Source organism: Thermobacillus sp. ZCTH02-B1, from assembly GCF_002159085.1.
In the GTDB taxonomy this organism is placed as follows: domain Bacteria; phylum Bacillota; class Bacilli; order Paenibacillales; family Paenibacillaceae; genus Thermobacillus.
In genome coordinates, this window is sequence record NZ_LZRU01000001.1 from 56,828 (window position 1) to 114,498 (window position 57,671).

Genomic DNA, 57,671 nt, shown 5'->3' on the forward strand with positions numbered 1-57,671 from the left:
GGGACAATGTGCGGCGGCTTCGGGCCGTCTACAGCGACTGCTCCGACGTGATCTTCCACGAACTCCGCATCGGCGGCCACACCCCGGCCATGCTTGTCTTCATCGAAGGCATGATTATGCTCGAGGAGCTCGACCAGCAGGTCATCGCTCCGCTCCGTGACGGTCCCGGCCCCGGCCCGTCGCTGGAGGACGTTCGGAGCCGGACCGCCGTCGCGTCCATCCGAACCGTCTCCACGCTCAACGAACTCTTGGACGAGATTGCCGACGGACACCCGGTCCTGCTCGTCGACGGGCTCGAAGCGGCGCTCGTCTACGGCTTGTCCCATTGGGAGCAGCGCTCCGTGGAGGAACCGACGGCCGAGTCGGTGCTGCGTGGCCCGCGGGAGGGGTTCATCGAATCGCTCCGGACGAATATCGCCATGCTGCGGCGCAAAATCCGAAGCCCGAAGCTGAAGGTGATCACCTTTCGCCTCGGATCCCAATCGAGAACGCCGATCGCCGTCATTTACATGGAAGGCGCCGCGGCTCCCGCGCTGGTCCGGGAAGTGCTCAGCCGGCTGAACCGGATCGAAATCACGGACGTGCTGGAGACCGCCTACATCGAGGAATGGATCGAGGACAACCGGTTCTCCCCGTTCCCGCAGCTGCTCAGCACGGAGCGGCCGGACGTGGCGGCCTCCTATCTGGTCGAAGGTCACGTCGTCATCATGGTCGAAGGCACGCCCACCGTGCTGGTCGCTCCGGCCACGTTCTTCTCCCTGCTGCAGACGCCGGAGGATTATTACGAGCGCTATGTGGTCGGCACGGCGATCCGCTGGCTTCGATATTTCTTCTTCGCGATCTCGCTGCTCGGTCCGTCCCTGTACGTGGCCGTCGTGACGTTCCATCAGGAAATGATCCCGACCACCCTCATGCTTACGATGGCGCGGTCGCGGGAACAGATCCCGTTCACCGCCCTGATGGAGGCCTTCCTGATGGAAACGATGTTCGAGGCGCTGCGGGAGGCCGGCGCCCGGCTGCCGAAACAGATCGGTTCGGCCGTCAGCATCGTCGGCGCCCTCGTCATCGGCCAGGCGGCGATTTCAGCCGGCATCGTGTCCGCGCCGATGGTCATGGTGGTCGCCATCACGGGCATCGCGTCCTTCATGGCGCCCCGTTACACGATCGGCATCCCGATCCGGCTGCTCCGCTTCCCGATCATGTTCCTGGCGGGGATGATGGGCCTGCTCGGCGTGATCCTGGGCGTCATCGCGATCCTGATCCATCTGCTTCAGCTTCGCTCCTTCGGGGTCCCCTACATGTCGCCGCTCGCGCCGATTCAGAAACACGGTCTGAAGGACGTGCTTTTTCGGGCGCCCCGTTGGAATCTGAACAGGAGATCGTGAGCATGATCAGGAAACTGCTGCTTGTGCTCGTGTCGACCGCCTGTCTGTTGCCGACGGCCGGGTGCTGGAACGCGAAGGAAGTGAACGATCTCGCGATCATCACGGGGGCCGGCATCGACCTGACCGAAGACGGCCGGATCGAGTTGTCCGTGGAGATATATTTGACTTCTCCCGGCGGCACGGAGTCCGATGGCCCGATGACGGGACAGCCGAACGGCGACAAGGGAACGTCGGTCATCCGCACCGTACACGGCATCAACATGGCGGACGCGGCCTCCCGGCTGCAGAAAATGATATCCCGCAAGGTGTTCTGGGGGCAGGCCGAGGTATTCCTGTTCGGTGAACGGATGGCGCGGGCGGGCCTGGAAGAGCCGATGGACTTCATGTTGCGGCACACCGCGTCACGGGAACGGTCCCAGGTGTTCGTCGCCAACGGACCGGCGAAGGACGTGCTGCTGCTCACCCCGCCGGTCGATCGTTCGCTCTCGGACGCGCTGGTCTCGATGGCCGAGCAGCAGACCGGACTCAACATCACGATGAAGGAACTGGCGCAGATGATGGTGGGCAAATCGAGGGCGGCGGTCCTTCCGATCGTGCATATTTACCCGGAAAAGGACCTGCAGGATGCGTTTCCCTACATCGCGGGCATGGCGGTCATCAAGGAAGGCCGCATGATCGGCAAATTGGACGAATACACCACGCGGGGAGTCATGTGGCTGCGCAACGAGATGAAGCACGCCACCGTGACCGTCAAACCGGACGAATCCGGCGGCTACGTCTCGCTCCATTTGCTGCGCAACCATACGCGCCTCATCCCGTCCATCCAAGGCGACCGCTGGATCATGACCGTCCGCATCACCGGTCAGGACGACATCGTCGAGAACACGTCGAACCTGGATCTGTCGGAGCCGGACCACCTCGAGCAGGTGGAGCGGGAAATGGAGCGGTTCGTCGAAGAGCGCGTGAAGCTCGCGCTCGATACGGCGCAGAAGAAGCTGAAGGTTGACATCTTCGGATTCGCCGACGCCTTCTGGCGCAGATATCCGAAGCAGTGGATGGCGAACGCCAGCCGATGGGACGAGATCTTTCCGGAGATGGAAGTCCGCCTCGAAACGGATATCCGGATCGCAAGGCCGGGATTGATCGGCAAAAATTTCTTCCCACGTCAGGAGCAGAGGTGAGTCTTGCATGCGGAAGCGCGTGTCCCGGGAGCGGATCGCCGCCGCCGTTCTGACCCTCGCGGGCGTCGCTCTGGCGGCCGCGCTCACGTACAATCCACGGTTGCCGGGACCGACGGAACTCGTCGACACATTGTTCCGGCCGGTCACCATTTTCATCGAGCATATCAGCGCGAAAGAGGGCGGGCACTTGTCATGATCGAAAAAGGCAAAATCTCCTCCGCGCAGCTTGGGAAAATGATCTACCTGGCCATCACGCCGACGGCCATTCTCACCGCACCGGGCATCTCCTTCAATTTCGCGCGGCAGGATCTGTGGCTCTCGCCGCTGTGGGCGATCTGCGGCGTCATCGCCGTGCCGCTTGCGCTCGGCCTGAACCGGCTGTATCCCGACTGCAGCCCCGTCCAGGCGAGCCGGAAAATCGCCGGCCGGATACCGGGATGGGTATTCGCCGGCGCCAATTGGCTGTTCTATCTCTACATGAGCGGAATCATCCTGCGGGAATACGGGGAATTCGTCGTCGGCGCCTTCCTGTCCGAAACCCCGCTCCTCATCGTGCTCGGCAGCCTCGTGCTGGTGTGCGCGTTCGCGGTGCGGGGAGGCGTGGAGATCGTGGGGCGGTTTGCGGGGCTTTTTCTGCCGGCTTTTCTCACGCTGTTCCTGCTCATCGTGCTGCTCATCATCCCGGATCTGCAGATTACGAACATGATGCCGATCCTGCCGGAAGGGATCCTGCCCTCCCTGAAGGGCTCGCTCGTCCTGCAGATCTGGTTCTCGGAGCTGTCCATCGCGTGGTTCCTCCTCCCGTACGTCTCCGACCGGGAGAACGCGAAGAAGAGTCTCTGGATCACGTTCGGCGGGATCATCCTGACGCTGCTCCTGTCCAACTGGGTGACGCTGCTCCTGCTCGGTGATCTGACGGGCGGCTACTCGTTCCCGTTCCTGATCCTCGCGCGGTACATCGATCTGGCGGAATTCTTCACGCATCTGGAGGCGCTGTTCATGGCGATCTGGGTGCTCGGCGCCTTCGTGAAGATATGCGTGTTCTTCTACGTCACCGTGACCGGGGCGGCGGAATGGATGGGACTCCGCGACTATCGCCCGATCGTGTTCCCGATGGCCCTGCTGCTGACGCTGTTCGGCATCTGGATCGCGGCGAACTTCCAGGAGATGACGCACGCGATCGCGACGTCCCTCATTCCGCTGGCGCTCACGATGTTCATCCTCGTGCCGGCGATCCTGTATGCGATCGGCCGGCTCAGGGGACAGGGCCGCCAGTGACTCGGCCGTGTCAGACGGCAACCGGGGAGGGGATCCGCTTGCTGACCTCGAATCGATACTCTAAAAAAGAATGGTGAGCGGCAGAAAACTATGTCGGACAACGAATCCGCCGCTCACAATGTAATTCAATGGACCATGCAATTTGAACAGAAATAGTTCATTCGGCTCGAGTGCCCTGAACGTCTGTTTGCCTCCTGGACGCCAAAAGTTCACCTCATCCGGCTGTTCCCTGGCCAGAAAAATTGAACCAATCAATATCCGTAACTCCCACATAAATTTTCATCCCGCTACCACCCCCGCCGCGTCCAGCACGAACGCCGGCAGTGGTTCGCGCATCGTCCACTCCATGCTGATCGGCGCCGAGCCACGATGGCTCCGGTAGTCGGCCAGGCCAACGCAGGTGTAGGGCATCGTCACGCCCTGCTCGTTCCGCTTCCGCTCGCGGATGAAGAACAAGACCGGGTGCTTCGTCTTTGCCTGGTTGATGTACCGCTGTCCCGTCGGCGACCCGACCGTCGTTCGGCTCTGCGACTGCCAGTGGAAGACGCGCTCGTTCACCGCGTAGTCCTGGTACATCGTCGTCGGTGAATAGTCCCGTTCCGACTTGAGCAGCGTCACGAAGAACACGTCCATGTTCCGTTCCCGCACATACAGGACGCCCTCCTGGATATGCCGGTGCTTACACGGCGAATGCAGGCCGAGCGCGGCGAGGATCTGGTCAATCGTGTAATTGCAGTACAGATCCAGCGGGATGTCGGCGTCGAGCCCCTCGATCGGCCGACCGACGATGTCGATCCGATCGTACTGGTATTGCAGCACGTCGCACAACTCCGCATACGCCAGCGGGTGCTGAACCAGCCAACCAAGCGCCTCCTCCACCGTCCGGAAAGGTTGTCCCTCCAGTTCGGACAGGCCCGCATGCCAGAACGTGTAGTACAACATGAGCAACATCCGGCGTTCGGCCGCATCGAGCCCGTCCAGTTCCCGTCCGCGCCCCTCTCGGATCGCCTTTAGCGTTCGCAGCGCAAACTGAATGAACCGCGCCGAATTGCAGAACGAGAGCCTCTCCAGCCCGCCGGCCAGCACTTTCTCCCGCGCGTCGCCCAACGGCTCATCGCAAGCCACGACGTTCTCCCGTACCGCAAGTCCGTAGACCGTGACCGGCTGCTGCCGTCCGTACACCTCCAGCGGCTTCACGTGGTAATCCTCGAAAAATTCCCCGATCCGCCACTCCCGATGATGCGTGAAATAGTCGACCACCTTGCGCCGAATGTTCCGTAGGTTGTTGATCGACGCCCGGATATGCGCGAGGATGATCTCCTGCGCCTTCCGTTCGAGGATGATGGAGCAGCCCTTCGGCACGCTGGGGAACCCCAACTCAATCTCCTTCAGCACCGACCGTCTCGCTCTCGGCAGAAGCGCCTGGAACCGCTGCTCGAAGTTGTACTCGCGGTGCGCCTGCCCGACGAAATCGAGCACGGTCAGCGCTTCCTTCCCCTCGCAGAGCCGAAGTCCCCGCCCGAGTTGCTGCAGAAACACGGTCAGGCTCTCCGTCGGCCTCAAGAAAAGCACGGTGTTCACTTCCGGGATATCCACGCCCTCGTTGTACAGGTCCACGACGAAGACGAAATGGATCTCCTTCCGCACGAGTCGCTTCCTCACCGATTCCCGCACGTCGTCGGGTGAATCGGCTGTCAGATATTCGGAAGGCACCCCAAAGGCGTTGAACTGCTCGGCCATGAACTTCGCGTGCAGCTTGCTCACGCAGAACCCGATCCCGATCACGTCCCGGATGTCCGTGCAGTACCGCTCCACCGCTTCGAAAATATAACGCGCCCGCTCCTTCGCCGTCCGCTCCTCGAACACGTAAACCTTCTCCAGATCGGACTCGTCATACTTGCCGAAGCGCCACCGAACACCGCGCAGGTCCACGGAGTCCGTCACGCCGAAATAGTGAAACGGGCTAAGCAGCTTACGCTCGATCGCCTCATACAGCCGGATCTCCGCGGCGATCCGGCCGTCGAAATAATCCGTTACCCGCTTTCCGTCCGCCCGCTCCGGCGTCGCGGTAAGTCCGAGCAGCACCCGCGGCTTGTAATACTCCAACAGTTGCCGATACGACGGCGCCGCCGCGTGATGGAACTCGTCAACAATGATGAAATCGTAGAAATCCGGCGGCGTCCGGGCGAACAGATCCCGGGAATTCAGCGACTGGATCGAGACGAACAGGTGGTCGATCCGCTCCGGCACCTGCCCCGCCACCATGATGTCGCCGAAATTCAGGTCGCGCAGAATTGAGCGGAAGCAGGCGAGGCTCTGCTGCAGAATCTCCCGGCGATGCGCGACGAACAGCAGCCGGTTCGGCTTGCCCGGATTCTGCCGGCAGTACCGGCGGTAGTCGAAGGCAGCGATGACGGTCTTCCCCGTGCCCGTCGCCGCAACGACAAGATTGCGGTACCGGCCGTGCACCTCCCGCTCCGCCTGCAGCTTGTCGAGGATTTCCTGCTGATAGTAGTAGGGCTGGATATCGAAAAAGTACCCCGCCACCCCCTCCCCGTCGGCTTCCCGCGAACGTTCGGCTTTCAAAGCCTGACGCAATTGCCGTTCATGGAGCTGCGGTATGAACGTCACGAACTCCGGGTTGTTCCAGTAATGCTCGAAGGTAACCTCGACCTTCCGCACCAGCTCCGGCGCGTCCTGCTGTGACAGCCGGACGTTCCATTCAAGGCCCGAGACAAACGCGGATTCCGAAATGTTGGAAGAGCCGATGTAGACGGTGCTGAAGCCGGTGTCCCGCCAGAAAAGGTAAGCCTTCGCGTGGAGGCGGGTCGTTTTCGTATCGTAGGAGATTTTCACCTCGGTATTGGGAAGCTTGACGAGCTCCTGGACGGCCTTGTAGTCGGTCGCGCCCATGTAGCTCGTCGTGATGACCCGAAGCCGACCGCCCCGCATCGTGAACGCCTTGAGCTCATTGAGCAGCAGCCGAAGCCCGCTAAACTTGATGAAGGAAACAAGGAAGTCTATCCGGTCGCTCGTCGCGATCTCCTTCTTCAGCTCCGCCATCATGCTCGGTTCCCTTTTGTCCCCGGTGAAAAGGGAACTTGAGGACAGCGGGGTTTGGGGACGAACGCGAGGACTCCACGACTCACCCCGGCTGCGGTCGATCAGTTCCAGCAGCATCTCGGCGTCCCGGTGGATGAGCTGTCCTTTCAGTTCGGCGACAAGCCCCGGATCGAACCGATCACCCTCCGCACGCTCGAGATAATCCATTGTATATCGGATGATGGCGTTGCACAGCTCGACCCGATCCCGGACCGCCGTGTCGCCGTCGTCCAGATAGGCCATGACCCGCGCCAGCAGACGCCCCATGTATTGACCGAGAATCTCGGCCGACTCGGCTCGATCCAGCTTGCCCTTGTCGTATTGCCATGCGTTATTCAATCGCGCCAGTTCGTCGTGAAGATATTCGTTGATGATCTGCTCATACAGACCGGGATGAAGCAATGCTGTCACCACCAAAGCCTGGCCTTTTTCCTCATCTTCCAATATTCGACACCATTGGCGATAGCCCCTCTTTCCCATGACATTGGGAGTGATCCGTCACATGCGCAGTAAATCATCGCTGCGGCTGGCCGCCGCGCCGGCGGTGCTGTTCGCGGGCACATTGGAACATCGGGCGGCCTCCGACCCGTCCGGCCATCCGGCGTACCGGAGCCGCGAGTTGATCCTGCTGGAGGAAGAGAAGTCGACAACGCGGAACCGGGGGAGCCGGATAGAGAGGAGTTTGAAATCCCGGGAGCGGGTGCGATCCGGTTCGCGGAACTGATCGACGATCGCATCGCCCGTTTCCGCTTCGACGGCGACCGGGAAGGCTTCTTCGATCTGGCGGATAACCGGATCGGGATGGATGGGCGGGAATGACGGGACGGCGCCCCATCGGCGGAACCATGAACCGCAACAGACCCTTCCGGCAATGACTCGGCACATCCTCCGATCCCGGCGGCACCGGATCTTTCACGGGCAGGTTCTCATTCGCCCGGATGCCGGTGTTGGCGGTCAGCAGGAGCAGCAGGGCGAAAGCGAGAACAATGCCGTATTTTTTCATCGGCCATCCCCCGATTCACGGCTTTGACGATGAATTTCCGCTTCGTTTCATAAATGAAAGACCTGAAATGCCGTCCCCTGCGCCCGATGTGTTCACTTCCCCTCCCGCACGGACTTCTCCCCGGAGGCCTCCCTTTCCCGCCGCTCCGCCAGATACTCCAGATGCCGGAATCCCCAATCGCACATCGACTTGAGCAGAGCGGTCAGCGAGCGGCCGTGCTCCGTCAGTGAATACTCCACCCGGGGCGGCACCTCCGGATACACCTTGCGGGTGATGAGACCGTCCCGCTCCAATTCCCTCAGATGCACGGCCAGCATGCCGTGCCGCGCCTCCGGAATCCGCCTCCTGAGCTCCCCGAACCGCTTCGTGCCCTCGAACATCAGAATGAACAGGATGAACGGCTTCCATTTGCCCCCGATGACCCGAAGCGCCGTCAGGATTCCCTCGTCTTTCACACCCGTGCGTTGTTCCATCCGGCATCCCCCTTTCCTGCATGCAGAACCAAAATATCACAACTTCCGGTTTATTCCCAGATGCGCGCCAAAAGTCCGGCCGGCCGGACTATGTACGGAAAAAAAGCGTACTTCACAGCCTCCGGCCGCATGCAGATAATGGGACGTAAACCGAAAGGAGGAAGCCACATGCGCATTTCCCTGGAAGGAAAAGCCGCGCTCGTCACGGGCGGCGCCCGCGGCATCGGCCTCGCCGCGGTGCGTGCGCTGGCGGAAGCGGGAGCGCAGGTCGCGGCCACGTCCCGCGCGGGGTCTGAGGCGCTGCGCGAACTTGCGGCATCCCGGCCGGTGATGCACATACCGGTCAACGCGGCGACCGCGTCCGGAGCGCAGCAGGCCGTCGCCGCGGCGGTGGCACGGTTCGGCCGCCTGGACATCCTCGTGAACAACATCGGCGCGACCGATCCGTCGGCGGGGGCGGGGTTCACGGCGCTGACGGACCGCGAGTGGGGCGAGATGCTCGAGGTAAACCTGATGAGCGTGATCCGCGTGACGCGCGCGGCGCTGCCATACCTGCTCGGCAGCGGGAACGCCAGCGTCGTCAACGTCTCCACGATGAACGCGATCATGCCGATTCCGTTCCTGTTCGCCTACAGCGCCGCGAAGGCCGCGGTCACGAACCTGACGATGAACCTCGCCGAGACCTACGCCGCGCAGGGGGTGCGGTTCAACACGGTGGTACCCGGACCGACGCGCACCGACCTGTGGGCCGGACGAATGCCCGAGTCCGGGGACGAAGAAGCGGTGCGCGCCTTCGCCCGGGAACAGCTCGGCATCCCGCTCGGACGCCTCGCCGAGCCGGAGGATGTCGCGCATCTGATCGTCTTCCTGGCCTCCGACCGCGCCGCGATGATCACCGGATCGGACTACATCATCGATGTCGGTCTGGTCCGGACGATCCACTGAGGGCGGAGATCCGGGATGGCCGTTCGGACGCTGTCCCCGGGCGCCGCGCTGCTGCTCCTCTGCACCGCGCAGCTCATGGTGCTGCTGGACACCTCGATCGTCCACGTCGCGCTGCCTTCCATCCAGCGCGAGTTCTGCGCGGCGCCGGGCCGGCTGCAATGGGTCGCGACGGCGTACACGCTCTTCTACGGCGGGTTTCTGCTCGTCGGCGGCCGGCTGGGCGACCGGTTCGGCCGGCGCGGGACGCTGGCGGCGGGCGTATGGCTGTTCACGATGGCCTCCGCCGCAGCCGGATTCGCGCCGGGCGTCGGCCCGCTGATTGCGGCCCGGGCGCTGCAGGGGCTCGGTGCGGCGCTGGTCTCGCCGATGGTGTTCGTGTTCGTCACGGCGCTTCATCCGGAAGGATCGTCCCGCAACCGGGTGATGGGCATCCTGAGCTCGATGTCGGCGGTCGGCGTCATTTCCGGGCTCATCCTCGGCGGGATGCTGACCGAAGGACTCGGGTGGCGGTCCGTGTTCTTCGCCACGGTGCCGGTCGGCCTGTCCATCGCGGCGATGCTGCCGAGGCTGCCGGAGGACCGGGCGGGCGAACGGCGGCCGCTTGATCTTCCGGGCGCCGCCGCCGCGACGCTGGGCATCGGCTGCCTGGTGCTGGCGCTCGCCGAGGGAGGCGCATGGCGGGGGACGTCTTGGATCGGGGGATTGCTGGCGGCGGCCGTTCTGCTCCTCATGCTGTTCGCGGGCATCGAGCGGTCGTCGGCGAACCCGCTGCTCCCGCCCGGGCTGCTCGCACGGTCGTCGTTCGCCGGAGCGTGCCTTGCGGCGTTCCTGTTCGGCAGCGTGATCGGCCTGTCGATCTTCCTTCTCACGCTCTGCATGCAGCAGTCGATGGGGTTTGACCCGATGCGGGCCGCCGCCGCGTTCCTTCCGCAGGAGCTGACCGTCGTCGTCATGGCCAATCTGGTCGGACGGCTCGTGACCCGCTTCGGGACGCGGGCGGTCCTGCTGGCGGGAGCGGCGGCGTTCGCGCTCGGCGCCCTGAGGCTGTCGCATCTGGCGGCGGAGAACGCCTGGTCCGCCTATATTCTGCCGGGCACCATCCTGATCGGCATCGGGATCGGCTGCGTGCTGGTCGCCTCTTCCGTCACGATGACCAGCGGCCTTGCCCGCGAAGATCAGGGGGCGGCCGCCGGGCTGTGGAACGTCGCGCCCCAGATCGGCGCCTCCGTCAACACGGCGATTCTCGCGGCTGCGGCCGACGCGTTCTCGCGCGGGCGGCTGCTTGCGGCCCCGCAATCCGCCGAGGCGCTCGCCGGCTACCGCTCGGCCTTCACCGCGCTGCTTGCCTGGACGGTGCTGATCAGTCTGGGCGTCTGGCTCCTACTGCGCCGCTCTGACGCTGAGGCGCGGAGACTCCCGGCCGAATCGGCGGCCCGGGACGGCAAGGGCGGATAGCCGCGTGGGGCGGATGCCCCCTCCGGCGGTTCAATCCTTCCCGGCGTACCGCGCATGCCTTCGCAGATATTCGTCGAGCTGATCGGCCGGACGCCGGACCGGACCGCCGTGGCACACCTCCAGGTGCACGGGGTCCAGTTCCCGCACGACGCAGCCGCTCCTCCGGGTCCGCTTCACGTTCGCGCACGCGCGCGAGCCTCCCGCGCAGCTCTTCGAACGGCGGCACGGCGACGTGGTGCAGCAGCGACTCCTTGTCCGCGAAGTAGAGATAGATCGCCGTATGGGAGCAGCCCGCCCGCTTCGCGATCTCCCGCATCGTGACGACGTCGAATCCCCGTTCGGCGAACAGTTCCGCCGTTCAAGCTTTTGGGATATTCGAGAGTCCAATAAAAAAAGCAGCATGCCTTCCATACAGAAAGCCATGCCGCTCTTTGCATCATGCAAGGATGTGCGAACAAACGTGATACCGAACCGACAATATCGGCCGCCGTCACCCTTTTACGGCACCGGCCGCAATTCCCTTGACGATATGTTTCTGCATGAGGAGAAAGAAGATGAAAATCGGAATCAGCGTGATCACCGTAAGCGTCATGAACATCGGCCACTGCACGGCGAATTCGCCTTTGGCCTTGTAGATCTCCAGGACAAGCGTCGATTTGGAGGACGAGTTCAGGAACAGCATCGGCGCCAGGAAATCGTTCCAGATCCACATCGTCTCGAAAATGACGCTCGTGATCGTGATCGGCTTGAGCAGCGGCAGGATGATGCGCCAGAAGATGCCCCATACGCTGCAGCCGTCGATGACCGCGGCCTCGGACAAGTCGCGGGGAATTGTCTTCATGTATCCCATCATCAGGAAGAAGACGAACACCGAATTGCTCGTATACAGGATGATGAGGCCGTAATGCTTGTCGATGAAATGCAGATCGCTCATCAACTGGAACAGCGGGATGAGCGTCGCCTGGAACGGGATCATGAAGCCCGCGAGCAGATAGATCATCGCCACCCGCGTCAACCGGTTCGGATTGAACACGACCGGGTAAGCGCCCATTGCGCCGATCAGCACGATCAGCACGACGGAGAAGAAGGTGATGGTCAGCGTGTTGCCGAAACTGCGCAGAACCGTCGTCTCCTCGAACACTTGGATGTAGTTCGTGAAGATCCATTTCGACGGCAGCGCCACCGGGTTTCGGGCCGTCTCCTGCATCGTTTTGAACGTGTTGATGATGATCAGGTAGAACGGAAAGAACACCACGATGCCCGCGGGGGCATCAAAAGATCGAGCAGCCAATTTCGCTTGATCGAATCCGTCACTGCAGGTTCTGCTCCCTTCGTTGCATGATCGTCACCTGGAAGACGGCGACGACGAGCACGATGAAGAAGAAGACGATGGACATCGCCGAAGCCAAGCCGTATTGGGTTTCCGTGATGCCCCGCAGCACGATGACCTGGGTGATCGAGTACGTCTCGAAGCCCGGTCCGCCCTTGGTCAAGGCGAACGGAATTTCGTACACCTTCAGCCCGCCCGTCAAGAGCAGCATGACGCTGATCGTCATGGCGGGCGCCAGCAGCGGCAGCGTGATGTGACGGAACTGCTGGAGCCTGCTGGCTCCGTCAATCGCGGCCGCCTCGTAGTATTCCTTCGGGATAGCCTGCAGAAAAGCCAGGTACAGGATGGCATGCCACCCGGTAACCGCCCATGACGCGACGACGACCGTGGAGATTTTGGCGAGCAGCGGATCCGCCAGCCACGGCTGCGGACCGATGCCGAACAGCTCCCGGAGAATCTTGTTCATCACGCCCGAATCGACCGGCGCCAGTATGAATCCCCAGATGTAGGCGAGCAAAAGCCCGCTCGGAATCGAAGGAAAGAAGAAGATGGCACGATGCAGATTGCGCGTCAGAAACTTCTGGTCGAAAATGATCGCCAGCGGAATGGCGAACACCGTCACGAGCAACGCCTTGGCGACCGTAAAGAACAACGTGAACGACAACGCGGACAGCAGCGCGTCATCCGAGAAAATCCGTACATAATTTTTCATCCCGACGAAATCATAGACTTTCGAGTAACCGTCGAAATTCGTCAGGCTCAGAAAGAACGCCTTGAGCAGGGGGTAGATCGTAAACAGGGAGTAAACGGCCAGGATTGGCACCAAAAACGAAAGGTACTGCGCTTGTCGGACAAATCTGGTCATACACGGCCTCCCCATCTGTCGCAATCCATGCCATTCGAGACCCGAAAGCAACGTTTCTTTGTTATGAAAAAGAGGGTAGTAGGCGATCCTATACCCTCTCTACAGGAACGACGATTATTTGTTTTCCATTTCCTGCAGCTTCTTGTCCAGCGATGCAACGGCCTCTTCCGGCGTCATCTTGTTCAGCGCCATGTCCTGGATGGCCACCACGAACTGGTTGCGAAGCGCTTCCTGATGCCGTTTCCACGACACCATCGGCAGGTAGATCCGGCCGGCCATCAGACCGTCGTTATATGCCGGCAGATAGGCCGGGTGCACATTGGGGGTGTAGCCGTGGGCCGTGATGATGCCGCCCGTTCCCTCTTCGAATTTCCTCAAACCTTCTTCCGTGCTCAGATACTCGAGGAACAGGAGCGCTTCTTCCTTGTGATTCGACTTGACGTTGATGGCAAACCCGACGCCGGGCGCGCCGTTGTAGTACTTGTTGCCCGGTTCCTTGCCCGGGATCGGCATGATCTCGAACTCGAGGTCCGGGTTCGTGGCTTCGATCGTGCTGATGTTCCACGGACCGCCGGGAACCATCGCGACGTTGCCGAGGGCGAATTCGTTCATGACCTGCTCGCTCGTCATGCCGATCATGTCGGGGGACAGAATGCCGTTGTCGATCAGGCCTTCCTTCCACATCCGGAGCACTTCCGTCCAGCCTTCCGCGAACGTCGTCTCCCCGTTGAACAGCTTCTCGTCGAAATCGGGATCCTTCGACAGCACGTTCGCGCCAAACATCGCGGAGTGGATGATCGTGATGTCGTGCATCCGGTCATACAGCGGACGGATGCCGGCTTCTTTCAGCTTCAGGCAGATCTCGATGAATTCGTCCCAGGTTTCCGGCAGCCTCTCGATGCCGGCCTTCCGGAACAGTTCCTTGTTGTAGAACAGGCCGCCGGCCCATCCCGTCTGCGTAAACCCGTAGATCCGGCCGTCCTTGCTCAACATCGGCTTGTTGGCGTCCACCATGACGGAAATGAACGGTTGATCGGTCAAATCCATCGCGTATCCGCCGTCGATGATCTCGTTGCGATTCTCCGCCGCGATGATGAAAATGTCGGGCGCCGTGTCCGACAGCAGCATCGTCTGCAGCTTCGCGATGTAATCGGTTACCGGCGGAGCGAACGAAAAATCGAACGAAATATGGGGATATTTCGCCTTGAAGCCTTCAAGGACCGGCTTCATCTCCTGCTCGTTGTTCCACGAGAGAATGCTGAGCGTGACCTGCTTCGGCGCGTCATTGCTCTTGTCGGAGCCGCCGGGCGCGGTATCTCCCGAGCCGCCGCTTGCGCTCTGACCGCCATTGCCGCCTTGACCGCATGCCGACAGCACGAGGGCTGCGCACAGGAGGATCAGAAGTGGCCATGCCGATCGTTTGCTCATACTTGTACATCCCCTTGTCTGTTTGATTGTAAGCATTTTCATTGCTTCATGTTGAAGTATATCGGGTGCCGCTTCGGAGCGGAATGCAAATTGTTGCAGGCCGGGTTGTCATTTGTTGCGTTTCGGGCGGTCAACGGGACGACAATTGCCTGTGCCGGTACGCTTTGGGCGCCATGCCGTAATACTTCTTGAAAGCACGGCTGAAGTGGCTCTCGTCCAGAAAACCGGTGCGCTCCGCGATGACGCTGTTCTTCCATTCCGTTCCGGCGAGCAATTCGGCGGCTTTCTCCATCCGCACCTTCATCACGTAAGACCAGTAATTGACGCCGAACGTCTTCTTGAACGCCCGGCACAGCTGATATTTGTCAATCCGGAACTGATTCGCGACGGTCTGCAGACTCAGATCCTCGTGATACCGGGTGTCGATGTGCTTCTTGATCCTGTGCACCGTCTCCTGAAGACCGGCCCCTGCTCCGGCGGGTTCCCGCGCGGCCTGGGCACTCTCCTGGATCAGAAGCGGCAGGGCCGCAATGTCCTGGGCAATCGCGCTGATGCCGATCGGCGGCATCGCGCCCGGCGCATCCGGATGATGCGGAAGGGACGCGATAAATTCCTGCAGCGCGCCGCCTGTCAACTCTTCCCTGCCGCCGATCAGGATCGTGTTTCCGTGCCGGCTCTTGCCGGCCATCGCGCATTTGAACCGCGCTTCGGTCTGCTCCTGCAGCCAGCGGGCGTAACGGCCGTCCGCGGAACCGTCCGCGCAGGTCACGACCGCGAACCGTTCAATCCCGAAAAACTCGAATCCTTTGCGAATCGCCGCAAACGATTCTTCCTCCATTTCCCCGATATACGAGATCCGGCTGAGCTCCGCGCCGATCGCCTGGCGCCATGCCGCCGCGGATTCGCGGATGATCTCCCCGAGCGCGTCCCGCAGTTGCGCGGCGTCAACCGGTTTCAGCAAATAGCGGGATACCTGGAGATACAGCGCATCCCTCGCGTACTCGAACTCGTCATAGGCGCTCAGAATGATCGTTTTCGGCGAATGGCCGGATTCCCGAACCCGCTTCAACGATTCGATGCCGTTCAGGTTCGGCATATGGATGTCCAGAATCAGAATATCCGGGCGGAACGAAACGGCCAAGGCCGCCGCTTCCTCGCCGTCATAGGCATGCCGGACATCCGTAAACCCCATCCCTTCCCAGTCCATGACCTTGTCCAGATAGCGATGGAGCGAGATTTGATCGTCCGCGATAAGAAGCTTCATATTACCTCACCATCCCCGATTCCGAAGGCGCTTCAAATTCTGGGCAGTACGACATACACCGCCGTAAATTCCCCGGATTTGCTCCGGATCCGGATGCCGTAATCCGGACCGAACTTCAGACGGATCCGCTGGTTGACGTTGTACAGCCCGATATGTTCCGGCACGCGGTCACGCTCGTCCAGCTGCGCCCGCAATTGCCGGAGTTGCCGTCTGTCCATGCCTTTCCCGTTGTCCCGGATCGTAATCAGGATTCCTTTTTTGACCGGCACGGCGCTGATCCGCAGTCTGGCCGACACGGGATTTTCGCCGAACCCGTGACGCACGGCGTTCTCGACGACGGGCTGGAGAATCAATTTGATCGTCCGGTGCTTCAAAATGCTCTCGTCCGGTATGCGGTACTCGATATCGATCCGGTTGTCGTACTTTTTGTTCAGGATGTACAAGTAGTCCCGGATGTTCTGCATTTCCCGCCCGAGTTCCACCATTTCTTCGGACCGCTTCATCGAATATCGCAGCAGATTGCCGAGCGACAACACCAAATGATTGGATTCCTCCGCGCTGCCGCACACGATCTCGGTCTGCAAGAGCTGCAGCGTATTGAACAGAAAATGTGGATTAATCTGCGATTGCAGCGTTTTGAGCTCAGCGTCCTTGAGCGCCAGTTGCGACTGATAGTTCTGCCTGACGAGCGTTTGGATCCGGAGGACCAGTTCCTTGAACTTCCTACCGATCAGGTTTAGCTCACGGTATTTGTAATCGTTCGAAATGACGTAGACACTGTCTTCCCCGATCTTGTCCAGCGCGGAGAGCAGCATCCCGAACGGCCGCGAAATGCGCACGGTGATGACGATGGAGATCAGCAGATTAAGCAGCAGACAGAGCTGGATAAATCCGAACAGATGCGATTTCAGCGAGTCCGCTTGCTCGCGGATGACGGACATCGGGATCGTCGACACCATCTTCCAGCCCTGAACGCTCGTCGGATGAAACGTCACCAGCGTCTCCCGGCCGTCGATTTTCGTGATGAAACTGCCGGATTCGCCCGCATGGATGCGTTCGATGCCCGCGAAGTCCAGCCTCGTCCCGATCGCGTCGGCATCCTGATGCACGATGACCGTCCGGCGGCTGTCGATCAGGAAGACGTATTGATGATTGTGATTGGCCGTCAGCCGGAACATGCCGCTGATCTTGTTCAGGTCGAGATTGGCGATGACGGCGCCGATCGGCCTGTTGTCGTAACCGTTCACAGGAAGAGCGATGGACAGCGTCGGCTGGCCATGTTTCGAGATATATTTCTCCATGTAATAGTCCTGTTTGTGCAGGCCGAGCGGGATAAAGCCGCGGCTGGGATTGCCCGATATCGCCTGCCTGAACCAATCCTGTTCGGTAAACGGATAATTCCAACGCAGGGTGATTCGACCGTCCAGGTTGTTCACATAGCCGTTCTTGCCCAATATCAGAATGTCGCTGATGAACGATTGCAGCGAAGACACGCTCAGGGCGACCTCCGCGATATTCCGCTCATGCTGGATGCGGTCCTCGACATCCATCTGCCTGGCCGGATTCATCATCGCCTTCACGGAATAATGCCCGGCCAGGATGACGAGCGGACGTGTCGCTTCTTCCAGGTTAAAGTTCAGCCCGCGCGCAGCCTGCTCCATGATCTTGTAGCTGGATTGCGCCATCTCCTCGGTCAAACTCGTCGTGGCGTCACGAATCGACAGCAATCCGAGGAGAAGGAGCAGCAGCATGTTCACGATCAGGTAGGAGAACATCATTGTCCGGATGATCGATTTGCCCTTCAGGTAACGCCTCCATATGCCCATGATTTTCGACATCGTCCCGCCCCTCGCCGAAGGCCGCCATGGGTCGTATCCCCGGAAATTGTTCTATATTATAAAACATAATTCGAACATATTGAAACACTAATCCCGGATTCCATGGAAGCCTGCATATTCCTCATTTTCTCCAGCGCGCCATGCCGCCGTCAAGGGCTTTATGCGAATCTTTCTCCGACTCCGCAACCATGGATCCGGCGAAATACGCGGCCGCGGCATGCAGGGTGAACCGGTCATTCAGACGGAAACGCCGTTATGATGCGGGAGGACCAGGAGACACAGACCTCGCGTTTTTCGCGTTCTTCCGTCATTCGGCCTGTCGGAAAACGATGAAATTTACACTTTTTATTTATATTTTTGTAGAAAAAAATAATATTTCCTGTTAGTAATATTAACTTTTAATAACTTTAAATAGTTTTTTTGTAATTGTATCAAAGTCCAAATTGTATTGACAGATAATTTTTTTTGAACTAATGTGTAAATAATAGACAATCCATAATTTTACATTCAATAAGAGCGGAGGTGCAATTATGAAGTTGAGGTCCATCTTTACGGCGATGCTGGTGCTGGCGCTCGTTGGAACGATGCTCGCCGCCTGCTCCGGCAGTTCCGGCGGCAACAAGGACAACAATGCCGCACGATCGGGCAACACGACGGACGCCAACACCGGAACCGTCAACCAATCCGAAAGTGGATCCGGCGAAGCAGCCAACAAAGAAGCCGGCGGCAAGTCCGCGGGCGAACCGAAGGAATTCCGTTTCACGATCAGCAGCGAACCGCCGAGTCTGGACCCGGCCATCTTCACGGACTCGCAATCTTTCTTGGTGGCCGTCGGACTGTTCGAGGGCCTGTACCGCCTGACTCCCGAAGGTTTCTCCGAGCCCGCGCTGGCCGAATCCTACGAGGTGTCCTCCGACAACAAAACCTACGTCTTCAAGCTGCGCAAGGACGCCAAGTGGAGCAACGGCGATCCGGTGACCGCCCATGATTTCGAATATGCCTGGAAGCGGGCGCTGGCGCCGGAGACCGCGTCGGAATATGCGTACATGCTGTACTACCTGGAAAACGGCCAATCATACAACGCGGGGGAGGCTTCGGCCGACGACGTCGGCGTCAAGGCGCTGGACGATTACACCCTGGAGGTCAGCCTGCAGAACCCGACGCCCTATTTCCTTGACGTCATCAGCCACCACGCCTATTGGCCGGTCAACCCGAAAGCCGTCGACGGCCGACCGGACTGGGCGACCGAGATCGACACGCTCGTCACCAACGGTCCGTTCCGGATGACCGAATGGCAGCACGGCGGCAAGATCGTGCTGACGAAAAATCCGGATTACTATGACGCGGGCAAGATCCACTTCGACAAGGTGACGATCACGATGGTGGAAGAGGCTTCCACCATCCTCAACCTGTTCCGGACGGACCAGATCGACTGGATCGGCGCCCAGGCGGGAACGATTCCGACGGATGAGGTGCAGCAGCTGATCCAGAGCGGCGAGGCGGTCGTGCAGCCGGTCGCGTCCGTGTATTACTATCTGTTCAATACGACGAAGAAGCCGTTCAACAACGTGAAAGTCCGCAAGGCGCTCTCGATGTCCATCGACCGGCAAGCCATCATCGACAACGTGACGAAAGCGAACCAGAAGCCGGCATACGGCCTCGTTCCGCCCGGCATCAAGGGGGCGGACGGCAAGATGTTCCGCGACATGTATCCGGACGACTACTTCCGGGAAAATATCGAAGAAGCCAAAAAACTGCTCGCCGAGGGCCTGCAGGAAGAGGGACTCTCCCAATTCCCCGAGACGACGCTCATTTACAACACCAGCGAGGGACACAAGGCCATCGCGGAAGCGATCGTGGACCAATGGCGCAAGGCATTGGGGATCGAAGTGAAGGTGGCGAACATGGAATGGGGTACGTTCCTCGAGACGAGAAGCGCGCAGCAGTTCGACATCGCGCGCGCCGGCTGGGGCGCGGACTTCAACCATGCGATCAACTTCACGTACGATCTGATTCACTCCACCTCCGGCAACAACGACGGGCGCTACAACAATCCGGAAGTCGACCGGCACCTGGATCAGGCGCTGGCCACCAACAATGACCAGGAAGCCGTCAACCACATCGCGCAGGCGGAGAAAATCGCGATCGCCGACGACATGGCGGTCCTGCCGATCTATTACTACACGACGGTGACGATGGTGAAGCCCGGCTTTGTGGACGTCGTCTCGGATTTCTCGGGCAACCTCTACTGGATCTTCGGCGACAAGCAATAATCGATCGGTTCTCAAGCGAAAGGGTATATATAGCCGCTATATATACCCTTTCCTTTGTTGAATACGGCCAACCGGGCGGTGATGCAATCCGTGGTTCGCTTCATTCTGCAAAAGTTTCTGTTCATGCTCCTGTCGTTGTTCGTGCTGGTGACCGCCACCTTCGTGCTCATGAACGCGGTTCCCGGCAGCCCCCTGCAGCGGGAGAAAGCGCCCAATCCCCAAATTCAAAAAAACCTGGAAGCCTTCTACGGTCTGGACAAACCGCTGATCCAGCAATACGGCATCTATCTCAAGAATCTGCTGCGGTTTGATCTCGGCATTTCCATGAAACAGCGCTACAAATCCGTCAACAAAATCATCTCCGATTCGTTCGGGTATTCGCTGCGGCTCGGCATCGTGTCGGTCATGACGTCGGTCGTCGGAGGTTGCGTGCTGGGCATCATCGCCGCCCTGTATCACCGGAGGTTTCTGGACCATCTGGCGATGGTGCTGGCGGTGATCGGGCTCGCCGTGCCCAGCATGGTGTTGGCGCCGCTGCTACAGTACCTGTTCGCGGTCAAACTCCGCCTGTTCCCCGTGGCGAGGCTGGAGGGACCGCTCGACTACGTGCTTCCGACGATCGCGCTGTCCTCCGTATCGATCGCGTTCATCGCCCGGCTGATCCGCACGACCATGATCGAAGTGCTGCACGCCGATTTCATCCGGACGGCGAAAGCGAAGGGACTTCCCGGGCATTTGATCGTCTGGCGGCATGCCCTCCGCAACTCGATGCTGCCCGTCGTCACGTATCTGGGGTATCTTGTCGCGAACGTCATCACCGGCTCCGTCATCATCGAGGCGATCTTCGCGATTCCCGGCATGGGCAAGTTCTTCGTGCAGAGCGTCATCGACCGCGATTACCCGCTGATCATGGGAATCACGGTCTTTTACGCCGTCCTGCTGATGGTTTGCCGGTTCCTGGCGGACATCGCCTATGCGCTGGTCGATCCGCGCTTGAGACTCCAAGCGGCAAAGGTGGCGGCATAGACCATGAGCAACGAAATCCGAACCGATATCGCCCTGCAGAGGAACGCCGATCTGTTCGCGCCGATCGGCCGCGACCCGCACGGCGGCGAACGCATCGTGAGGAAAAGCATGTCCAACTGGCAGCACGTGCGGCATCGCCTGGTCACCAACAAGCTGGCGATGACCGGGCTCGTGATCATCGTCCTGATCGTGCTGATGGCCATCCTGGCTCCGCTGCTCTCACCCCATGACCACTTTACCACCGACCTCGAAAACACGAACCGGCCGCCGAGCCTGGAGCACTGGTTCGGAACGGACGATCTCGGGCGGGACATGTTCGTGCGGACGTGGAAAGGAGCGCAGGTGTCGCTGTTCGTCGGCGTCGCGGCCGCCCTGATCGACCTCTTGATCGGCGTCGTCTACGGCGGCATCATGGGGTATTACGGCGGCAAGGTGGACGAAGTGATGAACCGGATCGCGGAAATTCTGTACGCGATCCCGTATCTGCTCGTCGTGATCATGCTGCTGGTGGTGATGGAACCGAGCCTGACCACCATCATCGTGGCCATGTCCATCACCGGCTGGATCAATATGGCCTGGATCGTGCGGGGGCAGATCATGCAGCTCAAGACGCAGGAATACGCGCTCGCGTCCCGCGCGCTCGGGGCGGGCTCCATGCGCATCCTGTCCGCCATCTGATCCCGAACGCGATGGGTCCGATCTTCGTGACCCTGACGCTCTCCGTTCCCGGTGCGATCTTCACCGAAGCGTTTCTCAGCTTCCTGGGACTGGGCGTCCAGTCTCCCGTCGCGTCCTGGGGTACGATGCTGAACGACGGCATCGGCGCGATCACGGTTTATCCCTGGAGGGTACTGTTCCCGGCGCTGTTTCTGAGCCTGACGATGTTCGCGTTCAATGTGTTCGGAGACGGGCTGCGGGACGCGTTCGATCCGGTCCTGCGCAGATCGTGAAGGGCAGGTGGTGCGCCGTGACGGATACGTTACTGGAAGTGCGCGATTTGCGCGTGTCGTTTGATGTATACGGCGGCGAAGTCGAGGCGGTGCGGGGCGTCAGCTTCGAGGTGCGCGAGGGGGAAGCGGTCGCGATCGTCGGCGAGTCCGGCTCCGGCAAGAGCGTTACCGCACAGGCGATCATGCGGCTGATTCCGACGCCGCCGGGCCGATTCAAGAGCGGTTCCGTCCTGTTCGAGGGAAGGGATTTGCTCCGGCTCTCCGAGAAAGAGATGCAGCGCGTGCGCGGCAACCGGATCGGCATGATTTTCCAGGATCCGATGTCCGCGCTGAACCCGACGATGCCGATCGGCATGCAGATCATGGAAAGCCTGATCCTGCACCGGCGGATGAAACGGTCCGCGGCGAAGGAGCGGGCCATCGAACTCCTCGAGCTGGTCGGGATTTCCAACCCGGAGGCGCGCATCCGGCAATATCCGCATCAGTTGTCCGGCGGCATGCGGCAGCGGGTGGTCATCGCGATCGCGCTCGCCTGCAATCCGTCGCTCATCATCGCCGACGAGCCGACGACGGCGCTGGACGTGACGATCCAGGCGCAGGTGCTGCAGTTCATGAAGGAACTCCAGCGGACGACGAACACGTCGATCATCCTGATCACGCACGACCTCGGGATCGTGGCCGATCTGTGCGACCGCGTGTTCGTGATGTACGCCGGCCGGATCGTGGAGGCAGGCGACAAACGGGACATTTTCAGGAATCCGCAGCATCCCTATACCAGGGGATTGCTGAAATCGCTGCCGCGGCTCGATCAGCCGAAAAACGAACCGCTCGTCCCGATTTACGGCACGCCGCCCGACATGATGCTGCCGCCGGGCTGCGCCTTCCGCAGCCGGTGCGACAAGGCCATGCGCATCTGCGAGCTGGAGGACCCGGACTGGACCGTCGTCGGCGAAACGCAGCGCGTGCGATGCTGGCTGCAGGCCGCCGGAGCCGGGGTGGCGGCGGTCGCCGGCGGTGAGGAGGAACGCCCGTGAGCGAGCCGTTTGTCGAGGTCCGCGACTTGAGAAAATATTTCCCCGCCGGGAGGCGGCAGGTGCTCAAGGCGGTGGACGGGATCGATTTCACCATCCGGAGGGGCGAGACGCTGGGGCTGGTCGGCGAATCCGGCTGCGGCAAGACGACCGCCGGCCGCACGGTCATCCGCCTGTATGAGCCGACGTCCGGGCGGATTACGATCGGCGGCACGGATATCGCGGGCCTCAAGCGTTCCGCGCTGAAGGCGTTCCGCCGCAGAATGCAGATGATTTTCCAGGATCCGTACGCGTCGCTGAATCCGCGGATGACCGTGTCGGACATCATCGGCGAGGCCCTGGACATTCACGGGCTGGCGGCAAGCCGGGCCGAGCGGGCGCGCAGGGTGGGGGAGCTGCTGGAGCTCGTCAGCCTCGGCGCCGAACACGCTTCGCGGTATCCCCATGAGTTCTCGGGCGGCCAGCGTCAGCGGATCGGGATCGTCCGGGCGCTCGCCGTCGAGCCGGAATTCATCGTCTGCGACGAGCCGATCTCCGCGCTCGACGTGTCCATCCAGGCGCAGATCGTGAACCTGCTGATCGATCTGCAGCGCAAGATGGGCCTGACCTACCTGTTCATCGCCCATGATCTGGCGATGGTCAAATACGTCAGCGACCGCATCGCCGTCATGTATCTGGGCAGGATCGTGGAACTGGCGCGCAGCGAGGATCTGTACGGCGATCCGCAGCATCCCTACACCCGGGCGCTGCTCTCCGCCATTCCGATTCCGGACCCCGACGCCGAAGCGCGGAAAGAACGGATCCTCCTGCAGGGGGAACTGCCCAATCCCGTCCATCCCCCGAGCGGCTGTCCGTTCCGGACGCGCTGTCCGCTCGCGATGGAGCGGTGCGCGCGGGAAGCGCCCGCGTTCCGCGAAGTGCGGCCGGGGCATTGGGCCGCGTGCCATCTGCACGACTGAATCAAGCCCCTTCCCGGCGAACGACGGATTCGCGAACCGGCAACCGAACAACGGCGGCAAACAGAAGACGCTGGCTGGGTACGGAGAACACGTACCCCAAGCCAGCGTCCCGCTTTCCATAAATCATGATGGTGCCCAAATCATGATTGTGCCGCGCGTCGCGGTCGCCGCCGCTTCATGCATATTCTCCCTTGATCACGAAGAACGAACCGCGGATCGTGCCGGCCAGCTTCGAGCGCTGCCGGGCGAACTTGAACCGGCTCAGCTCCTCCGGCACCTCCATCCCCTCGGACAGCTTGAACCCGACGGCCCGCTTCTTCGGATCGTCGAGCGTGTACATCACGTTGACCGACAGCCCGTTTTCGTAGAACACGTAGGTCCACCGGATGTTCTCCACCTGGAACTGCGACGTCTCGAGGGGTCTGGCCGCGATCTCGATGCCGCGCTCCTCCTTCAGGATCCGGTTCACGTAGTCCAGCACGTCCCCGCTCTCCTCCGCAGGCACGACCGTGAACCGATGCTTGTACTTGTTCCAGAAATACCGCGCCTCGTTCGCGCGCAGCCCGGCCAGCGCCTCCTTGACGGGCGACGACTCCAGCCCGGCCGCGGACACCTGATCGAAATCCACGACATGCGCCATATCCATTCTCCTTCCGCCGCGATTCCGGCATCCCGTCCAGCCCGTCGCATTTCCGGAAACCGGGCCGCGGCGGAACGAACGGACACCAAATGTTGGAAGTTTATTATAGAACATTCCCGGGCGGCCGTCAACGGAAGGCCAGCCGGAGGAAATCGTACAATCCGCGCATCCACACCCCGAAATCGTGGCCGCCGCCGGGGACCGTCACCGTGCGCAGCTCGCCGAGCTTGTCACCGGCGGCCTCCCGGAGTCCTTCGATCGCCCGCAGATGCACCGGCCAGGAGATCGCGTCCCCGTCGCCGCAGGCCATGTACAGCAGGTCCAGCCGGTGCGCCGCGGCGAACAGGCTTTCGCCCAGCACGCGGCCCTCTCCCGATGTCGGCGCGCACGAGAAGGCGCCGGCGTAGGCGAACAGATCGGTCATGCCCGGCGCGCGCACCGTCACGTCCAAACCGTTCTCCCGATGATGCCGGTTCTCCGTGTACTTCACCGAATCGCACCGGTAACCGCCGACCACCAGATTCAGCACCTGCATGCCGCCCATGGACAGGCCGGCGATCGCCCGGTGCCTCCGGCTCGCCGAGACGCCCGCCGCCGACGTGTCGGCAAAGTCCGCGTACGTGCGGAAGTTCGATTCGATGAACGGCACGAGATCATGCCGCAGCTCATAGTCGAAATAATAGAACCCGAGCAGGTTCGTTCCCTCGAAGTTGAACGAGCGGTCGGCAAAGTCCCGGGCGCTGCGGCCGTTCGGAAACACGGCGATCAGCGGCTCGATCTCGCCCGATGCGATCAGATGATCGAGCAGATTGAGCACGACCGGACGCCCGTCCGACTCGCCGCCGCCCCGCAGCCATTCCCATTCGTCGCCGCCCACGCCGTGCAGCAGGTACAGCACATTGTATCGCATTTTGGGATTGCGGTCGTAACCGGCGGGAAGATAGACGTTGCATTTCTTCTCGATCGCCTCTCCCCGCACCGTCTCCCTTCCCGCTTCCGCCGCGTCGATCCGCCGGAGCGCCACGAGCTGCCGCCGTTCGTTGATGTAGTGGCGCACCGGATAGGCCGCCTCGACCAGCGTGCCCTGCCGCTCCTTCGCCGCCGGCTTCAGGACGACCTCGGGAAGCCCTCCGGTCATGGCAGCCGTCATCTTCCTTCCCTCCTTCCTGATGGAAAAAGACACCCGCCGCCCGGAGCCATCCGCCCGCTCCGTCGGCCGCGCGCCGTGCGCCGGATCCCGCGCCGACGCTTCCGTATTGACCCGCCCCGATCCGTTCCGGTACGCTGATATCAACCAGCATGACGTTCTCCGGGAGGGGAGCCGGATGATCCGCGTCTATTACGCGCATTGCGACATGGCGCACGACGGCCGCCATTTCGTCACCGACGTGCCCGAAGGCAACCAATGGCTTCTGGTCTTCACGAAGACGCCGGCCCGGTTCTGGGTCGAAGGCGAGCTCCAGGAATATCCGCCCTTCAGCGCCGTTCTCTTCCGCCCCGGACAAAAGGTGTATTACCGGGCCGCCGGAGACCTGTTCGTGAACAACTGGATCCGCTTCGACACGGACGAGCCCTTCGTGACGGAAACCCCGATCCCGTGCGGCGTGCCGTTCCCCCTGGAGGATCCCGATTATTGCCACAGGCTGTTCGAACTCATCGCCATCGAGCACCACTTCGACCGGCCCTGCAAGGAATCGTCCATCCGTTGCCTGTTTCAGACGCTGTTCAACAAACTCCTGGAATCCTGCCTCCATACCGGCGTCACGCCGCAGCACTACAACCTGCTCCGGCTGCGCGTCGCGATCCAGAACCATCCGGACGACCGGTGGACGATCGCCCGGATGGCGGATCTCCTCAAGGTCAGCCCGGGCTATCTGCAGACGATTTACAAGAAGACGTTCGGGATCTCCTGCATGGACGACGTCATCCGGAACCGGATCCGGCTGGCGAAGGAATACCTGTCGTACAGCTCCCTGAACGTCGCGGAAATCGCTTACCGGTGCGGCTACCGCAACGTGGAGCACTTCAGCCGGCAGTTCAAGCAATTGACCGGGATGACGCCGCGGGAATACCGGAAGCGGAGAGACGGTCAGCCGGAACCCGCGTCCCGGATCGGGAACGCGTGATCCCGGTTGCGCCTCATCCGCTCCTCCGGGGGAAGCTTCTCGGCGTCCGCGATCTCCCAGACGCCGAACGCGTCGTGCAGCCTGAGGATCGGCTCGGCCTGGACGAACGTGCACCAGGGCAGCCAGTGATAATGGCTCTGCAGCGTCTGGCTCGCAAAGTTGCCGCTCTCGTGGCCGATGCCGGGCATCGCGTAGCCGATGCTGCCGTCGACGTCGGTGGACTGCCGCGTGTTCTTGTGGAGGAATTCGGCCACATCCCGATAATGCGCGTCGCCGGTCAGGAGATACAGCCGGTAGTAGGTGTACGAGCACGCGGCCATGTAGACGTCGGCGCCGCCGCCGATCGTGATGATGCTCTGGCCGCTGATGGAATGGCGGTTGAACGGATGCTTCGGCCAGGGCGTGCGGACCGGGAACGACCAGGCATAGACCCACGTCTCGGTATAGTCGGCGGCGCCGGCCGCCGCCTCGAGCCACCGCTTTTCGCCGGTCAGGTCGTACAGCGCGAGAAACCCGAACAGCGCGTAGATTCCGGCCTCCTTGTCCATGATGTCGAGATTGTCGCAGGTGCCGCCCCGGTATTCCAGGTTCCGGTAATTGTGCTCGTAAGCCCACTCGCCGGCCCGAAGCGCCGCGGTCCTGTACTTCTCCTCTCCCGTCACGAGATGGAACCGCACCAGAAAGCGGATGACGCTCGGCGTGTTCGCCTTCGAGTCCATGCGCACCGATCCGTCGGTGTTGTACGCGCGGTAGAAGCTGCCGTCCCCGTTCTGCGCCGCCGTGAGCCAATCGGCCGCCTTCCGGCAAAATGCCAGCCAGTCCCGCCGCTCCTCGCCCCGCTCCAGCAGGTAGAGGAAGGCGTCCAGAATCGCCTCGATCCCGTCGGCCAGCATCCGCACATAGTGCGGATACGGCTCGAATCCCCGGATATTCGGGTTGTAGCACATGTGCGGCAGGCCGGATTCGGTCATCGCGGTCCGCGTCCAGAAATCGAGGATGCCGATCCCCTTTTTCCGGATTTCCGGGTCGTTCACCATGTCGCCGTAGCGCAGCAGCAGATAGCCGATTCCCGGCTGCTGTCCGACGAATCCGAACTGGAACGACACCGTCGAAATGTCCATGTGCGGAAGCTGGGCGGCGAAGGGCAGGCCGTAGGCGTCCCCGTATTTCCGGGTATACCGGGCCAGCACCTTCATGCAGTTGTGAAAGTGGCGCTCGTTGTCCACCTCGAACAGCCGGTCGCGCAGCCGCTCGTACACGACCCGCCAATTGTCCCGCATCATCCGATAAAAGTCATCGTAGCGGCCGAACCGGACGCCCACGGCGTAGCGCTGCTCGAATCCTTCCTCCACCGGATGGTTGACCCGCCGGAACGATTTCACCCTTCCGCGGTAATCCAGTCCGAGGAACCGGTTCTGCGAAGGCAGCTCCCCGTCGCAGCCGGGGTACACATAATCGATCGACAGGCCGTCCACCTTCGTCTCAAGCGGCTTGCGCACGGCAAACCCGTAATACATGTAGTTCAACGTCCGGCTTTCCGGCCGGCTCATGCCGATCGCGCCGGTCGTGCACTTCGGATCCGTGTGGTTCTCCGCGCGGAGGATGTCCGTGGACGGCATCGTCACGTCGGCCGCCCAGCGGGACAGCGCCGCCGTCTCTCCCGACCGGATGTGCATCATGGCGAACAGCGGCAGCGCATAGCACGTCTCCATCCGCCAGAAATATTCGCAGCTCAAGTCCTTGCCGATGGCGGTGTCGGGCGCGAACTCGTTCTGCTTGTACCAGACGCCCGGCGCGAAGCACCAGTAATCCCGGGGATCTTCCGACGCCGCCATCGTGAACGAGATTTTGGTGGAGAACCCCAGATCGTCCGCCGCCCGCACCACTTTCACGTGCCGGCTCACCTTGAATCCGGTGCCGGCCGTCTCGTAGGTATCCGTGAACGCGAACGCCGACCCGGTGGGCACGGCAAGAAGGCCGCGGGCGATGATCCGTCCGTCCCCGGCCGCGACCTCGTCATACGGCCGATCGTAGAACTCGTTGACCGCGAAGGCGGTTTTCACCGTCACGAACATCGGCCGCCGGTTGAAATAGAGCAGCTTGCCGTCCCGACGGACCTCGATGCCGCCGTTCATGAACGCCAGGACATACCCGCCGTTTTCGAGCCGCACGACGCGTCCCTCCGGTTGCGCCGGTCAAGCCCGGCGCTTGAAATATTGATCCACGAGGAAACGAACCAGCTCGCCCGGCTGCTCCCGGACGAATTCGGACTGGTCCCCGAACACCATCGCGTACGGCGCCTCCTCCGTGTAGGGCTCCCATCGCGGCAGCGCCTCGCCCGTGGAATCGGTGCCGTTCGGATCCCCGGAACAGATGAAATTCGCCAGGTAGTTGCACATCTGGCGCGCGAGATCGTAATGCTTGCCGACGAACGGCCGCCAGCACTTCGCCAGCGTCTCGAAGAAGAACCAGAGATCGACCGAATGGAACGCCCCGGGATTGTCCCAGCCCGGAATCTCCGCGTCGAACACGTAATAGTACAGCGGCGCGCGCTTTCCGCCCGCGGCGCTTGCCCGCGAAGCGACGCGGATCGCGTATTCGATCGTGCTGACCGCCGCGTTCTTCAGCGTCTGCTCCAGATCGCCCGCATCCGCCCGGCACAGCTCAAGGAATCGGTCCGCGTCCGGGCCGAACAGGTCCGCGGCCAGACTCCGGAGCTCTTCCATCGAGCCGGCCTTCGGCGAACTCTTGAATTCGTCGCTCGTGTTCCCCCACAGAATCGGCACGTCCGGACATTCGTTCCGGATCAGCCGTTCGAACGGGTGGCCGACGCAGAACTTGCCGTCGATGACGGCGCCCCAGAACCGGTTGTACTCCACCATTTTGTCGCGGATATAGACCGCATCGAGCCTGCGGGCTTCCGCCAGCGAGGAAACGCCGAGATATTCGAAGAACTTGACGCCTTCCCGTTCGGCCTCCTCGAGCGATTGCGTGACGCGCGGTCCCCATTCGCCCGGATAGACCGGCGCGTAGACGCCGCTCATGATGACCGCCCGCCGGAACAGGCCGTCACTCTGCGGCGAGGCGAGCTGGGCGAGGACGCTCCCGCCGCCCGCGGACTGGCCGCCGATCGTGATGTTGTCCGGATCGCCGCCGAACGCCGCGATGTTGCGCTTCACCCATTTCAGGGCGAACTGCTGGTCGAGGTGACCGAAATTCGCGGGAGCATCCGGCGCTTCCGCGGTAATCTCCGGATGGCAAAGGAAGCCGAACACGTTCAGCCGGTAGTTGATCGTGACGACGACGATGCCCCTGCGGGCAATCCGCTCGCCGTCGAATTCCATCTCCGACGCGTGACCGACCTGCAGCCCGCCTCCGAAAAACCAGACGAACACCGGCAGACGCTCGTCCGCGCTCTCCGCCGGCGTCCAGATGTTCAGGTACAGGCAGTCCTCGCTCATCGCGATGTCCGGATCGACGTGCCATTCCCGCGTGTAGATGTTGTTGTCGTCGAGCGGCTGCCGGACCTGCAGCGGGATCGGCGAGAATTCGTATGCCTTCAGCACGCCGTCCCAGTTCCTCGCGGGCTGCGGCGCGCGCCAGCGGTTCTCGCCCACGGGCGGCGCGGCATACGGAATGCCCTTGAAACTCGTGATGCGGGGATCCGCGGCGGGAAGCCCCTGAACAAGTCCGTTCTCCGTGCGGGCGGTTCTCAGTGCGACCATATGTTTCTTCTCTCCTCTCCCAAGCGTCCGTCACGCCTTGATGGCCCCGATCAGCATGCCCTTGACGAAGTGCCGCTGAAGCAGCGGGAACACGCACATGATCGGGAGCATCGAGACGATGACGGCGGCCATTTTCATGCCTTCCGTGAATTGTTTGTCCGTCTGGATATTCGATATGTTGAGCTGCTGGCTGATCTGGGAATCGATGACGATCGACCGGAGCGCCAGCTGCAGCACGACAAGATTGCCCTTGCGGATGAAAATCATCGCGTTGAACCACTCGTTCCACCGGTCCACCGCGTAGAACAGCGTCATCGTCGCCATGATCGGCATGGACAGCGGCAGGATGATCCGGAACAGGATCGTCCATTCGCCCGCGCCGTCCAGCTTCGCCGATTCCGCCAGGGCGATCGGCAGGTTCGAGAAATAATTCATCATGATGATCAGGTAGAAGGCGTTGATGCCGTACGCCAGCACGACCGACCAGAGCGAGTTGATCAGATGCAGTTGCTTCATCAGCAGGTACATCGGGATGATGCCGCCGTTGAACATCATCGTGACGACGACGAAGAAGATGAAGAACCGCTTGAACGGATAGTCGGGCCGGCTCAGCCCGTACGCCATGCTGGTCGTCAGGAACATGTTGATCGGCACGCCGATGGCGAGCAGGATTGCGGTCGTGCGATAGCCCGTCCAGATCCGTCCGTCTTCGAACATCGCCTTGTAGTTCTCCAGCGTGATCTCCTTCGGGAAGAGCAGGATCGACGTTTTCAGATACTCCTGCTGGGTCACGAACGAGATCGCGAGGACGTTGAGGAACGGGATGATGATGAGCAATGCCAAGACGGCCAGGATGACGATCAGGACGATGTCGAGCAGCTCGATGCGGCCCTGGATCGAACGTTTGCGCCGGGCGGTCCGCCGGGCCGGTTCGGGATTCATGATGACCTCCGCCATGTTCACGCTCCTCCCGCTCGCAATATCGCCCGGCCTTTACGGGCGGTTCTGCGGATCGGCGGGAACAGCCCCTCCGAACCGAGCATCTTGCAAATGCGGTCGGCCAAAAGCAGCAGCACGAAGTTGATGACCGACCGGAACAGGCTGACGGCGGTCGAGAACGAGAAATCCGCCGCGGACTGGAAGGTGATCCGGTAAATGTAGATGTCGAGAATTTCGCCCGCCTTCGCGGTCGCAGCGTTGCTGATGTTGAAGATTTGGTCGAAACCGGCGGTCATGATGTTGCCCGCCGCCAGAATCAGCATGACGACGACCGTGTTCATGATGCCGGGCAGCGTGATGTACCACATCGTCTGCAGCCGCGTCGCGCCGTCAAGCTGCGCCGATTCGTACTGCTCCGTGTCGATGCTCGTGATGGCCGCCAGATAGATGATCATCGTCCATCCGGCGTTCTTCCAGATGTCCGTCAAATAAAGCAGCGGACGGAACAGGGTCGTGTTCCCGAGGAAGTTGATCGGTTCTCCGCCGAGCAGCCGGATGACGCCGTTCACGAGGCCCTGCATGTCCAGGAAGTTGATCAGCACGCTGGCCACGATGATCCAGGACAGGAAGTACGGAAACGTGAAGATCGTCTGCACCGTCTTCTTGTACCATTGCAACCTGAGTTCGTTGAGCAGGAGCGCCAGCAGGATTGGAACCGGGAACGTGAACACGATCCGGCCCAGGTTGATCCACAGCGTCCGCCAGACCGATTCCATGAAGGCGGGATCCCGGAAGACGTACTCGAATTTCTCCAGCCCGACCCACGGGCTTCCGAAGATCCCGAGATTGGCCTTGTACGTCTTGAACGCCAGCGTAAGCCCGTACATCGGAATGTAGGCGAAGATCACGAACCAGATGACCCCGGGCAGAATCAGCATGTACGTTTCCTTCGACCGGATGATGCGGCGAATCAAAGCGTTGTTGTCCATGGAAAACCCCTCAATGGCAAGCGTCCGGGCAAATCGGCCGCGATTTGCCCGGAACCGCCAGGTTTTCGGAAACCCGATTTTCGATCAATTGCCGAACTTCGCGTTGAGTTCGTCAAGGACGGGCTGGATGATCGGCATCTTCGATTCGACCCATTTTCTCCAGTTCTCCTCGATGTCGCCCGGCTGCGTGATGAGGTTCGCGTATTCGGTGTAGTAGTCGATCTCCGCCCTTCTCTTGCTCGGCGAATCGTAGGTGTAATAATCCCAGTCGATATGGGCGAACGTCTCCGGCGTCGCGATCTCCGTCCGTTCGCGATACACCTTTTTCGACAGCTCCCGCAGCCGCTCGTCGGTGTTGGGGTTGTCGAAGGCGAAATCGTCGAACAGGATGATGCTTCCGAGGAGATACCCCCAGGACGGATATTTGCCGTTGGTGCCGGCCAGCGGACGTCCTTCCTTCTCCTCGTCGAAAAGCGAGACGACGTTGCCGTTCTCGTCGTACGTCCAGTCGACGTCCTTCAGGCCCATGTTCGTGATGATGTAGCCTTCGCGCGTCGCGTTGTAGTCGAGAATGTCCATGTAGCGCTCGAACACTTCGTCCTTGATGTTCGGGCTGAAGATGATCGTGCCCCAGTAGTTGATCAGGTCAACCTGATGGTAGTAGCCGTCCTCGCCGAGCACCGTCGCCAGGATGATGTTCTCGTACGGGTCGAGGCCGAGGTTGTTTTTGAAATCGTTGTAGTAGGTTTGCAGGTTCGACGTCGGCGCCTGGAAGAACGTCGCGCCCGCGATGCCCTGCACGTTGAAATAGGCGCCGTGTTCTTCGTTCTTGACCGTGTAGAAGTCCGGCGCGAGCAGTCCGGAGCGGTAAGCTTCCGAGAAGAGCTTGAGGCCCCGCAGCGTGTCTTCGGACGCGCCGCCCCACTTGTACTTGCCGTCCTTGTCCTTGTAGAAGGTGTTCCAGTACGTGCTGTTCCGCGCGACGAAGAGCTCGACGGCGTGGTTCGTGTTCTCGGCGATCGGGATCAGCTTGTCGCCGACGCCGCCGGGGTCCTTCTCTTTGACGAGCCGCGCGAATTCCATGATCTCCGACGTCTTGTAGGCCGATTTGATCGGGAATCCGACCGCCTCCGCCCAGTCTTTCCGGATGAAGATGGACGGGTGGTTCGGGAGCGGATCGCCGGGCAAGTTGTCCATGAATCGCGCGCGCGGGAGGAAATACGTGCCGCCGAACACCTTTTCCATCTGCGGCCCGAGCGTCGTCCGCTCATAGACGGCCGCCACGTTCGGCCAGCGCTCCTTCCAGTCGTCGGGCAGCCGCTTGATCAGCCCCTGCTCGACGAAGGCCGCCGCGTCCGCGTGAATGTAGTTGTACACCGCGACGTCCGGCATGTCGCCCGAGTTGATCCAGATGCGGAGCCGCTCGTTCCAGTTGTCCCAGTTCAGCGCCGCGACGTCCATTTCATAGTTGAACTTCGAGGAATAATATTGGGCCAGCGGGTCGCCGTTCGTGTAATCGTACCCGTCGATGGCCTGAACCGACGTGTAGGTGAACTTCACCTTCTTCGAGAGGTCGCTCTGCGGCTTCCATCCGTCCGGGCCTTCCTCCGATGACGAGCCGCCGGTCTGCTCCGAAGAAGACGAGGATGAAGACGGCGTTTGCGACGACGAGCCGGACGGTTCGTTGTCCGACTTCTTCGCGCAGGCCGCGACGGAGAGCAGCACGAGCAGCACGGCGAGCGCGAAGCGGATCGGTTTTGCCAGTCTCGACATGCGTTCGAACACCCCTTTGTCCCAATGAATGTATTTTTACAACGGCCGATCGGAAGGATCGGTCCGTCATAAACGGAACCCGGGTTCAACGCCTGCCGCAATCGGTGGTGCGTCGCGAAAAAATAAACCTATCCTCATCCTGGTTTGATACTATCAAACTTGGTTTGACAGCGTTTACAATCTATTTTTTGTTGTCAGTATACGATCCCGGACCGGGCGGTACAATGACCTATCCTCATGCCTTTTTGATCAATTCGCAGATCACGGACGCCATCCGGCGCCCGGATTCCGGGGGCGGCCGCATGCCGTCCGCCCTTTCTGATTTTTCGCGTATATCCCGTAATTGGTTCCGGATCCGTTTTCAAGGGGATGGTCGCGTTGCGATCGCTCCTGTCCGTGGCCGGCATGATCTGCCTCGCCTTCGTGGCGGCTTGTTCCGGACAAGAAGCCTCCCATCCGGTGTTCGATAAGAAGGAAGAACTCATGGAACGGGAACTCGGGGATGCGAACGTGCTGGACGCGAAAACGTGGAAAGGAAACACGTATCTGCTGTACGGGAGGAATCAGGGGACGCCCGGGGAAGAGGTCGCCGTCGGAGTGATCCGGCGGGTCGACGGCGGCTACGCGTGGATTTCATCGCCTTCCTTCCGCATCGACGTCATGGCGCGCTTCGATTTCGACCCGCGCGACGGCAGCGCGGAGCCGTCAACGTGTACATCGGCAGAGCGCAGCGGGACGACGCCCGCCGGATCGCCATTCGCGGTTTCCCGGAGCCGCCGGACGTGCACGACGGATATTTCCGGGGATTCCAGCTTCCCGATTACGTCAATTGGGAAATCCGGCAAACCTCGGCGGGGACAGGATCAGCCGCCCCGTCTCGACGCCAGATACGCGGGCCAATAGGACAGCGCGAACACGGTCAGGCCCAGCGCGAGCATGGGAAGCGGCGACCGCGGCTCCGACGACGTTGCAAGCGAACGCGGCCAGGATGAACCAGATGAACGTCATCGCGTATTTCGCCACAAGCGCCTCATGCCCCGCGGACGGCCGGTCCTCCGGTTCGCGATCCGGCTTGCGGACAAGCTCGCGGTGATTGTTCGCCAGCATCACGAAATAAGCCGTCAGGACGATTGCGGCCGCGTAAGGTCCCGCACCCGGCAACGCACCCAGCAAGGTTTCAACCGGTCCGAAGAAGACGATGAGCGGCAGAGGCAGCACGAGCCATATTCTCCAATCCTGGGTCCTCAACTCGCGCAAAATCAGACGCCAAACCCTTTGCATTCCGCTCCCCCCTCACCGGTCAGCATGAACGCTCCGGCGCGTTCACCGTATCGCCGTTCACGTCGGCCCGGTCGTCCGGCGACGCGCGCCACGCCTCCAGCCGGCCGTCCGCCAGCACCTCCGCGATGCACGACTCCGATCCGCCGACATAGGTGCACATCATGTCGACCCCCGTCGCGACGCACCAGGCCCGGTCTCCGGGCCACCAGATGCTCGCGTGCTGCGGCGACGGCGGCGAGATCCGCTCCGCTGCGTCTTCGATGTCCCCCTGCAGCAGGTAGTACCCGCGGTTCCACAGCCGGAAATGCGCCGCCCGTCCGCACAGCGCCGCCAGTCCGGGAATGCCCCAGCCTTCCCACACCGCGAAATAGCACAATTCCGGCGTGCGCGTATGGCGCTTGAGCAGACCGGCCAGCGCCTTGAGCATCCATTCCGGCATCCGCCCCGCTTCCGGCGGCACCAGTCCGCCGGGTCCCCCCTCGGCGTCGCCCGCGCGGGCGATGGCGTGCCATTGCATCCGGGCGTGCGGCCGGGTTCCGGCGAGCGCCGCCGCCTCGGCCCAGGTGATGTCCCGATCCTCGCCGGCCAGCCAGGCCGGATGGAACAGGCGGGCGTAAGCTTCGTACCCGCGCGGAATGACGGAAGCCGCGTAAATCGCGCGATCCCCGCGTCCCCGCGGCTTCTCCAGGGCGGTCTCCAGCCACCGCGCCGGCTCCACGTCGGAAGCGGGCGTAAGGCGCCCCCATCCCGTCATCCCGATTCACCCGCCCGCCGGAACAACCGGCAGGCCGGCCGCCGGGACAGCGCGAACACGGCAACCGTTTCCATGCCGTATCCACCCCCAAACGCCAGCTTGAACGGAATTCCCGGGTACTTGCATTTTTTACTTTAACGGGAAGGTGGCGCGGATTCAACCAATTTACATCGTGGAAAAAGCCGATGCCGAATTGAACATCAATCCCGCCTCCACTTCACATCCCGGATCACCACCGTGATGACCGATTTCGGCGGCACCTCGATGGCGAAGCCGTTGGACGCAAGTTCCAGCACGGACGGCTCCATGTTTTTCGACTCGGACGTTTCGTAGACCTCCGCCCGGACGGCGGGATACGAAAAAGCGGTCAGGTCATACGTCGCTTGCACCGCAATCGATCGTTCGTTGCGGATCACAACGGCCAGCGTTCCGTCCCGTTCGTGATAGGCCGCCACCGAACGTCCGTCGCCCGTTGGGATGATCCGGCTGCCTGGGCGGATGAACTTGCTGAACTGTCCCATTGCATAATATTGCTTGGTCACGTCATAGCGCGCTTCTCCGGTCACGAAATTCGCGTGGATCCAGCCCCAGTTGTTCTGCGCGGTCTCGTCCTCGACGGCCTGCCAGTAAATCCAGGCGGCGGGTTGCATGAGCCGCAGATCGAACATGATCCGTTCCGCAAGCTGAAGCACGCTGCTCATGTCCTGATGGTTGTGCGGCTCGGAACCGCCGGCCCCGTATTCCGACATCCAGAGCTTGAGGTCCAGCGCCGCCGCCTTCTCCCGCAGTTCCGCCATCCTGGACCCGTTGTACGAATGCGTGTTGATTTGGCTGATCCGGCCCAGCGTAGCCTCGTCGTATTGCTCCAGAATCTCCAGCGTTTCGTCGATGCTGTGCGCGTCCGCCGCGCTGATGGCGGTGCCGTTCAGACCCTTGGCCTTCAACGCTTCATCGACCAGCCGGATGATGTCCATCTGGAGATCGACGCTGAAATGCGCGCCCTCCTGGTTGTTCCCGCGCCGCCACCAGTCGGACACCGGTTCGTTGAACGGCGCCAGCGTGCGGAACACGACGCCGTGCCGCTCCGCGTATAACTTGACGACTTCCGTCAAATAATCCGCAAAAGCCCCGCGGTACTCGTCCCGCAAATTGTTGCCTCCGTCGTCCGCCCCCGTCACCGAACCGCTGACGGTCATCCAATAGGGCGGCGAATTGGAGAACGCCTCGGCGATGTTGACGCCCCTCCGGATCGACTCCAGCAGCACCCGGCGCTGGCCCGCGTCCGCTTCCCAATCCCAGCGCCCTTCTTCCGGCTGGAATCCGGGCACATCCGCTCCGGGCCGCAAGGTGTTCGGAACGGCGGGGTTCTCCCCGCCGCCGATGTTGTACCGGACGATGTTCAGGCCGATCCCTTTCTGCGGATCGAAAATCAAATCCATCAATTCCGAGAAAGCTTCCTCGTTCTCCCATTGGCCGACGACATGACCCCACCACGCCAGAGAGGTCCCCCAGCCTTCAAAGCCCGAATAGCCTTCTTCCGGTTTCACGACAATGACATCCGCATCGAATGCAAGCACGTTTTCGTTCCTTTCCGCAAGTTCGCCGATGTTACGCCATACCGCAATCGCCGCCAGACCACAGGCGACCAGGATCGTCCCCGCCCATGCGAAGCGTTTCCGGTTCATGGCTTCATGTCCCCCGTTCCTGCGCGGTCACCGTCGAAAACGCGATATCCTCGATGATCGCGCCCTCTTCCAGCTCCACCGCTTCGATCAACACGTGCAGCCTTACGCGTCCGTTCGCGGACGCCATCGGGAGCACCGCATATTCTTGGGATCCTCCGGCAAACCGGGGCCGGACGCGCGCGCCCGGCAGCCAGATCCTCCCCGCCACCCGGCCGTCCAGGAGAACGGTGACCTTGGCGTTGCGCCCCTTCACCCGCATCACGACGTTTTTCACGCCGCCCGCGACCGGGAACGAGCCGTGCAGCCACGACAGCGTTCCCGGCGCAAACGCCAGCGGAAATTCCGCCCGAACGGCCCGGGACAGGCACATCTCCGCATGCTCCCGCAATTCGCGTTCATCCGCATGGCGGATGCGGATACCCGTCAGCTGAACGCCCTCGTAAAGCTTCACCGTACCGGCCGGTCGGCGATACTGCCGCTCCAGATAGAGCGACAGCAACGCTTCTTCGCCGGGACGGACGAACGGTCCGATGTCGACATAAGGATCCGTCAAGTTCACTTCCCCCGCGCATTGCCCGTTCACGAAGACGATGCACCGCGCTTGCAACCCGTCAAAATGCAGCACCCAGCTTGAAGCTTTTTCATGAGGAACGAATGCCTTGCTGTACAGTCCCCTCTCGATCCCGTCCGTGCTGATCCAGCCGCCCCAGCCGATGACCGCGCAATCATCGAGGTCGCCGTCCTCCTGCGGGAATCCGCCGCCCGGGGAAACGGGGCCGCACGGCCGGAACAGCATGTTTCGGGACAGATCATGCACCTTCCGCACCGCCATCACGCCGTTCAGTCCCTTGACCGAAGCCAGCCTGAGGGACGGTAACAACATATCATCGAAATTGCTGTGTCCCCAGATCTCGGCCCGGATCACGAGCCTTCGCCCGAGCGGTTCGGCCAGCGGAACATGGACGCTGCTCCCACCCGGAACATGCGTGCCTTCATATCGTCCGTCCGCGTACACGCTCAGCACATCCGAAGCGCCCCGCAGCAGCAGGCCGACCGCCTCACCCGCCGGCAGATCCTCCTGCCCGTTCCACTCGTACCAGCCGTACCCGCGGAAGACGCCCGCCTTCTCCAGCGCCAGCGGTTCTCCGGGTTGAACGTCCCGTACGAAGCGCGCCGCATCGGCTTCCGTTTCCCACGCCGCAACGGTCCAGTCTGCATCCACCGGCGCGGCGCTTGTCCGCTCGTAAGTCCGCCCGTCCCCGTCAAATACCGGATTTCCGTGCCCGTCAAGTTCCCGGAACCGTTTCGCCCGCGATCTCTCCAGCAACACGATTCGCAAGACGGTCCCGTCTTCAAGCTCAATGTCTGCGGATGCCTGATCGGCTCTCGAGACGATCAGACATCTCCGATCCTGCGATATCGCTTCCGCATGTTGGACCCGGAAGCGGGTGATGGCCTCCAGATGCAGGGAGACCTCCGACTCGCCGTTCGCCGCAAACACGAGCGTGCACCGGCGGCCCGTCCGCTCCGCATGGAACAGTTCGGCGGTCGCATACGCGATTCTGCCTCCCAGTCCCCAGTGCACAAGCGGCACCTCGTAGGGAAGAAGCGGACATTGATGCCGATCGACCACAAGCTCCGTCCGGACGGGAAAAGCGCCGTGCCTGCCCCGCAAGACGACCTTCCCCGGGGCTTCCCCCACATTCGGCAGGGACAGCAACCAGCCTCCTCCCTTCAGCTCCAGCGCATAGCGCATGCCGGCGCATTCCGGCAGCGACGTCTCCGTCCGCACAACGCCGGGCACGGGCTTCGCGAGCGCAAGGGCCAATCCGAACGTCCGGATGATCCGCGCGAGCAGCCGCCCCTCGTCATATTCCGGACGGATTTCTCCCGTGGCGGCGATCATGCCGTGAAAATCATAATCGGTGGTCAGGAAAGCCAGCGGATCGCCCCAGTTGTTGACCGCATGGGTGAAGCCGAAGTTCGTGCCGGACACCTGGAGATAGGGACCGATCAGCTTGCTTCCCGCTGCCAGCAGACGACGCAGCAGAAAGTGCGACCGGTTCGTCTCCGTCACCGACAGCGGATAGCCCAGTTCCGCTAGGCGCCGGTGATAATGCAGCACTTTCTCCTCGAATTCGGGATCCCGATCATGCGGGTAGAAGTTGCAAGTCGGCATGACCCGATCCGCATGTCCGGTCGCCCGGTACAGATTCCCCTGGCCGGCGCAGGCGATGAGCGGCACGGTGATCCCGTGGCTCAGCGCCATGTCCCGCAAAGCGGAAATATAGCCGTGCGGATCGTCGCAGCCGAAGAAATCAAGCTCATTCTCCAGCTGGATGGCGATAACCGTTCCCTGCCGGCCCAATTCATGGGTGCCCAGGATCGGCATGATTCGTTCGTACCATCGCGCCACCTCGCGCAAATAACGGGGGTCGTTCTGCCGGAGCCGCACCCCGTCACGGGCAATCAGCCAGGCCGGCAGCCCGCCCCCGTCCCATTCCGAGCAGATGTAGGGGCCCGGCCGCGCGATCACCCACAGCCCGACCTCTCTGGCCGTTTGCAGAAACGCGACCACATCTTTTTCCCCCGCGAAATCCCAGACCCCGTATTCCGGCTCGTGATAATTCCATGGAAAGTACACGTCGATCGCCTGATAACCCGCGTCCTTGACCTGCTGCATCCGTTCCTTCCAGAACATCCGGGGAATCCGGAAATAGAACAGCGAGGCGCACAGGATGACCCGCGCCTTGCCTTCGATGAACCAGCCATGCTCGTTGACTTCCACAACCTGGCGTTTCAGGATGCCGTTCATTGTCTGCCGCCTTTCTGTCAGGGTTGCTGCCTATTTGATGCCTGCGCTGCCGCTGTTGATGTTCGCCTCGTAGACATATTTCTGACCGAACGTATAGACCAGGATCATCGGAATCGTCAGAAACATCGAGGCGACCATGACCATGTTCCACGGGGGCATCTGTCCGCCGCTCACCGTGCTGATGAGCTGCACGCCCAGGGCAAGCGGGGTCTTTTTCGGATCGTTTATATAAATCAGCGGACCCATGAAGTTGCCCCAGTTCCAGGCAAAGGAGAAAATGCCGATCGCGGCCAATATCGGATACGTCAGCGGGAGAATGATTTTGGCGTAAATCCCCAGGTGCCCCATGCCGTCGATCATCGCCGCTTCATCCAGCGACCGCGGAATGCCCATCACGAACTGGCGGATCAGAAACACGTTGAAGGCGCCGGCGAAAAAACTCGGAACGATGAGCGGCAAGAACGTGTTGATCCAGCCCAGTTCCCGGTAGATGATGAACTGCGGCACCATCGTCACTTCTCCGGGGATCATCATCGTGCTGAGCAGGACGATGAACAAAAACCCGCTTCCCTTCGCCCGGATGCGGGCAAAACCGTAAGCGACGAACGAAGCCGAAAGCACCGATCCGAACACCGTAAAGGCCGTGATGATGATGCTGTTTTTCAGATAGGTGCCCATGCGGTAGTCGGTGAACACGCGGACGAAGTTTTCGAACCGGAACTCCCTCGGAAACAGCGTGAACGCCGCCTTCACCGTTGTCGCGTCGCTGGAGAGCGCGATCGAAATCATGTACAGGAACGGCGCGAACATGAGCGCCCCGACAAGACTGAGCACCGCATAGGAGAACCCTTTCTCCAACAGGCCGATTCTAGCCATGTTTCCTGCCCTCCTCGTAATACACCCACAGGGCAGATGAACGGAACACCAGCAAGGTCAGGAGCAGGATCATCAGGAACAGAATCCACGCGATGGCCGAAGCGTAGCCCATCTTGTAGAACTTGAATGCGTTCTCGAACAGATAGGGCACGATCATCTGGCTGGCATTGTCCGGACCGCCGGACGTGACAATGTACACCTGCGCAAACGTCTGCAACGCGCCGATCAGTCCGGTGACGAGATTGAAGAAAATGATCGGCGTGATCATGGGAAGCGTCACAAACAGGAACGCCTTGCGCGGGCTGGCGCCGTCGATGGACGCGGCTTCCAGCAGTTCGTGCGGTATGCCCTTCATGCCCGCCAGCAGCAGCACCACACTGCCGCCCACGCCCCACAGTGACATCACGATCAGGGCCGGTTTCACCCAGTCGGGATCCAGAAGCCAGTTGGGACCGTCGATGCCGACAAGCGCCAGCCCTTTGTTGATGAGACCCGTGTTGGGCGCCAGCAGCCGGACGAACAGAAGGGAACTTGCCACGACCGGCACGACGGATGGCAGATAGTACAGCACGCGAAAAAAGGAAATGCCCTTCAGCTTCTTGTTCAGATAATAGGCAATCCACAGGGACAGCAGCATCCCCAGCGGGATGGAGATGAACGCGTAATAGACCGTGTTGCCGACCGATTTCCAGAACAGCGGATCACGGGTGAATATTTTCTCGTAGTTGCCGAGTCCGATAAAATGGGGAGCCTGGAACAGATCCCAATCGGTAAAACTCATGTAGATCGAAAAAAGAATGGGCCCCAGCGTCAAGGCAAGGAACCCGAACAACCACGGGGAAATGAAAACATAGAACCAGAGTCCGTCTCTCGTGCGCATGATGCACCTCCGTAACCCTCACGGCCCCTCGCGTGCAAGGACCGGGAATAGCCGCCGGCCTGTTCCCTTTGATGGTCCCGGCGGCTGCTCCCCCGTGTTTCGGCTGCTTCCCGGTACTACAGCCGGTGTTACTGGTAGAGTTCCTCCAACCCCTTCTGAATGGCGGTTACCGTTTCATCCAGCGTTGCATCGTTGTTGAAGAACGTGGACAGTTTGTCGCCGATGACCTTTTGCATTTCGTTCCATTTCGGGTTCAACGGGATATCGTAGATTTCCGACTCGCTGAATGCGGCCATGTTGATCTTTCTGCCGCCGTATTCGGCGTTGAGGAACGCGTCGCTGTTCAGGGCCGGTTTGGTTGCCGGTGCATCCTGGCCGTTCTTGATGATCGGAATCTGCGCTTCCAGCCGGGTCAAGGCCTCGATCACCTGGAACGCCTCTTCCTTGTGCTTCGAATCCTTCGTGATCGCGAGCCCGTTGAAGAACGCGTTGGTCGGCCCCCACACCGGCGCGATGTCCCAGTTGATGCCTTCCACCTTCGCCAGCGAGCCGATATTCCAGAACCCCGTCGTCTCCATCGCGATCAGTCCCTGCGCGAACATCGGGTCCGGTCCGATGTTGCCGAGATCGGCCACTTCCGTCGGCGTCGGCGAAACCCCGTATTTGTAGGTCAAATCGTTGAAAAACTGCAGCGCTTCCCGCACTTCCGGCGTATCGAACGTCGGCTTGCCCGATTCGTCGAACAGCGAACCGCCGTTCTGATAAATGAGCTGCATCCATTGCGGCCACCAGGAGCTCGGATAATAACCCCATTGGACGATCTTGCCGTTTTCCTTGATCGTCAGCTTTTGCGCCGCTTCCAGGAAGTCTTCTCTCGTCCAGCCCTTCTTCGGATACGGCACATTCGCCGCGTCGAACATGTCCTTGTTGTAGTACACCACCATCGCGCCCGCCCGGTCCGGCATGCCGTATTGCTTGCCGTCATATTTCATGAGGTTGGCAATGTCCGGCGTATAGCGCTCGTCCATGTCGACCTGGTGGGATGCGATGTAGTCATCCAGCGGAATGATCTGCCCCTTGCTGGCGTAGACCTGATAGTTTTCGGCCAGCATCATGATGTCCGGCGGCGTGCCGCCCGCAATCATCGTCTGAACCTTCTGGTCGTAGTCGCCCGCAACCAGATTGACTTCCACCGTGATATGCGGATACAGGTTCTTCACGATCGCCAGCCGTTCTTCCATCGTGTTCTTGTCCTGCTCCGAACCCCACATCGTCAGCGTCAGACTGACCGGCTTCGATCCGGAAGCTTCGCCGCCGCCTTTCTGATCACCGCCGCTGCTTCCGCCGCTTCCGTTGCCTCCGCTGCTTCCGTTTCCGCCACAAGCCGCAACAATGCCAGCGACCAGCAGCAAGACCATCGCTATCCAATGGATTTTGCTCCTCATCTTTTCATCCTCCCATGCGCACGATTTTGGACGAAGATTGGCAGCCGAAGGAACATGCACCCCGCGAAATCCGAACTCCCCCTTTGTCCCGATTCATAGGCCCTCGAAAGTTCTGGAAGCCAACCAACAATAAAAACAACGAAATGAAACCCATTTCATGAAACGGGTTTCATTTTCGTTTCAAAATAGTTCCCGCCTCGTGAGCGGGATGTGCCTGAACGGAACGCTTCTTGTCAATGTCAGCGGTTTCATCTTTCTTTGAGCCCATTATAAGAACCAAAAACAGGGTTGTCAACAAACTTTTTTTGCTGGACCGGTACTTTTTCGCACAATCAACCGCGGCTCCAGCACCGTCTGTTTCTTCACTTTTCCCCCGTTGATCAGCTTGTGCAGCGACTCTACCGCCAATTTGCCGAGTTCGTAAGCGTTTTGCGAGACGGTTGTCAGTTCGGGAATCACCGCTTCCGACAGCGGCGTACCGTCAAAGCCCGTGATCGATATGTCGTCGGGAATGCCGAGCCCGTGTTCGGATGCCGATTTGATGGCGCCGACTGCCGTAAAATCATTCACGCAGATGACGGCCGTGGGACGGCGGGGAGACGCCAGTAGCTCATCCATCAGCGTCTTTCCGGCCTGAATGGAGAAATCGCCGTACTTGATGCGATCGGGCGCAAGCTCCAGGCCGTGTTCCTTCAAGACTTTCCGGACGGCCCTGATCTTTACCCTCGTGGTGCTCATATATTCGAGTCCGCCCAGAAACGCGATGTCCCGGTGGCCCAGCTCGATCAGGTGGCGGACCACCATTTCCGCACCCTTCGCTTCATCGGTGAAGATGCGATGGAGCCCGCTGCCGGCCAGCTGTCCGTTGACCAGAACGACGGGCGTATGCACGGACAGATCGACGACCTCCTGCACAAGATCCGACGGACAGTTTGCCACGTTGATCCGCCCGCCCAGGAAGATGATGCCGTCGACCCTTCTTTCGCGCAAAATGCCGAGATACTCCGACTCCCGTTTGTAATCGCCCGCCGAATCGCACAGGAAGAAGGTGTAACCCAGTTCCCTGCCCATGTTTTCCGCTCCCCAGAACACCTCCGGAAAGAACGGGTTCGTAATATCGGGCAAGATCATCGCGATCGTGCCGGTTTCTTTTTTCAGGAGACTTCTGGCCAGCGCATTGGGTTGGAACCGGTTCCGCTCAATGATCTCCATGATCCTCCTGCGGGTGCTTTCCTTCACGGGAGCGGAATTGTTGAGCACACGCGAGACCGTGGCGACCGACACGTTGGCCTCTCTTGCAATGTCGTAAATTGTAACGGATTTCATTCTGCTTCCTGCCTCGACTGTGAACATGCTGTCTCGCACCCAGTATAACACTCATTCGTCCGGTAAAGCGAGATTTGATTTATTGCAGGATGCCGTTTTTGCGACGGTTTGAGGAAACCGCATGAACCACCGCGCATAGGGTATGCAGAAGCGATGCGGAGGGATCTTCCATGGAAAGGCATGTCGGGGACCATGCGATCGGAAAAACGGCGGAAGGCGCACCACGCGGACGGTCATCGGGCCTGCCGCGCCCCGTCTCGACGGCCGTCCTCGTCTGGTGCGCCCTCGCCGTCGTGTCGAGCCTGTACGTCACGATTCCGCTAACGCCGGTGTTCGCCGACCGCTTCGGTGTGCCGCCGGAGGCGGCGGCATGGACGGGAAGCGCGTTCTCGCTCGCGTACGCGATCGGTCTGCCCGTCTGGGGCGCGCTTGCCGGCCGGTTCGGGCGGAAGCCCGTCATCGTCGCCGGCCTGCTCGCCCTCGCCGTCCTGTCTCCGCCGGTCGGCCTTGCGGACAGCCTGCCCGCATTGACTGCGCACCGGGCGCTTCAGGGATTTGCGGCTTCCGGCTTCGCACCCGCGGCGCTCGCCTACGCGGGAGAGATGTATCCGCCCGGACGGAGCGCCGCCGTCGTCGGCCTGATCACCGCCGGCTTCATGTCGGCCGGCGTCGCGGGCCAACTGTACGCCGGCGTCATCGAGCGGCACCTCGGTTGGCCTTACGTGTTCCATCTGCTCGGTGGCGTCTACCTGGTGTCGGCGCTGTGCATCGGCGGATGGCTACCGGCCGGCGGATCGGCACGGAAGGAGGCGCGGGTGCTGGAGACGTTCCGCCGATTTGTCCCGCTGCTCAAACAAAAAGGGCTCCGCGCATGCTACCTGATCGCGGGCACCCTGCTGCTCGCCTTCGTGGGAATGTACGCGGGACTGGAGGCGGTGCTGACCCGCCCGCCCACCGCGCTCGGAGCCGACGGCATGCTGCTCGTCCGGGCCGCCGGCCTGCCGGGCGTGCTGCTCTCGCCCCTCGCGGGCCGGCTGGCCGCCCGGTTCGGGCCGCGGCGCGTGCTGCGTGCGGGGCTTGCAGCGGCGGCGACGGGCCTCGCGGCCATCGCGGTCGCCGTCGTCTTCCCCGCCGTTGCCGCGCCGGCCGCCGCCGCGATGAGCCTCGCCGCGGCGGCGGGCATCGCGATCGCGATTCCGCCGCTGATCGACGCGATCGGCCGGCTCGGCGGAGAAGCGCGGGCCGCCGCCGTCACGCTGTACACGTTCATCCTGTTCATCGGCGCGACGATCGGTCCGCTCGCGGCGTTGTGGACGCTCCGCGCGGCCGGGCATGGCTTCGCGGCCTTCGCCCTGCTGGCCGGCGTGATGACCGCCGCCTGGGCGCTCACCCGGCGCATTCCCGATGCGGCGTTCTGACCTGACGGTCCGGGCGGCGGCCCTGTCCCGGAGGAACCGCCGGAGCGGCGGCGCGCCCGGCCGCGCATGTCCGTTCCTCACGGATGGAAACGCCAACTGTCCAACTTAAACAGCATGCGGTCATCCGGACTTCCACGGAAGACGAAATAGACATCATGCACGCCTTCCGCACCCGTGACGTCCGCCGACACCTCGACCCAATCCTCCCAGCCTGCCGTCGCCGGCACCTCCAGCGTGCCGACCAGCCTGCCGTCCGGGCGATCCAGCCTCACCTCGATCGTTCCACCCCCGCTTCCGCTCGCGACCACCGCCGAGAAAGCGGAAGCTCCGGCGCCGAAATCCGCGTTGGCGACCGCGATCCAATCCCCGTTGTGGATGTCGGTGACGACCAGATTCGGCGCGCCGCCGGCGGCATCCCCCGCGGGCTCCGTGCCGATTCCCGCGCTCCAGGCCAGCGTCTCCGCCTCCACGCGGGCGAACGGATCGAGATGCCGGACCGGTTCCACGCCCTTCCGGTCGGCGACGATTTCCCGAATCGTTCCGTCTTCGTCGATCACCACCCGGTTCAGATGGGTCGAGCGGTACCCCTTCGCGACGCCCATCGCCTGCGCCAATGTCTGGGCATGGTAGGCGATGTACCATTCGCCCCGGAACCGGAAGATGGCATGATGGTTGTTGCCTCCGACGCCGAAGAAATGGCCGGGATTCTTCAGGATCGTGCCCTTGTACTCCCAGGGCCCCATCGGATGGTCGCTGACCATGTAGGCGATTTCCCCGGGAGGCGGACTGCCCTCCGGACGGACGCCGCCGGCGAAGTTCGAGCAATAGGTGTAGTAATATTTCCCGCCGATCTTGTTGATGCCGGAGTCTTCGAACATGTAGGGCGCCGGGATGGTGACGGCCTCGCCGACCACGCTGATCATGTCGTCGCCGAGCTGGATGACGCGCGCGGTGTTCGGCATCGCTTCCTGACCTTCCGGCACTCCCCCGCCGAAATACAGATAGGCTGTGCCGTCGTCGTCGACGAGCACGGCGGGATCGAACAGCCAGACGACGCCCTGCACGCCGGGAGTCTGCCGGCTGACCAGCGGCTTCCCGAGCGGATCCGTCCACGGCCCGAGCGGACTGTCCGCGGTCAGAACGCCGATGCCGCTCGCATTGTTGGCGAAGTACAGGAAGAATTTGTCCCGGCCGTCCACCACCTTGTGCGCGATGGCGGGCGCCCACGACTGCGTCGCCCACTTCGCCGCGCCGTTCGGCCCGGCGACGTTGATGTAGCCGTGGTCCGTCCAGTTCACGAGATCGTCGGAGGAGATGACCGACAGCCGGTTGATGCTGCCGTAGCTGTTCTCCTTCACGTTCCCGTTCTCATCGTACTCCAGCACGTCTCCCGTCATGTACAGATAGACGCGGTCCCCGTACACCAGCGCGTATGGGTCGGCGCCGAACTTGTGGGCGACGAGCGGATTGCCGTTCGGCGGCACTTTGCCGACCGCTTCCGCCGGCGGCGTGTGGTTGACACTCGCCGCGGCGCCGCTGACGTCGTACGATTCCTTCCGCCCGTCGGCACGGACCATTTCCAGACTGTTTACGCGGATTTCATCCTTCACCTTGAACGTCAGCTCCTTCTTCAACCGCAATTGGATGGTCAGCAGGGTCTTGCCGGCATCCCGGTTTGCGAATGATACGGGCGAACCGCCGGGGTTTTCGATCAGCACCTCGATCCCGTCATCCGTCGGCTGCCAGGCCGGCTCTCCGGCCGTCAGATTGGCACGGTTCGGCACGACCCGCACGACCTCGAGCCAATCCGGAATCCGGATCGCCGCGCGAATCCGGACGACATCCGCCCCCTTCGGAATCTCGTCCATCAGCAGGCGGACGTCAAACGCCGCATCCCCGACTCCGCCCGTCTCGATGACCGCTTCTTTCAGACGGGCCGCCGGCGCGGCGGGCGTCTTCGCGCCCGTCACATCATCGCTGAAGCGGAAGTAGTCGATGTCCACGTAGCCGCCCGGGGTCCGGGTGGCGAAGTTGAAAAGGGCGAACCGATAGCCCATGAAATGCGGGATCGTGTACCGCATGTTCAGTTCGCTGCCGAATTCGGTCCAGTCGGTGCCGTTCAGGCTGTAGTAAAATTTCGCCTTGTCCGCGACAAAATCGAAATCGATTTTCAACCCGACCTCATCCTGCTTCAGCTCGGTTCTCGCCTTCTCGACCCCCTTCTCGACCATGATGATGTAGCGCCGGCCTTCTTCCCGGGTGACGCCGATGAAGCCGTATTCCTGCTGGAACGCGGCCAGACCCGCATAGTCGCCGTCCAGCATGCCGGCGGTATCCATGGCGATCCATCCCGAGCTCCGGGGACCGTAGCCCCTTTGCGTCAGCGTATTTCTCGCCTGCAGCAAATCGTCGGCGAGCTGGCCCGTGCGGAGGCGGAGGAATCCCCTGCGCTCCGTCAGCGACCATTTCGTGTGGTCGGGCAGATGATTCCACTGCCAATGCAATCCGAGCCCTGATCCGTTCGGCCGGTCTTCCCCGTCCGGATCCGCGTTGAATTCGTCGCTCCGGGTCAACGGTTCCGCGGGACCGCCCGGGCCCGGCTTCTTGAATGCGGGCGGCACCTTCCCTTCCTCGTCTCCGTAGACGGGCCACCCGTCTTCCCACCGGACCGGCACCAGCACGGGCACGCGGCCCACGGCGTCGCGATCCTGGAACAGCATCGCGTACCATTTGCCGTCGGGCGTATCCACGAGGCCGCCCTGGGCAACGCCGCTTTGCTTGTATCCCATCGTGTCGCTGAGCGCCAGCCTTCCTTCGTACGGACCGTCGATCCGGTCGGAGCGGTACACGTACTGCCTGCGGATCTGTCCCTTTTCCCACCAGATGAAGGTCAGGTAATACTTGCCGTTGATCTTGTAGGCGTGCGCACCCTCCATGCCCGGTTTGCCGGATTTCAGAATGACCTTGTTCAGGCCGGTGGGATTGAGCCCCTTGTAATCCGGCGCCAGCTCCCGGATCGCGATGTCCCCGGCACCGTAGATGACGTAAGCTCTTCCGTCATCGTCGAACAGCAGGGCCGGATCGTGCATGTATCCGCCGAGCACCGTTCGTTCCCAGGGGCCCGCCGGATCTTCCGCGCTGAACAGATACGTCTTACCCGTATCCAGCGAAGCCGTCAGTACGTAAAATTTTCCTTCGTGATATTTCAGGCTGTTCGCCCAGGTGCCCTGCCCGTAGGCGTTTTGGCCGTTGCGGAGGTTGTAGGCGTCGTTGTCTTCGATGACGTCATACGGGTAGCCGACGATCTCCCAGTTCACCAGATCGGTCGACCGCATGATCGGTGATCCGGGCAGCATGTGCATGCTGGTGGTGACCATGTAGTAGGTGTCCCCGACGCGGATCACGTCCGGATCGGGAAAGTCGGCGTAAATGACCGGATTGGTCGCGGTTTCGTCCGGCCGTCCGTCGGCCGGCGTTCCGGCGTCCCGCAACAGGAGCAAAAAAAAGCCGGCCGTCGCCAGGAGCGCCACGGCAACCAACCCGAGCAGAAGCTTCCTTCGCACGGATCATCCCCCCATGACCGCTTCCAGTGTACCACGTTCCCAAGGAAAGTGAAATCAGTCGAATCCCTCCTGATCACCCGGCAAATACCTGTTTTTCGCCTTTTCGCCCGCTCGCCGAGCGTTCCTTCCGGCACGTCCGGACCGGCGGCCGGGGCCGGCTCAACCGGCGGACAGCGCGTCCCGGTATTCCTGCGGCGTCATGCCGGTCACTTTTTTGAAGAAGCGGGTAAAGGAATGCGCGGCCTCGTATCCGACGGATGCGGCCACGTCGCGGATTTTCAGATCCCCGTTTCCGAGCAGCTCCTTGGCCCTTCGGATCCGGCACTGGTCGATGTATTCGGACAGATTGATCCCGAGCTCCTGCTTGAACAGGCGCGACAGATAGGACGGATTGAAATAGTGCGCTTCCGCCAGCCGGACCAGGGATATGTCCTCGTGCAGATGCTCCTCGATGTACCGGCAGATCCGGTCGACCACCTGCGAGGCCCGGTTCCGCGCGTCGCGCTGCCGCAGGCGGAAGATCGCCTGCGCGATCTGCTTCAAATACCGGAATCCCTCCTTCATCGAAGCGTGATCGTCCAGGCGCAGCAGCTTGCGGTAATCGCCGACCTGGTCATGCAGACCGAACCGGTTGATGTGGGCGTACAGCAGAACCGCCACCGAATAATACGCCTGAATCGCCTGCTGGACGTTCGCTTCCGCGTGGAGCGCGGCGTTCGCGAACTCGTCCAGGTCGGCGAAGAACGCTTCCGCCCGTCCGGCCTCGAGATGGGCCGCCAGCTGTTCGGTCCTGCGGCCGAACATGAAGGCTTCCCTGCCGGGACAGCCGACCCCCGGACCGCCGCGGTCCCTGAGGATCATGAACGTCCCGTCGCCGATCATGAGCTGCTGCAGTTCCCGGAGCCGCTCGTATTGCCGGGTGACCGCCTCCCAATCGCAGAAATCGCCGCTGATCGTAAACCCGATTCGCAAATCCAGGGACGCCAGGCAGGCTTCCTGGATCAGCTCCAGCGTGCCTTCCAGGAACCGGATCAGGCGGCCGTCGGCAGTCTCCCGCTCGCGGCGGGGCTGGATGAACCAGATGACGTCGCCGTGCCGGTCCGTAACATCGACGATCCGCGTATGTTCCGACAGATAGGCGTCCCATATCGACCGCGCGGATGCGAGAATCTCGCTGCGTTCGGTGTACGTTTTCCCGGCGGGATACGACAGCCGCCCGAGGACGAGCACCACCGGATTCCCGGGATCGAGATCAATGTTCAGCTTGCGGAATTCCCGGCTCTGGACTTCCCGGTTCGCATAGTGCCGCTCGCTGTCCTGAAGCAGATACCGCAGATAGTCGCCCCTGGCCATCATCTCGTAGGCCAGCGCCTTCTCGCGCGACTGCTCCAGCAGGCGGCTTTCGATCCGGGCGCGCTGCATGTCCTGCACGATCTCGCGGACCACATCCTGCAGTTTTCCGTAGCCTTCCGTCTTGAGCAGATACCGGACATTCCGGAGCTGAAACGCCTGATACGCATAATCGAATTCGCTGTGCCCCGTCAGGAAGACGATGTGGCATCGCGGCCAGCAGTGCTGGATTTCCCGGGCCAGATCCAGCCCGTTCAGCCCGGGCATGGCGATATCGGCCAGCACGATGTCGATCCTCGTGCGCGCCATCCAGTCCAGCGCCTCCTGGCCGGAATAGGCCTTGCAGACATCCAGCCGGTCCGGCATGAAACGGCTGAACACCTCGTACAGTCCGTCCGTAATGATCTCCTCGTCATCGACGATCAACAGTCTGTACATGGCCGTTCTCCCCCCCCGAGCATGATCCGGATCGCGACTTTCAGGCCGTTCAGCTCGCTTCTGGACGGAAACAGCCCGCTGCCTTCCCCGTACGTCAGCACGATTCGCCGGTGAATGTTCATCATGCCCGTCATTTCGCAGGAATCGTTGATGTTCGCGAGCCGTTCCTTCAGCGCTTCGATCTCCTCGTCACTGATGGCGTTGCCGTTGTCCTCCACGACGATCTCCGCATAATCGGCGGCCTGTTCGAAGGTGACGCGGAGAAATCCCTCGTCCGGCTTCTTCTCGAGGCTGTGCTCGTAGGCATTCTCGATGATCGGCTGCACGATCAGCCGCGGCACCCGGATGCGCTCCATCTCCCGCGGCAGCTCGTCGAATTGCACGCGGATGCGGCGCGAGAACCGCAGCTTCTGGATTTCGGTATACATCCGCGCGTGCCGGATCTCTTCCGACAAGCACACGTAATCCGCCCCGTTGCGCGTTATGAAACGGAAATATTCGCCGAGCATGTTCGTGAACAGTTCGATCTGCTCGGTATCCCCCGTCCTGGCCAGCGAATTCACGATGAAGAAGCTGTTGTACAGAAAATGGGGGTTGATCTGCGATTGCAATTGCTTCAGTTCCGCCCGCTGCATCATCAGCTTCTGCTTGTAATCCTGCTCGATGAGCGTCTGCAGCTTGACGAGCATCTGGTTGAAACGGATGTACAGGTAGCCGAACTCGTCATTCCGCCTGTGCGGAATCCGGACGTCCAGATCACCTCCCTCGACCTTCCGGAAACCCTGCACGAGCAGAAGCAGCGGCCGGTGGACGAACCGGTAGGTGGACAGGGAATAGGCGATGACCGCGATGAGCGAGGCGACCGCGAACAGCACGGCCCACATCGTGAACTTGCTCAAGGGCCGTCTGACCGTCTCCTCGGGCAGAAATGCGACGACGGATAGCCCGAGCGGGTCGGATCGGACTTTGTCCACATGATACTTCCGGCCGTCCATCTCCAGGAGCAGGGAATTGCCGGCTTCCCCCTTCACGGCGGACAGGTAATGCCGCATGATGCGTTCCGACCGCTCGTCGCTGGCCAGCATGAACGCCGCCCCGTCATCCACCAGAAAAGAACCGCTTCCGGGATAGACGTTGAGCTGGCGAAGCGATTCCCCGAGCCTCGCGGCATCCAGTTCGATCTGGATGAGCGCGCCGGGCTCCCGACCCGCCCTGGCGTCCGGCAGGTACGCGCCGAGATGCAGCGTGCCGCCGCTCTTGATCAGGCGGCTTTCGCCGGCGTGCATCGCGGAACGCATGGCCTCGTACCGTTCCCGGTCGAAGGCGGAGACGCCGTTTTCGGCCGATATCGTCCGCTCGATGGAACGGACATGCACATAGATATCCTTGATGTACGCGCTGCTTCCCCGGATGGAAGTCAGCCGTTGAAGCAGGTATTGGATGCTTTCCCTGCGCTCCACGTTGTCCATCTTTTCCCAGACGACGGCAATCTTGTGGAGCCGGCTCTCTTGCAGCAGATCAAATTGCTGGATTTCCAGCCATTCGATCTCGCGGTGCAGATCCTGCAGGTACGACGACAACTGCGCCAGCGTGTTTCGGGAGATCTCCTCGCCGGCGTTCCTGTAGCTCCAGTTGTACAGATAAATGCCGAGCAGGATGATGGGCAGGACCACGACGAGGTGCATGATCACCAATCTGGCCAAAATGGTGTTGCGCAGCGAATGGACCGGAATTCTGAACAAGTTCCCTCCTCCGATGCCGCGTCTTCCCCGGCAGCCGGGGCAACGCCTTGCCTGACAGCCCGCGGCCTTCCGGCGTTCAGCGCATTCTTTCCGCGTGCCACCGGTTCACTTCCTCGGTGATTTCCCGTCCGCCCAGGCGGTACCATTCCTCCACGAAGCGGTCGAATTCGTCAATCGGGCTGCCGAGGATGATGTTGATGAAGGTGTCGTTCTTCAAATTTTCCAATATGGTCTGCCGCTCGATCATCGTCTCCGTCGGAGCGCCGTAGAACCGTTCGTACAGCAGTTGGCCGTTCTTCTCGTATTGATCCAGGATCGCGAACGCTCCGCCCGGGCCGTACGTTTTCTCCCATCCCCAGCCCGTCTCCTCGTTCCGCTCATGATAGGCCTCGATCTTCCGGTGGATCGACCGGGCTTCGTCCCTGAGCCCCGTCATGTCGCCCGTGCGGCGCGCTTCTTCGAGCTGCAGATACGCTTCCAGGTTTTTGCGCGCCGGGAACGGCGTGACCGGAGACAGCTGCCAGGCGGGATAAGGCGTGCTGTAGTAGGTTTCATATTCGGCGGTCTCTCCCCAGTTCTTCTCCAGGTGCAGATTGAACAGCTTGACGATCGCCTCGGGATGTTCGTACCCTGCCCGGACGGCCAGAAATTGATAGGTCGGGAAGCGGAGCGGCACCTTCGCCTGCGTGCCCGCGACCGCGGGAATCGGGAAGGCTTGCCAGTCCGCTTCCGGATCGTGCTCGCGGCTCGCCTGCACTTCAAACGAAGCCCATTGCTGGCCGTACGTCATGCCGATCTTCCCCTCGGCGATCAGTTCATTCGCCTTGTTGCCGTCCTTGAAGACGAATTCGGGGTCGATCTGGCCCTGCCGGTACATGTCCTGCAGCACCCGCAGGGCCGTCTTCACCTCCGGCCGGACCGCGCCGTACACCAGCCTGCCCGATTCGTCCTCGATCCACAGGTTGGGGTAGGCGTGGAAACCGGCCATGAACCCCGTGAGCCCTTTGACCGGATCCCACAAATACTGGGTGAGCGCCAGTCCGAACGTGTCATGCCGGCCGTTTCCGTCCGGATCGTTTTCTGTAAACGCTTTCGAAATCGCCAACAGCTCTTCCATCGTCCGCGGAGGCTCCAGTCCGAGCCGATCCAGCCAGTCCGTGCGGATCCAGAGAAATTCGGCGCCTTCAATGGACGACAGCGTCTCCGGAATCCCCATCAGCCTCCCGCCGATCGTCGCCGCTTCGAAGGGCCCCGGCCCTTCCTGGGCGAGGATCCGCTTGGTGAACGGCGTGGCGTATTGCTCGTAGGCTTCGGTCAGATCCTGGATCAGACCGGCCTCGGCGAGCTGTCGGAGCTGCTGGGCGTTGACCTTCACGACGTCAGGAATGTCTCCCGACGCGAGCGCGGCCCCCAACTTCTGGCGGTAGAGATTGCCCTTGGCCGTCCACTCGTAACGGATCCGGATGCCCAGCACCTGTTCGTACAGCCGCGTCCACCGGTTGTCCTCCAGCGTCTCGCCGGGAAGATGGTTCAGCAATCCGTACAGGTTGTCCCCGGTTTCCCGCACGAACGTCAGTTCCACCGGCGGATCGTACGCGCTCAACCCGGGATGCGCATACGCCGATTCCTGAGCCCGGGAAGGCGGAGGCATGTCCGCGGCAACCCCTCCGCCCCGGCACGCCGCGAGGAGCAGGACGACGCATGATGCGGCCAGCGCGAGTCCGGCCTTGCGCGCGAACGGCATCCGCAATTCGGTGACCCCATTTCATCGCGAAGATTCGTTCTCTTTTTTTGTGTATCTTTTATTATCCCGGCATCGCTGCGGCCGATCAATCTCCATGTATTGATTTTCTTGCCCGGTTTTTACGACTTGCCGCCGGCGGCGGCCGCATCGGACCGGCATGCTTCCTTCTTTCGGCGGAAACAACCGAAATCCGCGCGGCCGGTTTCCCGGGGCCGTCCCATTCAAAGGGCATCTCGCTTCGAAATGAAAAAAGGCCCTGCCCGCGCAGGACGCTGCAAATGCAAACGTTGCATGCAAGACGTTGCACGGGCAAGACCCTTGCGGGACCTGCTGCCGTCCATCCGATCGGTTCCGATCCCCGTTCAACCCTCATCCGTACGGGCACAATTGTCAATCATTTTCCGCAGGTCCGCATCCGCGGCATCCCGGCGGCGCCTGTGCCGGTCAGCCCCGGGAGTAGCGGAAATAATCGAAGTCGACATATCCGCCGGTTTCCCGGGTCGCGTAATGGAACAATCCGATCCGGCAGCCCATGAAGTGATCCAGGGTATACTTCAGCTGCAGCGGACGCCCGATCGCGCGCCACCCGGCGCCGTCGTCCGAATAATAGAAGCGGGCGATATCCGCTTCGTCCCGGAAATCGAAATCGATCTTCAGATGGATTCTGTCGCCGTCATACCGGATCTTCTCGACGATCTCGTCTCCGCCGTCCCCGCCCCTGACGCACATCGCGACGTAACGGACGCCGTCCTCCTCCGCGTGAATGCCGACGGTGCCGTAGAAATGCTGCAGGGCGGCCAGCCCCGCGCGGGCGCCCGGCTTCATGTGCGTGCATTCCATCACCGTCCTGCCGCTGCACGCCGGACCTTCCGTCCGCTGCGTCAGCGTATTGCGGGCCGACTCGAAGCTGCTTGCGAGATGCCCCGCGGTCAACCGCAGATGGCCCGGCCGCTCCGTCACGGACCACAGGCGGTTGTCCGGATTGTGATTCCACTGCCAGTTCAGCGCCAGCCGGTTCTCGGCGTAATCGAATTCGTCGCTGATGACGAGCGGCCTGGCCGGCGCTTCCGGAAGCTTCGCCTCGAACGACCGCGGCGCCCTGCCGCCTTCGCCGAACACGGGCCATCCGTCCTCCCATCGGACCGGCACGACGCAGGGCACCCGGCCGACGGCGCCGTGGTCCTGGAACAGCACGGCAAACCATTCACCCTCCGGCGTATCGACGATGCCGCCCTGCGCGACGCCCCGGTTGCGGTAGCCCATGTCATCGTCGAGCACCACCCGCCTTTCGAACGGTCCGAGCAGGTTGCGCGAGCGGTAGCAGACCTGTCTGCGCCGCTTGTGGCCGACCTTCGGCCATTCGATGAAGAACAGGTAATACCAGCCGTTCAGCCTGTAGGCATGACACCCTTCGATTCTGAGTCCGATGCCTTCCCGTTCCCCGATGAGCAGAAGCCCGTTGATGCCGCCCGGCTTGACGGCCGTCAGGTCTTCCGTCAGTTCCGTGATCCGGATGTCGCCGTTGCCGTGGATGACATAGACGCGTCCCTCGTCAAACAGCAGGCTCGGATCATGCCAGACCCCCTCGAAGACGGTGCGCTCCCACTTCCCGTTCTCGATGTCGTCCGTGCGGTAAAGGTAGAACCGGTTCATGTCCAGGCTCGAGAAGCACACATAGAACGTCCCGTCGTGATGCCGCAGATTGGCGGCCCATGAACCTTTGCCGTAGATCCCCCTGCCGTCCGACAGATTGTGAGCGTCGTTGTCCTCCAGCGTGTCGAACACGTAGTTCACGATTTCCCAATCCTTCAGGTTCACGGACTTCATGATCGGGCATCCCGGCATCGTGTGCATGCTCGTGCTGACCATGTAGTACACGGACCCGACCCGGATGACGCTCGGATCGGGCACATCGGCCCAGATGACGGGATTGGTGATGATCGTTTCGCTCACCGGAATCTCTCCTTCGCATGGAGATTGGTCCATGATGTTCGCCCCGGTCCTACCGGGGCCGGCAACCGCCCGGCCGCCCGCCTTCCGGTTCGGCAAACCGGTCTCCAACCTGATTATGCCTGACCTGCGGCTGAAAGCGAAGCATCCGGGCTTTCTTTTCGGCGAAAGGAGCCGCCCGCTTGTTCCGCCGTTCAAACAAAAAGGGCTCCGCGCATGCTGCCCGCGCAGGAACCCTGCCGCTTTCTGCCCGGCCGCTCACCTCTTTCGGACCTTGAAGTAAATCTGGTAAGGCTCATAGCCGATGTCCCGGATTCGCCTGAACGAGATGGCGGGGTCCTGATTGACCGTTTTGAAGAAATACCGCCAGCTCCCCCACTCCCGTTCGTTCTCCATCTCGATTTCGGCGGCGATGTCGTCGCTCTC

41 protein-coding genes and 1 pseudogene (2 of these 42 running past the window's edge) are annotated in these 57,671 nt (G+C 61.6%); 14 read left to right on the forward strand and 28 right to left on the reverse strand.

Going from position 1 to position 57,671, the window contains the following annotated elements:
- The 4 genes in view from A9Z00_RS00270 to A9Z00_RS00285 are tightly spaced (at most 7 nt apart) and all read left to right on the forward strand, a layout consistent with a single transcriptional unit that may run on beyond the window.
- Nucleotides 1-1,385 carry the 3' portion of a spore germination protein gene (locus tag A9Z00_RS00270; RefSeq protein ID WP_296973116.1) on the forward strand. It extends 22 nt beyond the left edge of the window, so 1,385 of the gene's 1,407 nt are visible here — the last part of the coding sequence; the start codon falls outside the window, past its left edge; the stop codon is at nucleotides 1,383-1,385.
- Nucleotides 1,386-1,387: 2 nt separating this feature from the next.
- The gene (locus tag A9Z00_RS00275) at nucleotides 1,388-2,566 is read left to right on the forward strand and encodes a Ger(x)C family spore germination protein (protein ID WP_296973118.1); all 1,179 of its coding nucleotides are present in this window, start codon (nucleotides 1,388-1,390) and stop codon (nucleotides 2,564-2,566) included.
- 7 nt (nucleotides 2,567-2,573) lie between these two features.
- Entirely contained in the window at nucleotides 2,574-2,762 is a 189-nt protein-coding gene (locus A9Z00_RS00280) for a hypothetical protein (protein ID WP_296973122.1), read from the forward strand.
- Nucleotides 2,759-3,844, forward strand: coding sequence for a GerAB/ArcD/ProY family transporter (locus tag A9Z00_RS00285; protein WP_296973124.1), 1,086 nt, complete (start codon nucleotides 2,759-2,761; stop codon nucleotides 3,842-3,844). The genes A9Z00_RS00280 and A9Z00_RS00285 overlap by 4 nt, the downstream gene beginning before the upstream one ends.
- A 279-nt stretch (nucleotides 3,845-4,123) precedes the next feature.
- On the opposite strand, the gene A9Z00_RS00290 is transcribed toward A9Z00_RS00285, so the two are convergent.
- Nucleotides 4,124-7,348, reverse strand: a complete 3,225-nt coding sequence (locus tag A9Z00_RS00290) for a DEAD/DEAH box helicase (RefSeq protein WP_367188914.1) — start codon at nucleotides 7,346-7,348, stop codon at nucleotides 4,124-4,126.
- A gap of 100 nt (nucleotides 7,349-7,448) precedes the next feature.
- Here A9Z00_RS00290 and A9Z00_RS00295 point away from each other — a divergent pair, with 100 nt between their 5' ends.
- Nucleotides 7,449-7,670: a hypothetical protein gene (locus A9Z00_RS00295; RefSeq protein WP_296973128.1), complete on the forward strand. Its 222-nt coding sequence runs from the start codon at nucleotides 7,449-7,451 to the stop codon at nucleotides 7,668-7,670.
- Nucleotides 7,671-8,041: 371 nt separating this feature from the next.
- On the opposite strand, the gene A9Z00_RS00300 is transcribed toward A9Z00_RS00295, so the two are convergent.
- Nucleotides 8,042-8,422 carry a winged helix-turn-helix transcriptional regulator gene (locus A9Z00_RS00300; RefSeq protein ID WP_296973131.1) on the reverse strand — a complete coding sequence of 127 codons (381 nt, stop codon included), beginning with the start codon at nucleotides 8,420-8,422 and terminating at the stop codon, nucleotides 8,042-8,044.
- Between the two features lie 168 nt (nucleotides 8,423-8,590).
- Here A9Z00_RS00300 and A9Z00_RS00305 point away from each other — a divergent pair, with 168 nt between their 5' ends.
- Together A9Z00_RS00305 and A9Z00_RS00310 are read left to right on the forward strand one after the other, a co-directional pair.
- Nucleotides 8,591-9,367: an SDR family NAD(P)-dependent oxidoreductase gene (locus A9Z00_RS00305; protein ID WP_296973133.1), complete on the forward strand. Its 777-nt coding sequence runs from the start codon at nucleotides 8,591-8,593 to the stop codon at nucleotides 9,365-9,367.
- Nucleotides 9,368-9,382: 15 nt separating this feature from the next.
- Nucleotides 9,383-10,822 (forward strand): MFS transporter, encoded by a 1,440-nt coding sequence (locus tag A9Z00_RS00310; protein ID WP_296973135.1) that lies wholly within the window; start codon nucleotides 9,383-9,385, stop codon nucleotides 10,820-10,822.
- Between the two features lie 490 nt (nucleotides 10,823-11,312).
- Here A9Z00_RS00310 and A9Z00_RS00320 read toward each other — a convergent pair whose 3' ends face one another.
- The 5 genes from A9Z00_RS00320 to A9Z00_RS00340 form a co-directional block, all read right to left on the reverse strand.
- Complete coding sequence (locus A9Z00_RS00320) at nucleotides 11,313-12,113, reverse strand: carbohydrate ABC transporter permease (protein ID WP_296973137.1); 801 nt, start codon at nucleotides 12,111-12,113, stop codon at nucleotides 11,313-11,315.
- Between the two features lie 19 nt (nucleotides 12,114-12,132).
- Nucleotides 12,133-13,017: a carbohydrate ABC transporter permease gene (locus A9Z00_RS00325; RefSeq protein WP_296973140.1), complete on the reverse strand. Its 885-nt coding sequence runs from the start codon at nucleotides 13,015-13,017 to the stop codon at nucleotides 12,133-12,135.
- A 114-nt stretch (nucleotides 13,018-13,131) separates the two neighbouring features.
- On the reverse strand, nucleotides 13,132-14,445 hold the full coding sequence (locus tag A9Z00_RS00330; protein WP_296973143.1) for an ABC transporter substrate-binding protein: 1,314 nt from the start codon (nucleotides 14,443-14,445) through the stop codon (nucleotides 13,132-13,134).
- A gap of 130 nt (nucleotides 14,446-14,575) precedes the next feature.
- The gene (locus A9Z00_RS00335) at nucleotides 14,576-15,709 is read right to left on the reverse strand and encodes a response regulator (RefSeq protein WP_296973145.1); all 1,134 of its coding nucleotides are present in this window, start codon (nucleotides 15,707-15,709) and stop codon (nucleotides 14,576-14,578) included.
- Nucleotides 15,710-15,741: 32 nt separating this feature from the next.
- Nucleotides 15,742-17,547 carry a sensor histidine kinase gene (locus A9Z00_RS00340; protein WP_296973148.1) on the reverse strand — a complete coding sequence of 602 codons (1,806 nt, stop codon included), beginning with the start codon at nucleotides 17,545-17,547 and terminating at the stop codon, nucleotides 15,742-15,744.
- A gap of 530 nt (nucleotides 17,548-18,077) precedes the next feature.
- On the opposite strand from A9Z00_RS00340, the gene A9Z00_RS00345 reads away from it, so the two are divergent.
- The 5 genes and pseudogenes from A9Z00_RS00345 to A9Z00_RS00365 all read left to right on the forward strand — a co-directional run bounded on the left by A9Z00_RS00345 (nucleotide 18,078) and on the right by A9Z00_RS00365 (nucleotide 23,786).
- Nucleotides 18,078-19,820 carry a peptide ABC transporter substrate-binding protein gene (locus A9Z00_RS00345; protein WP_296973151.1) on the forward strand — a complete coding sequence of 581 codons (1,743 nt, stop codon included), beginning with the start codon at nucleotides 18,078-18,080 and terminating at the stop codon, nucleotides 19,818-19,820.
- Between the two features lie 90 nt (nucleotides 19,821-19,910).
- A complete protein-coding gene (locus A9Z00_RS00350; RefSeq protein WP_296973153.1) occupies nucleotides 19,911-20,846 on the forward strand; it encodes an ABC transporter permease in 936 nt (311 codons plus the stop codon).
- A gap of 3 nt (nucleotides 20,847-20,849) precedes the next feature.
- Nucleotides 20,850-21,796 (forward strand): annotated as a pseudogene (locus tag A9Z00_RS00355) (ABC transporter permease).
- 17 nt (nucleotides 21,797-21,813) lie between these two features.
- The gene (locus A9Z00_RS00360; RefSeq protein WP_296973156.1) at nucleotides 21,814-22,830 is read left to right on the forward strand and encodes an ABC transporter ATP-binding protein; all 1,017 of its coding nucleotides are present in this window, start codon (nucleotides 21,814-21,816) and stop codon (nucleotides 22,828-22,830) included.
- Entirely contained in the window at nucleotides 22,827-23,786 is a 960-nt protein-coding gene (locus A9Z00_RS00365) for an ABC transporter ATP-binding protein (protein ID WP_296973158.1), read from the forward strand. The genes A9Z00_RS00360 and A9Z00_RS00365 overlap by 4 nt, the downstream gene beginning before the upstream one ends.
- A 175-nt stretch (nucleotides 23,787-23,961) precedes the next feature.
- Here the strand turns inward: A9Z00_RS00365 and A9Z00_RS00370 are convergent, their stop codons facing one another.
- Together A9Z00_RS00370 and A9Z00_RS00375 are read right to left on the reverse strand one after the other, a co-directional pair.
- Nucleotides 23,962-24,426: an SRPBCC family protein gene (locus A9Z00_RS00370; RefSeq protein ID WP_296973160.1), complete on the reverse strand. Its 465-nt coding sequence runs from the start codon at nucleotides 24,424-24,426 to the stop codon at nucleotides 23,962-23,964.
- A gap of 127 nt (nucleotides 24,427-24,553) precedes the next feature.
- A complete protein-coding gene (locus A9Z00_RS00375) occupies nucleotides 24,554-25,576 on the reverse strand; it encodes an alpha/beta hydrolase (RefSeq protein ID WP_296973163.1) in 1,023 nt (340 codons plus the stop codon).
- Nucleotides 25,577-25,751: 175 nt separating this feature from the next.
- Between A9Z00_RS00375 and A9Z00_RS00380 the strand changes: the two genes are divergently transcribed.
- A complete protein-coding gene (locus A9Z00_RS00380) occupies nucleotides 25,752-26,552 on the forward strand; it encodes a helix-turn-helix transcriptional regulator (RefSeq protein ID WP_296973165.1) in 801 nt (266 codons plus the stop codon).
- Here the strand turns inward: A9Z00_RS00380 and A9Z00_RS00385 are convergent.
- The 13 genes from A9Z00_RS00385 to A9Z00_RS00445 form a co-directional block, all read right to left on the reverse strand.
- On the reverse strand, nucleotides 26,516-28,723 hold the full coding sequence (locus A9Z00_RS00385) for a glycoside hydrolase family protein (protein WP_296973167.1): 2,208 nt from the start codon (nucleotides 28,721-28,723) through the stop codon (nucleotides 26,516-26,518). The genes A9Z00_RS00380 and A9Z00_RS00385 overlap by 37 nt on opposite strands.
- A gap of 24 nt (nucleotides 28,724-28,747) precedes the next feature.
- The gene (locus A9Z00_RS00390) at nucleotides 28,748-30,277 is read right to left on the reverse strand and encodes a carboxylesterase/lipase family protein (protein ID WP_296973170.1); all 1,530 of its coding nucleotides are present in this window, start codon (nucleotides 30,275-30,277) and stop codon (nucleotides 28,748-28,750) included.
- 30 nt (nucleotides 30,278-30,307) lie between these two features.
- A complete protein-coding gene (locus tag A9Z00_RS00395) occupies nucleotides 30,308-31,234 on the reverse strand; it encodes a carbohydrate ABC transporter permease (RefSeq protein ID WP_296973175.1) in 927 nt (308 codons plus the stop codon).
- 2 nt (nucleotides 31,235-31,236) lie between these two features.
- Entirely contained in the window at nucleotides 31,237-32,205 is a 969-nt protein-coding gene (locus A9Z00_RS00400) for an ABC transporter permease (RefSeq protein ID WP_296973178.1), read from the reverse strand.
- Nucleotides 32,206-32,289: 84 nt separating this feature from the next.
- Complete coding sequence (locus tag A9Z00_RS00405) at nucleotides 32,290-33,978, reverse strand: type 2 periplasmic-binding domain-containing protein (protein WP_296973182.1); 1,689 nt, start codon at nucleotides 33,976-33,978, stop codon at nucleotides 32,290-32,292.
- A gap of 825 nt (nucleotides 33,979-34,803) precedes the next feature.
- Nucleotides 34,804-35,259 (reverse strand): hypothetical protein, encoded by a 456-nt coding sequence (locus A9Z00_RS00410; RefSeq protein WP_296973185.1) that lies wholly within the window; start codon nucleotides 35,257-35,259, stop codon nucleotides 34,804-34,806.
- Nucleotides 35,260-35,278: 19 nt separating this feature from the next.
- Nucleotides 35,279-36,013, reverse strand: a complete 735-nt coding sequence (locus A9Z00_RS00415) for a hypothetical protein (RefSeq protein ID WP_296973187.1) — start codon at nucleotides 36,011-36,013, stop codon at nucleotides 35,279-35,281.
- 200 nt (nucleotides 36,014-36,213) lie between these two features.
- On the reverse strand, nucleotides 36,214-37,698 hold the full coding sequence (locus A9Z00_RS00420; RefSeq protein WP_296973191.1) for a glycoside hydrolase family 30 protein: 1,485 nt from the start codon (nucleotides 37,696-37,698) through the stop codon (nucleotides 36,214-36,216).
- A 4-nt stretch (nucleotides 37,699-37,702) separates the two neighbouring features.
- The gene (locus A9Z00_RS00425) at nucleotides 37,703-40,513 is read right to left on the reverse strand and encodes a beta-galactosidase (protein ID WP_296973192.1); all 2,811 of its coding nucleotides are present in this window, start codon (nucleotides 40,511-40,513) and stop codon (nucleotides 37,703-37,705) included.
- 30 nt (nucleotides 40,514-40,543) lie between these two features.
- Nucleotides 40,544-41,389 (reverse strand): carbohydrate ABC transporter permease, encoded by an 846-nt coding sequence (locus A9Z00_RS00430; protein WP_296973194.1) that lies wholly within the window; start codon nucleotides 41,387-41,389, stop codon nucleotides 40,544-40,546.
- Nucleotides 41,382-42,269, reverse strand: coding sequence for a carbohydrate ABC transporter permease (locus A9Z00_RS00435; protein ID WP_296973196.1), 888 nt, complete (start codon nucleotides 42,267-42,269; stop codon nucleotides 41,382-41,384). The genes A9Z00_RS00430 and A9Z00_RS00435 overlap by 8 nt, the downstream gene beginning before the upstream one ends.
- A gap of 128 nt (nucleotides 42,270-42,397) precedes the next feature.
- Nucleotides 42,398-43,714, reverse strand: a complete 1,317-nt coding sequence (locus A9Z00_RS00440; RefSeq protein ID WP_296973199.1) for an ABC transporter substrate-binding protein — start codon at nucleotides 43,712-43,714, stop codon at nucleotides 42,398-42,400.
- A gap of 291 nt (nucleotides 43,715-44,005) precedes the next feature.
- Nucleotides 44,006-45,040: a LacI family DNA-binding transcriptional regulator gene (locus A9Z00_RS00445; protein WP_296973237.1), complete on the reverse strand. Its 1,035-nt coding sequence runs from the start codon at nucleotides 45,038-45,040 to the stop codon at nucleotides 44,006-44,008.
- Nucleotides 45,041-45,210: 170 nt separating this feature from the next.
- Here A9Z00_RS00445 and A9Z00_RS00450 point away from each other — a divergent pair, with 170 nt between their 5' ends.
- The gene (locus tag A9Z00_RS00450; protein ID WP_296973201.1) at nucleotides 45,211-46,458 is read left to right on the forward strand and encodes an MFS transporter; all 1,248 of its coding nucleotides are present in this window, start codon (nucleotides 45,211-45,213) and stop codon (nucleotides 46,456-46,458) included.
- A 77-nt stretch (nucleotides 46,459-46,535) separates the two neighbouring features.
- Here A9Z00_RS00450 and A9Z00_RS00455 read toward each other — a convergent pair whose 3' ends face one another.
- The 6 genes from A9Z00_RS00455 to A9Z00_RS00480 form a co-directional block, all read right to left on the reverse strand.
- Entirely contained in the window at nucleotides 46,536-50,021 is a 3,486-nt protein-coding gene (locus A9Z00_RS00455; RefSeq protein WP_296973203.1) for a family 43 glycosylhydrolase, read from the reverse strand.
- 159 nt (nucleotides 50,022-50,180) lie between these two features.
- The gene (locus tag A9Z00_RS00460; RefSeq protein ID WP_296973206.1) at nucleotides 50,181-51,809 is read right to left on the reverse strand and encodes a helix-turn-helix domain-containing protein; all 1,629 of its coding nucleotides are present in this window, start codon (nucleotides 51,807-51,809) and stop codon (nucleotides 50,181-50,183) included.
- Complete coding sequence (locus A9Z00_RS00465) at nucleotides 51,794-53,551, reverse strand: sensor histidine kinase (RefSeq protein WP_367188908.1); 1,758 nt, start codon at nucleotides 53,549-53,551, stop codon at nucleotides 51,794-51,796. Before A9Z00_RS00465 ends, A9Z00_RS00460 begins: the two co-directional genes overlap by 16 nt.
- A gap of 76 nt (nucleotides 53,552-53,627) precedes the next feature.
- Nucleotides 53,628-55,295, reverse strand: coding sequence for an extracellular solute-binding protein (locus A9Z00_RS00470; protein ID WP_296973242.1), 1,668 nt, complete (start codon nucleotides 55,293-55,295; stop codon nucleotides 53,628-53,630).
- A 444-nt stretch (nucleotides 55,296-55,739) separates the two neighbouring features.
- On the reverse strand, nucleotides 55,740-57,248 hold the full coding sequence (locus A9Z00_RS00475) for a glycoside hydrolase family 43 protein (RefSeq protein ID WP_296973208.1): 1,509 nt from the start codon (nucleotides 57,246-57,248) through the stop codon (nucleotides 55,740-55,742).
- A 255-nt stretch (nucleotides 57,249-57,503) separates the two neighbouring features.
- Nucleotides 57,504-57,671: the 3' end of a beta-L-arabinofuranosidase domain-containing protein gene (locus tag A9Z00_RS00480; protein WP_296973210.1), read on the reverse strand. The gene runs 1,695 nt beyond the window's last position; only the last 168 of its 1,863 coding nucleotides appear in the window; its start codon lies beyond the right edge, outside the window; the stop codon is at nucleotides 57,504-57,506.

Bases quoted from the DNA above. Each gene is read 5' to 3' on its own strand.
- A9Z00_RS00430 (WP_296973194.1), bottom strand. From the start codon at position 41,389: ATGGCTAGAATCGGCCTGTTGGAGAAAGGGTTCTCCTATGCGGTGCTC.
- A9Z00_RS00410 (WP_296973185.1), bottom strand. From the start codon at position 35,259: ATGCAAAGGGTTTGGCGTCTGATTTTGCGCGAGTTGAGGACCCAGGAT.
- A9Z00_RS00300 (WP_296973131.1), bottom strand. From the start codon at position 8,422: ATGGAACAACGCACGGGTGTGAAAGACGAGGGAATCCTGACGGCGCTT.
- A9Z00_RS00405 (WP_296973182.1), bottom strand. From the start codon at position 33,978: ATGTCGAGACTGGCAAAACCGATCCGCTTCGCGCTCGCCGTGCTGCTC.
- A9Z00_RS00470 (WP_296973242.1), bottom strand. From the start codon at position 55,295: ATGCCGTTCGCGCGCAAGGCCGGACTCGCGCTGGCCGCATCATGCGTC.
- A9Z00_RS00375 (WP_296973163.1), bottom strand. From the start codon at position 25,576: ATGACGGCTGCCATGACCGGAGGGCTTCCCGAGGTCGTCCTGAAGCCG.
- A9Z00_RS00275 (WP_296973118.1), top strand. From the start codon at position 1,388: ATGATCAGGAAACTGCTGCTTGTGCTCGTGTCGACCGCCTGTCTGTTG.
- A9Z00_RS00380 (WP_296973165.1), top strand. From the start codon at position 25,752: ATGATCCGCGTCTATTACGCGCATTGCGACATGGCGCACGACGGCCGC.
- A9Z00_RS00285 (WP_296973124.1), top strand. From the start codon at position 2,759: ATGATCGAAAAAGGCAAAATCTCCTCCGCGCAGCTTGGGAAAATGATC.
- A9Z00_RS00340 (WP_296973148.1), bottom strand. From the start codon at position 17,547: ATGTCGAAAATCATGGGCATATGGAGGCGTTACCTGAAGGGCAAATCG.
- A9Z00_RS00345 (WP_296973151.1), top strand. From the start codon at position 18,078: ATGAAGTTGAGGTCCATCTTTACGGCGATGCTGGTGCTGGCGCTCGTT.
- A9Z00_RS00330 (WP_296973143.1), bottom strand. From the start codon at position 14,445: ATGAGCAAACGATCGGCATGGCCACTTCTGATCCTCCTGTGCGCAGCC.
- A9Z00_RS00415 (WP_296973187.1), bottom strand. From the start codon at position 36,013: ATGACGGGATGGGGGCGCCTTACGCCCGCTTCCGACGTGGAGCCGGCG.
- A9Z00_RS00440 (WP_296973199.1), bottom strand. From the start codon at position 43,714: ATGAGGAGCAAAATCCATTGGATAGCGATGGTCTTGCTGCTGGTCGCT.
- A9Z00_RS00305 (WP_296973133.1), top strand. From the start codon at position 8,591: ATGCGCATTTCCCTGGAAGGAAAAGCCGCGCTCGTCACGGGCGGCGCC.
- A9Z00_RS00325 (WP_296973140.1), bottom strand. From the start codon at position 13,017: ATGACCAGATTTGTCCGACAAGCGCAGTACCTTTCGTTTTTGGTGCCA.
- A9Z00_RS00395 (WP_296973175.1), bottom strand. From the start codon at position 31,234: ATGGCGGAGGTCATCATGAATCCCGAACCGGCCCGGCGGACCGCCCGG.
- A9Z00_RS00435 (WP_296973196.1), bottom strand. From the start codon at position 42,269: ATGCGCACGAGAGACGGACTCTGGTTCTATGTTTTCATTTCCCCGTGG.
- A9Z00_RS00335 (WP_296973145.1), bottom strand. From the start codon at position 15,709: ATGAAGCTTCTTATCGCGGACGATCAAATCTCGCTCCATCGCTATCTG.
- A9Z00_RS00390 (WP_296973170.1), bottom strand. From the start codon at position 30,277: ATGGTCGCACTGAGAACCGCCCGCACGGAGAACGGACTTGTTCAGGGG.
- A9Z00_RS00310 (WP_296973135.1), top strand. From the start codon at position 9,383: ATGGCCGTTCGGACGCTGTCCCCGGGCGCCGCGCTGCTGCTCCTCTGC.
- A9Z00_RS00295 (WP_296973128.1), top strand. From the start codon at position 7,449: ATGCGCAGTAAATCATCGCTGCGGCTGGCCGCCGCGCCGGCGGTGCTG.
- A9Z00_RS00450 (WP_296973201.1), top strand. From the start codon at position 45,211: ATGGAAAGGCATGTCGGGGACCATGCGATCGGAAAAACGGCGGAAGGC.
- A9Z00_RS00420 (WP_296973191.1), bottom strand. From the start codon at position 37,698: ATGAACCGGAAACGCTTCGCATGGGCGGGGACGATCCTGGTCGCCTGT.
- A9Z00_RS00460 (WP_296973206.1), bottom strand. From the start codon at position 51,809: ATGTACAGACTGTTGATCGTCGATGACGAGGAGATCATTACGGACGGA.
- A9Z00_RS00425 (WP_296973192.1), bottom strand. From the start codon at position 40,513: ATGAACGGCATCCTGAAACGCCAGGTTGTGGAAGTCAACGAGCATGGC.
- A9Z00_RS00400 (WP_296973178.1), bottom strand. From the start codon at position 32,205: ATGGACAACAACGCTTTGATTCGCCGCATCATCCGGTCGAAGGAAACG.
- A9Z00_RS00370 (WP_296973160.1), bottom strand. From the start codon at position 24,426: ATGGCGCATGTCGTGGATTTCGATCAGGTGTCCGCGGCCGGGCTGGAG.
- A9Z00_RS00280 (WP_296973122.1), top strand. From the start codon at position 2,574: ATGCGGAAGCGCGTGTCCCGGGAGCGGATCGCCGCCGCCGTTCTGACC.
- A9Z00_RS00445 (WP_296973237.1), bottom strand. From the start codon at position 45,040: ATGAAATCCGTTACAATTTACGACATTGCAAGAGAGGCCAACGTGTCG.